Genomic DNA, 54,957 nt, shown 5'->3' with positions numbered 1-54,957 from the left:
GTTGCGTACTCATACGCTTACCATGGGTGACAGTCGTGGGGTGTCGGGCCAGGGCTCACTCATGGCGGCGGCAGTGCTCCGTCCGGGCGACATCAGGGCACAGATCGCGATAGCGTCGCTGGCGAACCAGAGCAATCACTGTGTGCCACCTTGGAGGTGAGGGTGTCCCAGATCGCAGGCGAGCCCGGGACGAAGGACTTCGTTGAGGTCCGGCTGCCCGCGGCGGGGGCCTATCTGTCGGTGCTGCGTACGGCTACGGCCGGACTCGCGGCACGGCTGGACTTCACCCTCGACGAGATCGAAGACCTGCGCATCGCCGTGGATGAGGCGTGCGCGATCCTGCTGCAGCAGGCCGTTCCCGGCAGCGTATTGAGTTGCGTCTTCCGACTCGTCGGAGACGCTCTGTGGGTGAGAGTTTCGGCGCCCACGACCGATGGTCGCGCTCCGGAGCGGGACACCTTCGCCTGGACAGTGCTCTCCGCACTGGCGGGCGAGGTGGATGCCACGGTCGCGGAGGACAAGACCGTCAGCATCAGCCTGCACAAGAAGCGCGGTGCCGGCCCCGGACAGTCGTGAGGTCCCCAGATGCAGGCAGCCCGCAGGCGCGGACCCGAAGCAGGTCAGCGTGTCCCGGTCCCCCGAAGGGCCGGTAACGGTACAACCGTGCACGGAACGGGGAAACGCCATGAGTGCTGATCTTTCCCGGGAGGCAGCTCCCGGACCCCCGGCGGACAGCGGCACGCCCGCGGTGCGGGGCCGTGCCGCCGTACCCGCCCAGGCGTCGCCCGCCGGGGCGGTCGGGCGGTATTCGGCGCGGCAGCACCCCGGGTCCCGTACGGATGGAATGGACGCGGCGGAGCAGGCGGATCCCATGGACCAGCAAGAGCAGCACGACCCGCATGACCGGGCCGGCGCCCGAGCGCTCTTCGTGGAGCTGAGCAAGCTCCCGGACGGCTCACCGGAACGCGCCGAGCTGCGCAACCGGCTGGTGCGTATGCACCTGCCCTTGGTGGAGCACCTGGCGCGGCGCTTCCGCAACCGCGGGGAGCCGCTGGACGACCTCACCCAGGTCGCCACCATCGGTCTGATCAAGTCCGTCGACCGCTTCGACGTGGACCGCGGCGTGGAGTTCTCCACGTACGCGACTCCCACGGTCGTCGGCGAGATCAAACGTCACTTCAGGGACAAGGGCTGGGCCGTCCGCGTCCCCCGCAGGCTCCAGGAGCTGCGGCTGGCCCTCACCACCGCCACCGGAGAGCTCTCCCAGCGCTTCGGCCGGGCGCCGACCGTGCACGAGCTGGCGGTCCAGCTCAAGATCACGGAGGAGGAGGTGCTGGAGGGACTCGAATCCGCGAACGCCTACAGCACCCTGTCCCTCGACGTTCCGGACACCGACGACGACTCCCCGGCCGTCGCGGACACCCTCGGTGCCATGGACGAGGCCCTTGAGGGCGTCGAGTACCGGGAATCGCTCAAACCGCTCCTGGAGTCACTGCCGCCCCGGGAGAAGAAGATCCTCATGCTGCGGTTCTTCGGCAACATGACCCAGTCGCAGATCGCCATCGAGGTCGGCATCTCCCAGATGCACGTCTCCCGGCTGCTGGCCCGCACTCTCATGCAGCTCCGCGAGAAGCTCCTCGTCGAGGAGTAGCCCATGACGCCTGCCGGACAGCTCCCTGAGGCGTCCGGCAGGCCCAGGGCGCAGAAAACCCCTCACGGGGCAGGAAACCGGGCCGCAGTAGCCCGGCCCGCGGAACCCAGGCCGCGGAACCCAGCCCGCAGAACCTAGACCTGGCCGCGGTCGCCGATACCGAGGGCGGCTGTGGTGGCGGGGTGGATCAGAAGGACCAGCCCGGCCAGTGCCATCAGGGCCAGGGCGACGCCGGCCGCGACGAGCGCCGCCGAGCCGTGCACGAGCGTCCAGGCCACCGGCAGCGCCAGTAGCTGGATGATCAGCGCGGGGCCGCGGCTCCAGCGCCGGGCGTGCAGCAGCCCGTACGCCGCCGCCAGCGGGATCGCGCCGAGGGCGAGGACGGTGAGCGCACCCACCACGGCGTTGCGGACGTTGTCGGAATGACCGGTCAGCGCCAGCACCAGCAGCACGAGCCCGCAGGCCGCGAGGGCGAGCCCTTCGAGGGCCGCGAGGCCCGCGGCGGCGGTCAGCCGGCGCGGTTTGGATGACGGGGTCGGGGGGATCTGGCTCACACCGGCCAGCGTAGCCCGGTGTACTTATGGGTAGGTACGCTTCCCCTCATGCGCGCACTTCTCGTGGTCAACCCTGCTGCCACCACCACCAGTGCGCGGGTCCGTGACGTTCTGGCCCACGCACTCGCCAGCGATCTGAAGCTGGAAGTGGCTGCCACCGAGTACCGCGGCCACGCCCGGGATCTCGCCCGGCAGGCGGCCGAGGGCGGCGAGATCGAACTGGTCGTCGCACTCGGCGGCGACGGCACCGTCAACGAAGTGGTCAACGGACTGCTGCACAACGGCCCCGATCCCGACCGGCTGCCGCAGCTGGCCGTGGTCCCCGGCGGATCGACCAATGTCTTCGCGCGCGCCCTGGGACTCCCCAATGACGCCGTCGAGGCGACCGGCGCGCTGCTGGACGCCCTCCACGACCAGTCGTCGCGCACGGTCGGCCTGGGCCTGGTGAGCGGCACGCCCGGTACGGAGGACGAGGGAGTGCCGTCGCGCTGGTTCACCTTCTGCGCCGGGCTGGGTTTCGACGCCGGCGTAGTGGGCCGGGTCGAACAGCAGCGGGATCAGGGGAAGCGCTCGACGCACGCCCTCTACATGCGCCAGGTGATGCGCCAGTTCCTGGCGGAGACGCACCGGCGGGGCGGTTCGATCACGCTGGAGCGCCCGGACGAGGACCCGGTCACCGGGCTGGTGCTGGCCATAGTCTGCAACACCGCCCCCTGGACCTACCTGGGCAATCGTCCGGTGTACGCGTCCCCCGAGGCCTCCTTCGACACCGGCCTCGACCTGCTCGGAGTCTCGAAGATGTCGACGACGTCAGCGATGCGTTACGCCACGCAACTGCTGCGTTCGACCCCCGATCGAGGCCCGCACGGTAAGCATGTGGCGTCCGTCCACGACCTGACGGACTTCACCTTGCATTCGCAGGCTCCACTCCCGTTCCAGGTGGACGGCGACCACCTGGGGCTGCGTACCAGCGCAACCTTCACAGGCGTACGCCGTGCACTGCGTGTGATTGTGTAAGCGGAAGAGCCCAAAGTCCTTTTACTCGAACGTTTAGGCTGCCCTGCACCCCATGGAAGTACGGCTGTGATGCAGGCGACACCGAGGAATCAAAAAAAACTTTCCTGAAGGGGTTGTATCCGCAGCCCAGGTTTGCGAGTCTCTACATGGCGATCGGGACGGCCAACAACCGGAGTCCCTTGAGAGCCCGAATCCACCACCTCACACCAGCGGAACTGCACCAGGTAACTGGGCGTAGTGCCGTGCCCTGTGAGGGGATTCGTGAAAGCGTTCACATTCACAAGCAACGTGCTTGTCACAAAGGAGTTGGAGCAGCCATGGACTGGCGTCATCGCGCCGTTTGCCGCGAGGAAGACCCGGAACTCTTCTTCCCCATCGGCAACACCGGTCCTGCGCTGCTGCAGATCGAGGAAGCCAAGGCCGTCTGCCGCCGCTGCCCCGTCATGGAGCAGTGCCTGCAGTGGGCGCTGGAGAGCGGCCAGGACGCAGGCGTCTGGGGTGGCCTCAGCGAGGACGAGCGTCGCGCAATGAAGCGCCGCGCCGCCCGCAACAGGGCCCGCAACGCCAGCGTCTGACGCCCCCGCTTTACCCCCGAGCCGCAGCGCGCAGCACCCGAATTCGTACGCGCAGCACACAGCATCCAGTAAGCCCCGACCGCCTTGGCGGTCGGGGCTTACTGCTGTTCGCCCTCACCGCCGGCCCCGGAGGACCGGGCCCCGGATCACTAGGCCTCGGCGGGGAGTTCCAGCACGACCTTGGTGCCGCCCTCCGGCGCCGGGACCATGTCGAACGTGCCGGACAGTTCGCCGACCACCAGGGTGCGGACGATCTGCAGGCCCAGATTTCCGGCCCGCTGCGGGTTGAAGCCCTCCGGCAGCCCGCGGCCGTTGTCCTGGACGGTGATGATCAGCTTGTCGCGGCCGGCCGTCGCCCCCACCTCGACCGTGCCGCTCTCCCCCGGGCCGAAGCCGTGCTCCAGCGCGTTCTGCAGCAGTTCGGTGAGAACCATCGCCAGCGGGGTGGCGACCTCGGCGGTCAGGATGCCGAAGCGCCCGGTACGGCGGGCGGTGACGCGGCCGGGTGAGATCTCGGCGACCATCGAGAGCACCCGGTCGGCGATGTCGTCGAACTCGACGCGCTCGTCCAGGTTCTGGGAGAGCGTCTCGTGCACGATGGCGATCGAGCCGACCCGGCGGACCGCTTCCTCCAGCGCCTCGCGCGCCTTGTCGGAATCCATCCGGCGGGCCTGCAGCCGCAGCAGCGCGGCGACGGTCTGCAGATTGTTCTTCACCCGGTGGTGGATCTCCCGGATGGTGGCGTCCTTGGTCATCAACTCGCGCTCACGGCGCCGCAGCTCGGTGACGTCGCGCAGCAGTACGAGCGAGCCGATGTGGGTGCCCTTGGGCCGCAGCGGGATGGTGCGCAGCTGGATGACGCCGTCGCCGCCCTCGACCTCGGCCTCGCGGGGCGCCCAGCCGCTGGCGAGTTTGACCATCGCCTCGTCCACCGGGCCGCGGGCGGGGGCGAGTTCGGCGGTGGTCGCGCCGAGGTGCAGTCCGACGATGTCGGCGGCGAGGCCCAGCCGGTGGTACGCGGAGAGCGCGTTGGGGCTGGCGTACTGCACGATGCCGTCCGCGTCGAGCCGGATCAGACCGTCGCCGGCGCGCGGCGCCGCGTCCATGTCGACCTGCTCGGCGGGGAACGGGAAGGAGCCGGCGGCGATCATCTGCGCCAGGTCGGAGGCACTCTGCAGATAGGTGAGCTCGAGCCGGCTGGGGGTGCGGACGGTCAGCAGGTTGGTGTTGCGGGCGATCACGCCCAGCACCCGGCCCTCGCGGCGGACCGGGATCGACTCGACCCGGACCGGGACCTCGTCCCGCCATTCGGGGTCGCCCTCACGGACGATCCGGCCCTCGTCCAGGGCCGCGTCCAGCATGGGGCGGCGGCCGCGCGGCACCAGATGGCCGACCATGTCGTCCTGGTACGAGGTCGGCCCGGTGTTCGGCCGCATCTGGGCGACCGAGACATAGCGCGTGCCGTCCAGGGTGGGCACCCACAGGACGAGGTCGGCGAAGGACAGGTCGGAGAGCAGCTGCCACTCGGAGACCAGCAGGTGAAGCCATTCGAGATCGGAGTCGTCGAGGCCGGTGTGCTGGCGTACGAGGTCGTTCATGGAGGGCACGTCTGCGAGCGTACAGGCCAATTCGGGCCATCCGTGCCGGGCCTTTTTCCACCGATGGCCGCGATTCCATGGACAAGGACGAATGGTCTAGTCCACAATGGACCGAACAGACCTCCATCCTCCCCGCACAGGAGGGTGGATCGAGGCCAGGCGTTCTCTGCCCTGACTACGCCGTGGCCTCACCGGTCGGCCCTAACGGGCCACGGGGAACCGCACACCCCGTCGGCCACGGCGTCGACAGCAGCTCCGGGCTGCGGTGCTGGAAGGGCTGAGGGTCCCTTCCCGGCGCCGCGGCCCGTGGCGTTTTCCGGCACCGGCACCGGCACCGTTCACGCCGCCCGCACCTCCCCGCACGCACGCGGAAGGCCCCGTCGCAGCACGCGACGGGGCCTTTCACGTGCGACACGGCGGGACCGCGTCAGTGCGTCTCCGTCACCTTGGCGAGGGCGCGGGGGGCGTCCGGGTCCTGGCCACGGGCGATGGTGACCTCGTAGGCCAGCATCTGCAGCGGCAGGATCTCCAGGATCGGCTGGACCTCCTCGGCGACGCCCTTCGTCGGCAGGGCGAAGCCCGCGGAGGCGGCGTCCACCTGGGCCTGCGGGCCGATGACCACCAGGTCCGCGCCCCGGCCGCGCAGCCGGTCCAGGACCGGCTGGAGGGCCTCTCCGCCCCTGCCCTCGGTGACGATGGCGATCACCGGCGAGATGTTGTCGACCATGGCCAGCGGGCCGTGCAGCAGATCCGCGCCCGAGTACGCCAGGGCCGGGATGTAGCTGGTCTCCATCAGCTTCAGCGCGGCTTCCCTCGCGGTCGGGTAGCCGTAACCGCGGGAGGTGATGACCATGCGCTCCGCGAAGCGGTAGCGGCCGGCCAGCGCCTTGACCTCGGCGCCGCGCGCCAGGATCCCCTCGGCCAGTTCCGGCAGCACCTCGGCGGCGGAGCCGTCACCACCGCGCAGACCTTCGACGAACAGGTACAGGGCCAGCAGCTCGGCGGTGTACGTCTTGGTCGCCGGAAGCGCCTTCTCCGGTCCCGCCAGCACGTCGATGTGGAACTCGGAGACCTCGGCGAGCGGGGACTCCGGGTTGTTCGTCACCGCGACGGTGATCGCGCCGGCCTCGCGGGCCGCCCGGGTGGAGGCCACCAGGTCGGGCGAGCCACCGGACTGGCTGACGGTGATGACCAGGCAGTCCGTGAGGTCCGGCGTCGCGCCGTACGCGGTGGTGGTCGACATCGAGGTGAGACCCGCGGGCTTGCCGAGCAGCACCTCGATCAGGTACTTCGCGTACAGCGCCGCGTTGTCGGACGTACCGCGGGCGGTGAGCAGCACGAAGCGCGGGTTGCGGGCCGCGACCTTCGCGGCGACCGCGCGGATCCGCGGCGCACCCCGGTCCAGGATGCGCCGCAGTACAGCGGGCTGCTCGGCCATCTCACCGGACATGATCCGGCCCGGTATCAGAATCTTCCGGTCCGGCGTCGGGACGGACATGCGGTGGGCCTCCAGGCTGTTGCGTAGCTCCTCCGCGCCGGTCAGACCCCGGCTTCCTTGCCGGCGATGACCTCCGCGGCTGCTCGCCCGCACACACGGGCAGCGCCATGGGTCGCGATGTGCAGCGCGCCGGACGGCGGCGCCTGGGGCACCCCCATCTCCACCACGACCGTGTCCGGCCGGGCGGCGAGCAGGGCGTCCAGTGCGTCGGCCATCCACGCGTGGCGGTGCACGTCGCGGACCACTGCGACGATCCTACGGTCGGACGCGGACTGCAGCACTTTCGCGCAGAGGGCGTCCACCCCGCCGTCCTCGGCGTCCGCCGCACGGAAGGTGCCGGTCACGGTGCCGGGCAGCAGCCGCTCCAATTCCGCGGCGACCCCCCAGGGCGTCTCGGCGCCGACCGCGATGTTCGCGACCGGGGTGAAGGCGGCCACGTACGGCGCGGTCGCGATCGGTACGTACTCCTCCGTACGGGTCACGCGCACGGCCCGGCGGGCCGCGATGAGGCCGACCTCGGGGTCGGGTGCGGTCCCCTCCGCCGCACCCGACCGCTCGGCCGTCCATGCCGCGAGCGACCGCACCCGGGCCGCGGCGTCGGCGAGCCGCTCCTCGGGCAGATCACCGTCGCGCACCGCACGCACGATGGCGTCGCGGAGCCGCAGCACGGTCTCCTCGTCGGCGAGACCCCCGCCGACACAGATGGCGTCGGCGCCGGCCAGCAGCGCCATGACGGTGCCGCGTTCGATGCCGTACGTCGCCGCGATGGCCTGCATCTCGATGCCGTCGGTGACGATGAGTCCGTCGTAACCGAGGCCGCCCGCCGCGGCGGGCGCGCGCAGCAGCCCGTTGAGCGCGCTGGGGCTGAGCGTGGCGGGCCGGTCCGGGTCGAGGGCCGGCACCAGGATGTGGGCGCTCATCACGGCCTTGGTCCCGGCGGCGACGGCGGCCCGGAACGGCACCAGTTCACGGTCCTGCAGGGTCTGCAGACCGACCTCGATGTTGGGCATCGAGTGGTGCGAGTCGACGGCCGTGTCGCCGTGGCCGGGGAAGTGCTTGGTGCAGGCCGCCACCCCGGCGGACTGCAGACCGGTGATGTACGCGGCGGTGTTGCGCGCGACCAGGTGCGGGTCGGAGCCGAAGGACCGTACGCCGATCACCGGGTTGCCGGGGTCGGAGTTGACGTCCGCGGACGGCGCCCAGTTGAAGTTGACCCCGCAGGTGCCGAGCCGGCGGCCGAGCTCCGCCGCCACCTCCTGCGTCAGGTCCGCGTCGTCGACCGCGCCGAGCGCGAGGTTGCCGGGGAAGGACGAGCCGGTCCGCGCTTCGAGGCGGGTGACGTCACCGCCCTCCTCGTCGGCCGCGACCAGCACGTCCGCCCGTACCGCGCGCAACTGCGCGGTGAGCGCGGACAGCTGCTCGGGCGATTCGATGTTCCGGGCGAACAGCGCCACGGAGCCGAGACCCTCGGCGAGCCGTTGCAGCAGCCACTCGGGCGCGGTGGTCCCGATGAAACCCGGCTGCAGGACGGCGAGCGCGTCCTGAGTGAGAGTGTCGGGGGCGGAGTCGGTAGAAATGACGGTCATCCCTTCACCGCCCCGGCGGTCAGACCGGAAGCGACCTTGCGCTGGACCATGACGAAGAAGATCACCACGGGCAGGGCCACCAGGATGGAGCCCGCCATCAGCGCGCCGAAGTCGGTACCGCGCTGGCCGGTGAAGTTCAGCAGCCAAATGCTGAGGGTGTACTTGTCGTTGTCCTGGAGGAGGACGTAAGCGAAAAGGTATTCGTTCCAGGCCGTCATCAGGGCGTAGATCGAGGCGGCGACCAGACCCGGGGCCAGCAGCGGGAAGACCACGCGGCGGAAGGCGGCCATCTGGCTGCAGCCGTCGACCATGGCCGACTCCTCCAGCTCCTTGGGGATGTTGACGATGAATCCGCGCAGCATCCACACCGAGAAGGGCAGCGTCGTCGCCGCGTACACGACGATGACGCCCCAGTACTGGTTCAGCCCGCCCATGTCGTTGAGCTGGATGTAGATGGGGATCAGCATCGACGTGCCGGGGATCATCTGGATCAGCAGCAGCGTGATCATCAGCCCGCGGCGGCCCCAGAAGTGGAAGCGGCCCAGCGCGTAGGCGGCGAGCAGTCCGACGCCGATGGCGATGACGACGCTGAACAGCGAGATGATCACGCTGCTCTTCACGTTGTCCCAGAAGTTGGGCATGTCCATCGCCCGGTTGAACTGGTCGAACGTGATCGAGCTCGGCCAGAGCTTCTGGTGGTAGCTGAGGATCTCGGTGCTGGGCCGCAGCGCGGTGATGACCATCCAGTAGACCGGGAAGCCCATGACCACGAAGGTGAGCAGGCCGAGGATGTTCCAGCCGGTGCGGTTCTTCTTCTTGCTCTTGTAGGTGACCTTGGCGGCGGTAGTCACTCGACCTCTCCGATCTTCATCAGCTGGCGCAGGTAGTAGACGGAGACGCCGGACAGCATCACCACGGTGATGATGGAGATCGCGGCACCCGTGCTGAAGGAGTTACTGGTGAACGCCTGGGTGAAGGAGTAGAGGCCCAGCAGCTGGTAGTCCGGCTCCGGGTGGTTGTTGCGCATCAGCAGCACCTGGCCGAGCACACCGAAGTCCCAGATGATCGACAGCGTCGTCGTCATGACGAAGACCGGCTTGATCACCGGGAAGGTGACGAACCGGAAGATGCCGAAGCCGCTGGCGCCGTCGATCCTGGCCGCCTCCTCCAGCTCCTTGGGCACCTGGGTGAGCGCCGAGTGCAGGCTGATGGCGATGAACGGGATGGCCGCCCAGACCACCAGGGCGGCGATGATCGCCAGCCCCGAGGTGGGGTTGAGGAACCAGTTGTGCCCGGCGTAGTCGACCCCGGGGAGCTTGCTGAGCAGCTCGTTGACCAACCCGTAGTCCGAGTCGAACATGAACTTGAAGACCGAGGTGGAGACCAGCAGCGGCATCGCCCAGACGGCGACCATCGCGCTGGTGATCATCACCCGGAGCCAGGGCGACACCCGCTGCAGCAGCATCGCTATGAGCAGCCCGAGCAGCATGGTGAAGAAGACACAGACGACGACGAAGACGACCGTGCGGATGAACACGTGCCAGAACTCGGAGTCGCCGAGGATCGTCGTGTACTGGTCGAGACCGACCCACGGGGGTGTTGTACCGCCCCACAGGTTGTTGCGTCTCATGTCCTGGAAGGACAGCACGACGGTGTCGATCAGCGGCCAGCCGAGCACGCCCGCCATGACCACCAGGGCCGGAGTGATCAGCAAGTACGGCAGGGTTCTGTTCTGCCGGGTGGCCGGCCGGCGGCGGGCCCCCCGCCCGGATGCGGGCCGGTCCTGAGCCGGCGGCGGGCTCTCCACGAGGCCCCGCTCCAGCGGCTCGGTGGCATGCGTGTCGGCGGCACTCATCTCGCTGACCTTTCTTCGTCGTCCATGCCGGGTGCGGAGGCGGACGGCCCACGACCGTGGACCGTCCGCCCGGGCCGTGTCTGACAAATCCCTCCCCCAGCTACCGCTGGGGGTGCCCCCAGCCCGGGGCGCCTGGCACGCACGCTCGCTGCGTTGTCGGGCTCATCCACGTACCCCGGTACGAGGACGACCCTCCGCCTTGCGATCGCACGCACCAGACGCCCCGGGCCCCGCCCTCCGGGCGGACGGCGCCATTTGTCAGACACGGCCTGCGCCTGTTTCCCCGCCCCCCACGGGCGGAGCCTGGGATCAGGAGGCGTTGTTGATCAGCGAGTTGATCTTGTCGTCGGCCGCCTTGGTGGCGTCGGCGATGGACTTGCCCTTGATGATGTCGAGCAGCATGTTCTTGAGGATGTTCTGCTTCTCGATCGTGGCCCAGCCCGGAGCGATCGGGGTGAACCAGGCGTCCGGCACCGCGTTGGCGATCGGCGCGGTGGCCGGGTCCGACTTCAGCGGCTCGAGCTGCTTGGTGTTGTTCGGGAGGATCTTCTTGCCGGCCAGCACGGCCTCGGACTTCTCGCTGGTGAAGCTGGCGATCCACTCCTTGGCGAGGTCCTGGACCTTGGACTTGCCGACGACGGCGAGGTCCGAGCCACCGATGAAGGACGGCAGCGCCTTGCCGTTCGGGCCGGGCATACCGGCCGTCTTGATGGCGTCCTTCAGCTTCGGGTTGCCGGGCGCCTTGGTGTCGACGACGCTGCCGGACTCCCAGCCGTTGCCGTAGATCAGCGCGGTCTTCTCCTGGGCCATGACCGCGGCGTGGTCCGCCTCGTCCTTGGTCTTGTCACCGTGGTTGTACTTGTTGACCAGCTCGATGAAGTGCTTCAGACCTTCCTGGGCCTCCGGGGAGGACAGGGTGCCGGTCCACTTGCCGCCGTCGTACTTGGCGATCTGGCCGCCGTACGCCTTGACGTAGGACATGGCCGCGTACCAGTACTCGCCCGGCAGGTAGAGCGGCGAGTACGCCTTGTCGGCGCCCTTCGCGGCCGCGATCTTGTCCAGCGCGGCGGTCAGGTCGGTCTCGGTCTTCGGCATGTCGGCGGAGCCGGTCGCGGCCTTGAAGACATCGGCGTTGTAGATCGCCACACGGGCACCGGCGTAGTACGGCACGCAGTAGAGCTTGCCCTGGTACGAGCAGGTGTCCTCGAGGCCCTTGATCCAGGTGGCCGAATTCTCGAACTTGGTCTTGTCGACCTCGGCGAGGGCACCGTTGAGGATGTAGGTCATGGTCTCGGTGTTGCCGAGCTCGACGACATCCGGAGCGCTGGAGCCGGAGAGCGCGGCGTCCAGCTTCTGGACCTTGTCGCTCCACTGCTGGTACTGCACCTTCACGGTGACGTTCGGGTACTTCGCCTTGAACTCGTCATTGACGCTCTTGACCAGCTCCGGCCAGGTGCTCTGGGCGTCACTCATGAGCCAGACGGTCACGGTGTCCTTGCGGTCCGCCGGCTTCGCGGCCGTGTCGTCCTTCTTGTCGCTGCCACACGCTGCGACGCCCGCGATCATGGTCGCGACACCGATTGCCGCGATGAGCTTGCGCTTCATGCCACCCTCCTCAGGATGCCCGAAACCACCCCCCACCGCCCGAAAAGTCGGCTGCCGCGAGACACGGCAAATGCCGCGTCCTGCTTGTGGGTCTGGGATTGGTCTTTAATGGTTTAGACCAGTGAGCGCAGCTTGGCCTAGACCTTTAGGGGTGTCAAGGGTGTATAAGAAGCGCTGTTAGGTCTGTTATCGGACCGACACCTGAGGGGGACGTCACCTGCCATCGCCTCCCTGGACCACAGCAGCCCGTGCCACCATGTGAGCCGCGATAGACGGAGGAGCCGGTGACGGCAGCACGACAGCAGTCGGGAGTAGACGTCATGGACAGCGACGGGGGCGGCGGCACGCCGGCATCGGACGTGCCGGAGACGGCGGGCGCCGCCGGGCGCACCGCGCGTGTGCCCAAGTACTACCGCCTCAAGCGACATCTGCTGGACATCACGCAGACGATGCCGCCCGGCACACCGGTCCCGCCGGAGCGCACGCTCGCGGCGGAATTCGACACCTCCCGCACCACCGTGCGGCAGGCCCTGCAGGAACTGGTGGTCGAGGGGCGCCTCGAACGCATCCAGGGCAAGGGCACCTTCGTCGCCAAGCCGAAGGTCTCCCAGGCACTGCAACTCACCTCGTACACGGAGGACATGCGCGCCCAGGGCCTGGAGCCCACGTCACAGCTCCTGGACATCGGCTACATCACCGCGGACGACCGGCTCGCCGGCCTCCTCGACATGAAGACCGGCGGCCGGGTGCTGCGCATCGAGCGGCTGCGGCTCGCCAACAGCGAGCCGATGGCCATCGAGATCACCCATCTGTCGGCGAAGCGCTTTCCCGCGCTGCGCCGCAGCCTCGCCAAGTACACCTCCCTGTACACGGCGCTGGCGGAGGTCTACGACGTACGGCTGGCCGAGGCCGAGGAGACCATCGAGACCTCGCTGGCCACTCCCCGCGAGGCCGGCCTGCTCGGCACGGACGTCGGCCTGCCGATGCTGATGCTGTCCCGGCACTCCATCGACACCACGGGTGAACCGGTCGAATGGGTGCGTTCCGTCTACCGCGGCGACCGGTACAAGTTCGTCGCCAGGCTGAGCCGCCCCACCGACTGACCACCGACCGACCGCGGCCGAATTCCGGCCGAACCGGCTCCGATCCACCCGATTCCCCTCTCGTCCGGGATCGAGTCCGTACCGATATGCGGACCGCTAGTGACGTGTGGCGGAGTGCTGCCCTAGATTTCCTGCGCATTACGCAGGAGATTCGCTCTAGGGGACGGAGCCGAGAAGATGTCAGCACCACCGGAAACCTCACCTACGCCCAACCGCACACCGGTCGTCACACCTTCGCGTGTGGTGGCCGGTGTATGCCTGGTCATCCCGTTGGTCGCGATGCTGTGGGTCAGCTCCTACTCGCGGCTGACGCCGGAGTTCATCGGCATCCCGTTCTTCTACTGGTACCAGATGGCCTGGGTGTTCATCTCGGCCGGACTGACCACGATCGCCTACCTCCTGGTCCGCCGTGAGGAACGCGCACGCAAGGGGGCCGCGTCATGACCGGTGGTGTCAACGGTGTGGCGCTCGGCGTCTTCATCTTCTTCTTCGTGGCGGTCACCGTCCTGGGCTTCCTGGCGGCCCGCTGGCGGCGCGCCGACAACGCGCTGAGCCTGGACGAATGGGGTCTGGGCGGCCGGAGCTTCGGCACCTGGATCACCTGGTTCCTGCTCGGCGGCGACCTCTACACGGCGTACACCTTCGTCGCCGTCCCGGCGGCGATCTACGCGGCGGGCGCGGCCGGCTTCTTCGCGGTGCCGTACACGATCATCACGTACCCGCTGGTCTTCCTCTTCCTGCCGCGGCTCTGGTCGATCTCCCACAAGCACGGCTACGTCACGTCCTCGGACTTCATCCGCGGCCGCTTCGGCTCCAAGGGCCTGTCGCTGGCGATGGCCGTCACCGGCATCCTCGCCACGATGCCGTACATCGCGCTGCAACTCGTCGGGATCCAGGCGGTCCTGGACGTGATGGGCGTCGGCGGCGGCGAGAACTCCAGCTGGTTCATGAAGGACCTGCCGCTGCTGATCGCGTTCGGGGTGCTCGCGGCGTACACGTACTCCTCGGGGCTGCGCGCGCCCGCGATGATCGCGTTCGTCAAGGACGCGCTGATCTACATCGTCATCGCGGTGGCGATCATCTACATCCCGTACAAGCTGGGCGGCTTCGACAGCATCTTCGACAAGGCGGGCAAGGCCTACGCCACCGTCAACCCGGCGACGGGGAAGCCCAGGGGCTCGCTGGTCTCCGGGCCACAGGCGCAGTGGGCGTACGCGACCCTGGCGCTCGGTTCGGCCATGGCGCTGTTCCTGTACCCGCACTCGGTGACCGCGGTGCTGTCCGGCAAGAGCCGCAACGTCATCCGCCGCAACACCACCATCCTGCCGCTGTACTCGCTGATGCTGGGCCTGCTGGCGATGCTCGGCTTCATGGCGCTGGCGGCCGGCGTCGGTGTCGGGGTGAAGGGGTACAACCCGCAGACGGCGATCCCGCAGCTGTTCGAGGACATGTTCCCCGACTGGTTCGCGGGGGTGGCGTTCGCCGCGATCGGCATCGGCGCGCTGGTGCCCGCGGCCATCATGTCGATCGCCGCGGCGAACCTGTTCACCCGCAACATCTACAAGGACTTCATCAAGCCCGACGCCACCCCCGCGCAGGAGACCAAGGTCTCCAAGCTGGTGTCGCTGCTGGTGAAGGTCGGCGCGCTGATCTTCGTCCTCACCATGGACAAGACCGTCGCGATCAACTTCCAGCTGCTGGGCGGCATCTGGATCCTGCAGACCGTCCCGGCCATCGTCGGCGGTCTGTTCACCCGGTGGTTCCACCGCTGGGCGCTGCTGGCCGGCTGGGCCGCGGGCATGTTCTACGGCACCTGGAAGGCGTACGAGCAGCACACCCCGGCGCAGAACCACTTCGCCGGGAACGCGGACCTGATCCCGTACATCGGCGAGAAGGGCTACATCGGCCTCACGGCCTTCGTGATCAACATAGTGGTGGCGGTCGTGCTGACCTTCGTCCTCAAGGCGCTCAAGGCGCCTGAGGGCGTCGACGAGACCTCGCCCTCCGACTACACGGCCGACTCCGGTGAGCCGGGCGTCAAGAAAGAGCTGCCGCTGGATCCTGAGCCGGCGGTTCTCAACTGATCTCTCCTGAGCCGCCGGTTCCTCCGCGGCTCCCCGGGACCCGGTGTCACGCGCTCCGCGCGGGCACCGGGTCCCTGAACGTCCGGCGGTAGGCCTGCGGGGTGGTGCCCACCCACTGGGCGAAGTGATGGCGCAGGGTCGCCGAGCTGCCGAAGCCCGCGCGGGCGGCGATCGCGTCCATCGTCTCGTCCGTCCCCTCCAGCAACTCGCGCGCCAGCAGCACCCGCTGGCCCAGCAGCCAGCGGTACGGGGTGGTGCCGGTCTCCTGGTGGAAGCGGCGGGCGAAGGTGCGCGGCGACATATGGGCGCGGGCGGCCAGTTCCTCGACGGTCACCTCACGGTCCAGATGGCGCTCCATCCAGCTGAGCACCGCGCCCACGGTGTCGCACCGGCCGCGCGGCAGCGGCCGGTCCACGTACTGCGCCTGCCCGCCCTCCCGGTGCGGCGGCACCACCATGCGCCGGGCGATGCCGGAGGCCACCGCGCCGCCCTGCTCCTTGCGGACCAGGTGCAGACAGGCGTCGATGCCCGCGGCCGTACCGGCGGACGTGATCACCGGGTCGTCGTCCACGTACAGCACGTCCGGCTCGATCCGGGCGAGCGGGAAGCGGCGCGCCAGCGCGTCCGTGTGCCGCCAGTGCGTGGTGCAGCTCCGGCCGTCCAGCAGCCCGGCCGCGCCCAGCACGAACGCCCCCGAGCACACGCTGAGCACCCGGCCGCCCCGCTCCACGGCTCCGCGCAGCGCGCGCAGCAGCTCCGGCGGGTACTCCGCCCGCTCGGGGTAGTCGCACCCGGCCGGGACGGCGATGAGGTCCGCCTCCTCCAGCCGGTCGATCCCGTACGGCGTCGAGACGTCCATGCCGTTGTGCAACTGGACGGGCTGCTTCCCGATGCCGACGACGGCGAAGTCGTAGACGGGCAGCCCCTGCTCACTGCGGTCGATGCCGAAGACTTCGCAGACGACGCCCAGTTCGAAGGCGTGTCCGCCGTCCATCAGCACCACTGCGACGTTTTCCAGCATGGGACCAGCATCGCACTTGGCAGTAATTAGCGGTAGTGCGTCAGTCCTGCCACTGCCATGGCGGAGCACCCCCCGCGAAAATAGATGCATGAACACATTCCTCGGCCTCCTGGCCGCCGGCGCCCTGATCCTCCTCATCGCCCTGCCCGCCCTGATCGGCTTCGGCATCGAGCTCCGCATCTCCCGCCAGATCCGGGCCGCGAGGGCCGCGGAGCGGCGTCGCGAGGAGCAGTCCTCCCCCAGCCGAGTGCCGGCGGAGGCGACCCGCGGCGCCTTCAGCCCGGTCGTCTGAAGGCACCCGATGGACTCCCCCGTACTCCCCGCGGGCCGGCGCCGGCCATGCGGCAGACTGCGGGGATGGACATCATCATCCGCCCCGCGCGAGCGGACGAGCTCGATGCGGCAGGCCGCATCACCGCCGACGCCTTCATCGCCGACGGCCACACCCAGCCGGACGGCCAGTACGCCCCGAAGCTGCGCGACGCCCGCGCCCGCGCGGTGTCCGCGGAGGTGCTCGTCGCCGTCGACGCGGCGGACGACACGCTGCTCGGCTGCGTGACGTTCGCCCCTCCCGGCAGCCCCTGGGGCGACATAGCCCGGGACGGCGAGGCGGAGTTCCGGATGCTCGCCGTCGACCCGTCCGCGCGCGGCCGCGGCACCGGCGAGGCACTCGTCCTGGCGTGTGTGGAACGGGCCCGCGCCCTCGGCGTCCGGCAACTGGTGATGTCCACCCAGCAGTCGATGACCGGCGCCCACCGGATCTACGAACGGCTCGGATTCCGGCGCACGCCGGACCGCGACTGGTCGCCCGTTCCGGGCGTCCACCTGTTCACGTACGCCCTCCCGTTGTAACGCATACCGTCCACGGCGCAACACACCAGACACAACATCTGGGGTTACCGCTGCGAGGCGCCACTAGATGTATGCTCAGGACCGCTGTCCACGCAGGGGAAGCCGGTGAGAATCCGGCACTGCCCCGCAACGGTGAGCGGTCGTGCCTGCGCACGCCCGCACAGTCCGGCCACCTGCCGACGGCGCACCCGGTCCTGCCTTCCGGGTGCAGTGTTGTCCGGGCCTCGCGGGTTGGGCCGGCGGACGCGATATGGCACACCCCTGCCCTGATGCGGTGTGCCCGAACGCGCCTGCTCCTCCCCCCTCGCGACGCCGTCGCCGCGTTCGAGGGAGAGAGCACCAACGTGACCATCGCGCCCGCAGCCCCCGCCTCAGCAGGAACCATCCTGCTGCACACCCTGACGGAACTGACCGTCGACCTCCCCGACACCGACCCCGGCCGGGTCGCCGCTGCCGCCCTCCGCGGCCGCAACGCCGGATCGGACGAGGCCGAACTGCGGGCGCTGGCCACCGAGGCCGCCGCCGGACTGATCTCCGAGGACCCGCAGTACAGCCGGCTCGCGGCCCGGCTGCTGGCCCGCGCGGTCGCCGACGAGGCGGCGGGGCAGGGCGCCGTCTCCTTCTCCGCCTCCATCGCCGTCGGGCACCGCGAAGGCCTGATCGCCGACGCCACCGCCGAGTTCGTCCTGCTGCACGCCGCCCGCCTGGACGCGATGATCGACGACACCGCCGACGACCGCCTCGAGTACTTCGGCCTGCGCACCCTGCACAGCCGCTATCTGCTGCGGCACCCGATCACCCGCCAGGTCATCGAGACCCCGCAGCACTTCCTGCTGCGCGTCGCCTGCGGCCTGGCCGAGGACCACTCGGTGCGCGCCCTCGTCGAGGTCGGCGAGCTCTACGCGCTGACCAGCACGCTCTCCTACCTCCCCAGCTCCCCCACGCTCTTCAACTCCGGCACCCGGCACCCGCAGATGTCGTCGTGCTACCTGCTGGACTCCCCGCTCGACGAGCTGGACTCGATCTACGACCGCTACCACCAGGTCGCCCGGCTCTCGAAGCACGCCGGCGGCATCGGCATCCCGTTCAGCCGGATCCGCTCCCGCGGCTCGCTGATCCGCGGCACCAACGGGCACTCCAACGGCATCGTCCCGTTCCTGCGCACCCTCGACGCGTCCGTCGCCGCCGTCAACCAGGGCGGCCGGCGCAAGGGCGCCGCCGCCGTCTACCTGGAGACGTGGCACGCCGACATCGAGGAGTTCCTGGAGCTGCGCGACAACACCGGCGAGGAGGCCAGGCGTACGCACAACCTCAACCTCGCGCACTGGATCCCCGACGAGTTCATGCGCCGGGTGGACTCCGACACCGACTGGTCGCTGTTCTCCCCCGCCGACGTACCCGAGCTCGTCGACCTGTGGGGCGGCGACTTCGACGCCGCCTACCACAAGGCCGAGTCCGCCGGTCTGGCCATCAAGACCATCCCGGCCCGCCAGCTCTACGCCCGGATGATGCGCACCCTCGCGCAGACCGGCAACGGCTGGCTGAACTTCAAGGACTCCGCCAACCGCACCGCCAACCAGACGGCGCTGCCCGGCAACGTCGTCCACTCCTCGAACCTGTGCACCGAGATCCTGGAGGTCTCCGACGACGGCGAGACCGCCGTCTGCAACCTCGGCTCGGTCAACCTCTCCGCCCACCTCGGCACCGACGGCGAGATGGACTGGCAGAAGCTCGACGCGACGGTCCGCACCGCCGTCACCTTCCTCGACCGCGTGGTGGACATCAACTTCTACCCGACCGACCAGGCCGGCGCGTCGAACTCCCGCTGGCGGCCGGTGGGCCTGGGCCTGATGGGCCTGCAGGACGTCTTCTTCCAGCTGCGGCTGCCGTTCGACTCCGCCGAAGCGCGGACGCTGTCCACCCGCATCTCCGAGCGGATCATGCTCGCCGCGTACGAGGCGTCCGCCACCCTCGCCGAGCGGCACGGCCCGCACCCCGGCTGGGAGCAGACCCGTACCGCCCAGGGCGTGCTGCACCCCGACCACTACGACACCGCCGAGTCGCTCTGGCCGGAGCGCTGGAACGCGCTGCGCGCCCGGATCGCGAAGACCGGCATGCGCAACTCCCTACTGCTGGCCATCGCGCCGACCGCGACGATCGCCTCGATCGCCGGTGTCTACGAGTGCATCGAGCCGCAGGTCTCCAACCTCTTCAAGCGCGAGACGCTGTCGGGTGAGTTCCTCCAGGTCAACTCCTACCTGGTGAACGAGCTCAAGGAGCTCGGCGTCTGGGACGCCCAGTCCCGCGAGGCGCTGCGCGAGTCCAACGGCTCCGTCGAGGGCTTCACCTGGATCCCGGCCGAGGTGCGCGCCCTGTACCGCACCGCCTGGGAGCTGCCGCAGCGCGCCCTGATCGACATGGCCGCGGCGCGCACCCCGTACCTCGACCAGAGCCAGTCGCTGAACCTCTTCATGGCCTCGCCGACCATCGGCAAGCTCAGCTCGATGTACGCGTACGCCTGGAAGCAGGGTCTGAAGACCACGTACTACCTGCGGTCCCGGCCGGCCACCAGGATCGCCCGCGCCGCCGCGGCAGCGCCGGCGGCCGCCGTGCCCGCGCCCATCCCCGTCCAGCAGACGACCGACGACGACGCCGTCGCCTGCTCCCTGGAAAACCCCGAGTCCTGCGAGGCCTGCCAGTAATGCCCAGCACACCCAACACGACGACGCACGAGAAGCACCTCCTGGACCCGGGCTTCGAGCTGACCCTGCGTCCGATGCGCTACCCGGAGTTCTACGAGCGCTACCACAACGCGATCAAGAACACCTGGTCCGTCGAGGAGGTCGACCTCCACTCCGACGTCGCCGACCTCGCCAAGCTCTCCCCCGGCGAGCAGCACATGATCGGCCGCCTCGTCGCGTTCTTCGCGACCGGTGACTCGATCGTCTCCAACAACCTCGTGCTCACGCTCTACAAGCACATCAACTCGCCCGAGGCCCGGCTCTACCTGTCCCGCCAGCTCTTCGAGGAGGCCGTGCACGTCCAGTTCTATCTGACGCTGCTCGACACGTACCTCCCCGACCCGGACGACCGGGCCGCCGCCTTCGACGCGGTCGAGAGCATCCCGTCGATCCGCGAGAAGGCGCAGTTCTGCTTCAAGTGGATGGACTCCGTCGAGAAGATCGACCGGCTGGAGTCCAAGTCCGACCGGCGCCGCTTCCTGCTCAACCTGATCTGCTTCGCGGCCTGCATCGAGGGGCTGTTCTTCTACGGCGCCTTCGCCTACGTCTACTGGTTCCGCTCGCGGGGCCTGCTGCACGGACTGGCGACCGGCACCAACTGGGTCTTCCGCGACGAGACCGGTCACATGGACGCGGCGTTCGCGTTCGTCGACACCGTCCGCGAGGAGGAGCCGGACCTCTTCGACGCGGAACTCGACCAGCAGATCACCGACATGATCCGCGAGGCCGTCGAGGCGGAACTCCAGTTCGGCCGCGACCTCTGCGGTGACGGCCTGCCCGGCATGAACACCGAGTCGATGCGCGAGTACCTCCAGTGCGTCGCCGACCAGCGCCTCGCCCGGCTCGGCATCAAGCCGGTCTACGGCTCGGAGAACCCCTTCTCCTTCATGGAGCTCCAGGGCGTCCAGGAACTGACCAACTTCTTCGAACGCCGCGCCTCCGCCTACCAGGTGGCGGTCGAGGGCACGGTCGGCTTCGACGACGACTTCTAGTCACCACGACTTCCGGTCACCACGCCGGCAACGCGTAAGGGCCCCGCTCCAGGACGCATTCCTGGAGCGGGGCCCTTACGCGTGGTGCTGCCGGCGAACGGTCAGTCGTTGGGGACCGTGGCGAACTTGGGGGTGGCTTCTTCCATTTGGCGCAGGACGTCCTTGCGGTCGCGCTTGGAGAGCCGATCGATGTACAGGTAGCCGTACAGGTGGTCGGTCTCGTGCTGGAGGCAGCGGGCGAAGTAGCCGGTGCCCTCCAGGGCGATGGGGTTGCCCTTGAGGTCCTGGCCGCGGACGATCGCGTAGTCCGGGCGGGCCAGTTCCATGTAGGCGCCGGGCACCGAGAGGCAGCCCTCGTTGGAGTCGTCGAGCACGCGCCGGTCGGCGGGGATCTCGTCCAGGACCGGGTTGCAGACGGCGCCGGTGTGGCGCACGCCGTCGTCGTCCGGGCAGTCGTAGACGAAGACCTTGAGGTCGACGCCGATCTGGTTGGCGGCGAGGCCGACACCCTCGGCGGCCTTCTGGCTCGCGAACATGTCGTCCACGAGGGCGGCGAGCGCGTCGTCGAACTCCGTGACGTCGCGGCACTCCTTGTGGAGCACCGGATTGCCCACGACGGTGATCGGGCGGGCCGTCCCGCGCTCGCGGTACGCCAGCTCGCGCGCCTCGGCGTCCGTGATGTCGTCGAAGAACTCCGACGCTTCATCGTGCTCGTGCGCGTGCCGGTCCTGCTGCTTCTCGGTTTCCTGCTGCGACATGTTCCGCCGTACGCCTTCCCAATACCGTCATAGACCCGTCAAGCGTACGGGGCCGCGCAAGGTCAGCAGACCTCCTCCAGATCACGCCAGTCCCGGGTGTCAGGACTGTCCGCGATCCAGCTGTCGAGAAGGCCTCGTACGAGGGCGGCGGGCGCCGCTATCCCGCACTCGCGTTCGGGGACCCAGAGGGAGCCCGCGCTGTGGTGGCTGAGGTGGCCGGGGTGGCCGGGTTCACCGTGGTCATGGGGGTCGCGGGAGGTCGCGGAGCCGTCGTCGGTGGGCATCCGGCTCTCCGAGCAGGTGCGGCAGAGCAGCCGCACGGAGGACGACCAGTCCTCGGCGGCGAAGCCGGCGTCTGCGGCCAGCCGCTCCAGGGCGTCCCGGTCGGCCGCGGTGGCGGCCTCCAGCAGGACCAGCCAGGTGGGCACCGGTGAGGGCGCCCACAGCTCGATCTCGTCGAAGACCGGGTACACGGACTTCGCGGAGCCCTCCGCGGTGGCGCGCTCGCCGTGCGGGACGCCGTCGTGCAGCACGACCTCGCCCCAGCGGCGGCCCGAGGACGGCAGCGGGATGCTCAGCACCTCGATCCTGGCCGGATCCAGCCGGCGGCCCCAGACGACCTCGGCCTCGCCCTCCGGCGACAGCCGCACCGCGGCGCTGCCCAGCGCCAGCCGGACCGCTTCCTCGGAGGCACTCTCGGCGGAGCCGGACGGCAGCCGCAGCCCGTACGCCTGCCAGGAGCGGCGGGCCAGCGGCCAGTCCTGCAGGGCGGTGGCGGCGATGCCGAGGTTCCACCAGTCCGGGGCGCCGGAGTCGCGGTCCAGCAGGGCCACGGCGCGCAGCCCCGCGGTGCGGGCCTGCTCCCAGTCGTGGCGGAACTTGTGCAGCAGCGCGAGGTTGTACCAGGACTCGGAGAGCCACGGTTCCATATCGGCGGCGCGCGTCAGCAGCGCGCCCGCGTCCTCGTAGCGCCCGTCGCCGATGAGCGAGAAGGCGCGGTCGGTGGCCTGCCGCCACGTAGGGGAGGGCCGGTGCCGCACTCTGCCGAAGATCCTCACGATTCCCGCCTGCCTGCTCAGCCGATCACGGCCGGGACGTCGCCTTTCCGCACCACGTCCCCCTCGGACACCTTCAGCCCGGTGACGATTCCCGGCATCTCGGTGAGTACCGGGATTTCCTGCTCCACGGTCTCCAGCATGACGACGCTCCCGTCCCCCCGCAGGTTGTTCCCCCGCTCAGTGACAACCTTCCACATATCGGCCGGAGTCTCAGCCCGGATTCCGGTCCTCACCACTCCTCCTTGCCATCCCCAGCCGCATCCAACCATGCCGGTCGCGGGCGCCGCTCATTACCGTCCGGTTCCCCGCCGGCGGCCCGGGCCGTCCCGCCACGGGCGAGAACCCGGGTCAGCGCCTCCACGACGCCCGGATCGTAGTCCCGGGCGGTGGACAGCCGCAGCCGCTCCACGGCCGCCAGACGGCGGTCCAGGGCCGCCGTCCCGCCGGTCAGGTCCTCGTACGCGTTGACGGCGCGGACGATCCGGCCGGCAAGGGGCTGTTCGCGGTAGGGGTCGGCCTGGCGCTCGACGATCACCGCGACCTCGGCCGGAACGCCGGTCTGGCGGACCACGACACCGCCCAGCAGCGCGATACGGCGCCGCTCCTCGGGCTCCAGCGGCTCGGTGGCACCGCCGGGGACGGGGTCGACGAGGGAGAGCTGGCCGATGTCGTGCATGAGGGCGGCGTACTCCAGGAGCAGCAGCTCGCGCTGCGCCATCCCCAGTTCCCGGCCGACCTCCCGGCTGAGGGCGGTGACCCGGCGGGCGTGGCCCGTGGGCGTGTAGCCGGCGACCTCGGTGGCGCGGGCGAGGGAGGCGATCGTCTGCCGGTAGGTGGCCCGGATCGCGGCATGGCGGCGGAACGAGACCTGGGTGAGCAGCAGCGGGAGGCTGAAGACGGGCAGCGCCCAGAGCCCGGCGACGCCCACCGCCAGGGCCATCACGACACCGCCGGCGCAGACGGCGGAGCCGATGGTGGGCAGGGCCCGCAGCTCGTCGCGCAGCACCGGCGCGAAGGGGTGGCCGGTCCTGGCGGCGGCGAGCGTCGCGGCCAGCACGGCGTCGCACAGGGCGGTGAGCGCGAGCAGCGCGAACAGGAACAGCGCGTAGAGCGGGCCCGGGTCGAAGAAGCGCCGCAGCAGGCCGGAGTTGTAGAGCGGCTGGAAACAGGTGGCGGCGAAGGCCACGGCGAGGACGCGGCGGGCGGCGTTGTCCAGGGAGCGTGCGTCCGCGGTGTCCTGGGTGCCGGGGACCGCACGGGTGGTGCGGGGGCCGGGCAGCGCGTTGGCCAGCCGGCCGAGTGCGGCGGCCACCACGACCACCGCGACGACCTGGAGGACCCCGTGCGAGGTCGGGGCGCCGTCCGCCTCGCCGAGCAGCGCGTACGCCAGCGCCCCCGCGGTGGCCAGCGGCGCCGCCTCGCGGTCGCCGGGCAGCGGGATCCGGGCGGCCTCCCCCACCGCGATCAGCGCTCCGAAGGCGGTGGCCGTCGCGGGCTCGGCGACACCGGCCCACGCCGTCCAGCCGATCGCCACGACGGTGAGCAGCGCGGTCGCCGCGTAGGCCGCCCCCACGACGAGCGGCGTCCGCGGCCGGGCCCCGGCGCGGGACGCGCCCCGGCCGTGCCGTCCGTGCCGGGGCCGGCGGCCGGGGGGCCATCGGGGTGGCCCGGCCGCGGGATCGTCACGGGGGGACGTCATGGCCGGTGGTCCGGTGCGGCGGCCGTGGCGCTGGCGCCGGCGGAGCGCGGCAGCGGGAGGGCGGGCCCGGCGGCGCCCGGCGTGGGCAGGTCGGGTACGTCGGCCGTCGCGGTGGGGGTCCAGACGTGCCGGTCGAGGGCGCTGATGAGGCCGGTGACCATGGCGGGGTCGAACTGGGTCCCGGCGCAGCGGCGGAGTTCGGCCAGCGCCTCGCCGACGCCCCTGGCCCGGCGGTAGCTGCGGGTGGAGGTCATGGCGTCGAAGGCGTCGGCGACGGCGACGACGCGGGCGAACTCGGGGATCTGGTCGCCGGTCAGCCCGAAGGGGTAGCCGCTGCCGTCGATCCGTTCGTGGTGGTGCAGGATCGCGGCGCGGGCCTCGCCGAGGAACGCGATGCCGCGCACCACCTCGTGGCCGTACTCCGGGTGCAGTTCGATCACCCGGCGCTCCTCGGGGGTGAGCGGCCCGTCCTTGCGCAGCAGCCGGGTCGGGACGCCGATCTTGCCGATGTCGTGCAGGATCCCGGCGAAGCGCAGCGCGTCGACCCGGTCCTCGGCCATGCCGATCTCGCGGGCGATGAACACCGAGGCGCGGCCGACGCGTTCGCTGTGGCCGCGCGTGTAGCGGTCCTTGATCTCGACGGCCTGGACGAGGGCCCGGACGGTCGCCCGGTGCGCGGTGTGCTCGCGGTGGACCTGGGCGAAGACCCAGCAGGCGATGTACATGGGGAGCAGCACCAGAACGGCGGCGAAGGCCCCGTACGAGCCGCGCCACAGCGCCGCCATCATCAGCCCGACCATCCCGTAGGTCAGGTGCGGTGCGATCGAGCCCAGCAGCGGGGTGCCCCAGGCGGCGCGCGGCGGGCAGCGCTCGGCGGTGACGAGCACTCCGCCGACGAGGGTGGTGGCCACCACGCAGAAGGTGAGCGCGGCGGCCGCGGCCGGGAGCAGCAGATACGGGAAGTCCAGCCCGTTCAGGGCGCGTTCGCCGCCCAGCAGCCGCTGTGCGTGGCCGGCGGCGAAGGTGGCGACGCCGAGCTGGCCGGCGCGCCAGCAGCGCCGCAGCCAGCGCGGGCTCTGCCCGACCCGGCCGGCCAGCGATCCCGGCAGGGCGACGAGCGCGGCGGCGGACGGCGGCAGCATCAGCGCCGCGGCGAGCAGCACGGGGTAGAACGAGCCGATCCCGGCGGGTGCGTCACGTCCGGGGTTCCGGCCCGCGGCCGCCAGGGTCCCGCGTCCCGCGGACGGAAGGCCGATCTCGCAGACCGCGTACAGGACGGCGAGGACGGCGACCGTCAACCAGGGCGTCCGGCCGTCGAACGCGGGGGCGGCGCATGAGCAGGCGGCGAGCAGGACCACCGCGATGTAGCCGCGGGCCGCCGGCGGCAGGGTCCGCAGACTCACCCGGATCCTCGACCGCAGGCCGTCCGCCCTGATCGCCGACCGCAGGCCGTCCGCCCGGATCCTCGAATCCAGCACCTTGCCTCCCAGTGCCTGCGACGGGCGCGGCTCAACCCCCGTTGAATCCTCGGAGGATAGGGCCGCGCCCGTCGGGCGGGAGACCGATATGCGGTTTGGGCGGAATGGGCCTGTCGTCAGTCACCCCTACGGGTGAGCTTCGGCTCCGCTCCCGGCGATGATCTCGGGTGCCTGTTCCGGCACCGGTGAGATCTCGCCGGAACGGATCAGCTCGATCCGCATCATGACCTTCGACCGGAGGTCGGTGGGAACGTCGTCATGGCCGCAGCAGCGCTTGACGAGCTTCTTCACCGCCGCTTCGAGGCCGTACTTCTCCAAGCACGGGTGGCACTCGTCGAAGTGCTCCCTGAACTTGGCGCAGGCGTCGTCGGACATCTCCTCGTCGAGGTACTCGTAGAGGTGGTCGAGCACCTCGGAGCAGTCCGTCTCATGTGCGTTGCCGCAGCTCATGTCCCTGAGCCCTTCTCGTCTCCCGCGCCGGCCGGGACGAGCCCGCGCTCACGGGCGTAGTCCTCGAGCATCGAGCGCAGCTGGCGCCGCCCGCGGTGCAGTCGGGACATCACCGTGCCGATGGGTGTCCCCATGATGTCCGCGATCTCCTTGTACGCAAAGCCCTCGACATCCGCGAGATAGACGGCGATACGGAATTCCTCGGGGATCGCCTGCAGCGCCGACTTCACATCGGAGTCGGGCAGGTGGTCGAGCGCCTGGGACTCGGCCGACCGCAGGCCGGTCGACATGTGCGACTCGGCGCGTGCGAGCTGCCAGTCCTCGATCTCCTCCGAGCCGCTGCGCAGCGGCTCGCGCTGCTTCTTGCGGTAGGAGTTGATGAAGCTGTTGGTGAGAATGCGGTAGAGCCACGCCTTGAGGTTCGTTCCCTCACGGAACTGGTGGAAGGACGCGTACGCCTTCGCGTACGTCTCCTGCACCAGGTCCTCGGCGTCCGCGGGGTTGCGGGTCATCCGCAGCGCGGCCGAGTACATCTGGTCGAGGAAGGTGAGGGCGTCCCGCTCGAAGCGCTCATTGCGCTCCGCGGAGCTCTCCTGTGCTTCCTCGCCGGCCGTGCCCGCAGCACCCGCTGTGCTGTCGTCGGTGCCGGTGACCGGAACCACCTCCTCCAGAACGGTCACGGGCCCAAAACCGGACCCGCTCGGTTCGGAGGATATCCCGCTGGAGATCGGCGTGCCGGGCGCGCCGGTCCTGCCGCCTGTCGCAGGCCACTGAGCCCAGTCCAGGTAGGGCGCCTTCGCCTTGGCGTTCGCGCGTGGCTGGCATGCGGCTGAAACCATGCGGCTGCTTCCTCACTCTGCGTTTTCGTACCGGTGATCCGGACAACGCACGGATCACGGTCGTCATTCCCGCCGTTCCCGCGCCCGTGCGCGAACGGCGGTGTGTCCGAGTCCGGACAGCCAGTCACCGACACCGTCCGTAATCACGCTGAGTGCGTCCTCCTGGGAGAGGTCGGCCTTCTTCGGGACGGCGAAGCCATGGTCGGCGTTCGGCACCGCGACGATCTCCGTCCCGGCGGGGAACTCCTCCGGCGGCCCGAACGGATCCCGGCCGCCCTGCACCACCAGCGTCGGGACATCGGCGCCCAGCAGTTCGGCGGCCCGGGACTTCTCCGGCCGGCCCGGCGGATGCAGCGGGAACGACAGCGCCAGCACGGCGGCCGCCCCCAGCTCCACGGCCGTGCGGCAGGCGACCCGGGCCCCGGCGCTGCGGCCGCCCGCGATCACCGGCAGGCCCGGCTCCGCCAGGACGGGCCACAGCGCCCGCCAGGCCACGTCCAGGGTCTTCGGCGCGGGCGCCACCTTTTTGCCGGCCACCCGCCACGGCTGCTCGACCAGCGCCACGGTCACGCCCAGGGCGGGCAGCGCGGCCGCCAGCGCGACCAGGTCGCGGGCCTCGATGCCGCCCCCGGCGCCGTGCCCCCGTGCGAGGACCGCCCGCGCCTTCCGCCCGCCGTCATGCCACGTCACGCGGGCCTCGCCCGCCGGTGTGTCGATCACCCGCCCCATCCTGCCGGTCCCGGTCAGAAAAGGGTTTCCTCCGCGGGGGCGGCCAGCGCGTCGGTCAGCTGCGGCCCGTTGTTCCTGACGTTGCTGACGTCCGTGCCCACCGGATACAACCGCATCAGCCCGGCGGCCGGCGGCGCGAGCAGGCCACGCAGCTCGTCGGGATCGGTGGTGGCCGGATCCAGCCAGGCGTCCCAGCGGTCCGGGGTCAGCACCAGCGGCATCCGGGGGTGGACGGAGGCCAGCGAGGCCGGCCCCTCGCCGGTGAATCCGGCGGGCGGGGTCTGCTCCGCCTCCGTCGTGATGACGGTGCAGGTGGACCACCACGCCTGCGGGTGGTCGTCGGGCAGCGTCCGGTCCCGCCAGAACTCGTACAGCCCGGCCATCGCCATCACCGAGCCGTCCGCGGGGGTCACGAAGTACGGCTGCTTGCGCGCCCGCTTCTTCTTCCCCTGCTCCTCCAGCTGCCGCGCTCCTTCCTCTGTCACCCGTCCCCTACCTTCGGCGGGGAGACCCCATTCGTAATAACCGTCGGCGGGTATGAGGCAGCGGCGGGCGCTGAAGGGGCGGCGGAAGGACGGCTTCTCGTGCACGGTCTCCGCCCGCGCGTTGATCATCTTCACGCCGACGTCCGGGGTCTTCGCCCACGACGGCACCAGCCCCCAGCGCAGCTTCCGCAGCTGCCGTACCGGCTCGGGGGTCTCCGCGCCCTTCAGCGGGCGCTCCAGCACGACGTACACCGGATCCGTCGGCGCCACATTCCAGTTCGGCGCCAACTCCTCCTTCGGCTCCCGCTGCTGGACCTCGAAGAGAGCCGTCAGATCCTCGGGTCGCCGGCTCGCCGCATATCGACCACACATGAGTGCCAGACTGCCACGGCACTCCGACATGGCGCCGCTCGTTGCAGGGGAACGATGGATATCAAGAGCTTCACGGAACTATGGGACCGCGTGGTCGGTACCCAGCCCGATCCGTCGGCCTGGCTGGTCGGCGGTACGGCGCTGATAGCGCTCGCCGCCGTGCTGCCGGACGGCATATGGCGGCTGAGCCGCAACGCGATCACCATCGCGCACGAGGGCGGCCACGGCCTGCTCGCGCTGCTGACCGGGCGCAGCCTGGAGGGCATCCGGCTGCACTCGGACACCTCGGGCCTCACCGTCTCGCGCGGCAAGCCCTCAGGGCTCGGCATGATCCTGACGGCCGCCGCCGGGTACACCGCGCCGCCGCTGCTGGGCCTGGCCGGGGCCGCGCTGCTGGCCGCCGGGCACATCACCGCGCTGCTGTGGGGGGCCACGGCGCTGCTGCTGGCGATGCTGATCATGATCCGCAACGCGTACGGGGCGCTCACGGTCGTGGTGACCGGTGCCGCGTTCCTGCTGGTCTCCTGGCTGACCGGACCGCAGGTGCAGGCGGCCTTCGCCTACCTCGTCGTCTGGTTCCTGCTGCTCGGCGGCTCGCGTCCGGTCTTCGAGCTGCAGCGCACCCGCAGACGCGAACGGTCGAACACCTCGGACGCGGACCAGCTGGGCCGGCTGACCCACACCCCGGTGGGCCTGTGGCTGCTGCTCTTCTACGCGACGGCCGGCTGCGCGCTCGTCGGCGGCGGGCGCTGGCTGCTCGGCCTGTGAGGCCGGTGGGGCCCACCGGGTCCGCGCCGGGCTCCGGTACGGCCCTCCGCGGCCTCCTGCCGGGCTCCCGCACTCCGGGCGGGGCCGCCGCCAGCCACTAGGCTAGGTGCCCATGACCGACAGTTCCCCGCACACCGCTCTCTGGCCCGCCCCCGTCGCCTCCGGCCCCGTCGACGCGACGGTCACTGTGCCCGGATCCAAATCGGTCACCAATCGCGCGCTGGTGCTCGCCGCGCACGCCTCCGAGCCCGGCTGGATCCGGCGCCCGCTGCGCAGCCGCGACACCGTGCTGATGGCGGACGCGCTGCGCGCCATGGGCGTGCAGATCGACGAGCAGGTGAACACGGTCGGCGGCGGCGAGGCCTGGCGGGTCATCCCGGCCGGGCTGCACGGACCGGCGCGGATCGACGTCGGCAACGCCGGCACCGTCATGCGCTTCCTGCCGCCGGTCGCGGCGCTGGCCGACGGCCCGGTCCGCTTCGAGGGCGACCCGCGGGCGTACGAGCGGCCGCTGCAGGGCGTGATCGACGCGCTGCGCACGCTGGGCGCCCGGATCGACGACGAGGGACGCGGCGCGCTGCCGCTGACCGTGCAGGGCGCCGGCTCGCTGTCCGGCGGGCCGGTGGAGGTCGACGCCTCGTCGTCCTCGCAGTTCGTGAGCGCGCTGCTGCTGTCGGGGCCGCGGTTCAACCAGGGTCTCGAGCTGCGGCACACCGGCCACACGCTCCCCTCCCTCCCCCACATCCGCATGACGATCGACATGCTGCGGGTCGCGGGCGCGAAGGTGGACGCCCCGCAGGACGGCGGAGAGCCGAACGTCTGGCGGGTCGCGCCGAGCGCGCTGCTCGGCCGGGACCTGACGGTGGAGCCGGATCTGTCGAACGCGGCGCCGTTCCTGGCGGCGGCGCTGGTCACCGGCGGCCGGGTCACCGTGCCGGACTGGCCGGAGCGGACCACCCAGCCGGGCGACGCCCTGCGGGAGATCTTCACCCGCATGGGCGGTACGTGCGAGCTGACCGAGCAGGGGCTGACGTTCACCGGCACCGGCCGGATCCTGGGCATCACCGCGGACCTGCACGAGGTCGGCGAGCTGACGCCCGTCATCGCGGCGGTCGCCGCGCTGGCCGAGTCGGAGTCCGTGCTGTCCGGGGTCGCGCATCTGCGGCTGCATGAGACGGACCGCCTCGCGGCGCTCGTCACGGAGATCAACGGCCTGGGCGGCGACGCCACCGAGACCGGGGACGGACTGCGGATCCGGCCCCGCGCGCTGCGCGGCGGGGTCTTCCACACCTACGAGGACCACCGGCTGGCGACGGCGGCGGCCGTGCTCGGCCTGGCCGTGCCCGGCGTCCAGGTGGAGAACGTCGCCACCACCGCCAAGACGCTCCCGGAGTTCCCGGAGCTGTGGACCGAGATGCTCGGGACCCCCGTCACGGCGGGGCGGGGCTGACCGCGCCATGCGCCGCTACGGCAAGAACCCCGACGAGGACGACATCCGCGTCCGCCCGAACACCAAGGGCAACCGTCCCCGCACCAACATCCGGCCCAAGCACGAGGACGCGGCCGAGGGCATGGTCCTCACCGTGGACCGCGGCCGGCTGCACGTCCTGATCGAGGACCGCACCATCGTCGCGATGAAGGCCCGTGAGCTGGGCCGCAAGAGCGCCGTGGTGGGCGACCGGGTCGCGGTCGTCGGCGACCTGAGCGGCGGCAAGGACACCCTGGCGCGGATCGTGCGGGTCGAGCCGCGCAAGTCCGTGCTGCGGCGCACCGCCGACGACGACGATCCGTACGAGCGCGTGGTCGTCGCCAACGCCGACCAGCTCGCGATCGTCACCGCGCTGGCCGACCCCGAGCCGCGCCCCCGCATGATCGACCGCTGTCTGGTGGCGGCGTACGACGCGGGCCTGGAGCCGCTGCTCGTGCTGACCAAGTCCGATCTGGCCTCGGCGGACACCCTGCTGGAGACGTACGCGACGCTGGGCGTCTCCTATGTGGTCACCACCCGGGACGACTTCCTGACCGGCGGGGTGGACGCGGTCCGCGAGCGCCTCAAGGGCCGGATCACCGCGTTCGTCGGGCACAGCGGGGTCGGCAAGACCACGCTGGTGAACGCGCTCGTCGAGCGGCAGCGCGCCACCGGCATCGTCAACGCCGTCACCGGCCGCGGCCGGCACACCACCACGTCGGCGCTGGCCCTCCCGCTGCCGGGCGACGCCGACGGCTGGGTCGTGGACACCCCGGGCGTGCGCTCCTTCGGCCTGCACCACATCGATCCGTCCCGCGTCATCCTGGCCTTCCCCGAACTGGTGGCGGGGACCGAGGAGTGCCCGCGCGGCTGCAGCCATGACGAGCCCGAGTGCGCGCTGGACGCGTGGGTCGCCGCCGGCCACGCCGATCCGGCCCGGCTCGACTCGCTGCGCCGGCTGCTGGCGACCCGCGAACGCCGCGAGGGCGACTGATCCCTGGCGCGGGTTCCCCGGCGCCCTCGTTCGCCCGTTCGCCCGTTTGCCCCTGCATCCGAGGAACGTTGCCGCCATTTCCGGGCATGCTGTGTGATGATCCATCAGTCCGACGGCGGCGCCTCGGACGGCAGGCAGGGCGACGGAACGGGAGGCACCTCGATGGCATGGCTGCTCGTGGTGGTCGCAGGCATCCTGGAGACCGGCTTCGCGGTCTGTCTCAAGCTCTCCCACGGGTTCACCCGCCTGTGGCCGACGATCGCCTTCGCGGTCTTCGCCCTCGGGAGCTTCGGCCTGCTCACCCTGTCCCTGAAGAAGCTCGACGTCGGTCCCGCGTACGCGGTGTGGACGGGGATCGGCGCCTCGGGAACCGCCATCTACGGCATGGTCTTCCTCGGCGACATCGTCTCGACGCTCAAGATCGTCTCGATCTGCCTGGTCCTGGCGGGCGTTGTGGGTCTGCAGCTGTCGGGCTCCTCGCACTGACCTAAGGAGGCCGCCCGGCGGATTCGCCGGACGACCCCCTCTGCGGACTCAGCGCGCGACCGCCTCCGCGGCGTCGAAGGCGGCGGCGTGGACGCCCGCGGTGAACGCTTCCCGTGCGGTGCCGAGCAGTTCGGTGCCGGCCCTGCCGGGCAGCCGCGCGGCCGCGGCGACCGCGCCGCCGAGGGTCTCGTGCGCCGCCGCCGGCGTACCGGTCATCCGGTCGTGGTAGAGCGCGGCGTGGAACGGGCTCTTGCCGAGGACGAGTTGCAGATACTGGTTGGTGTAGAGCGTGACGCCGATGAAGGCGAACATCGCCAGCACGTTGATCAGCAGGGACGCTGTGAACGTGCGCTGCCGGAACAGCTCGATGTCGATCAGCGGGTCGGCCGAGGTGCGCTGCCTGCGGACGAAGAGCCAGGCCACCACCACGCCCGCGACGACCGACAGGGCGGGCACCGGCTCGACTCCGTGCACGGCCATCTGCTTGATCCCGTAGATGACCGGGAGGACGGCGGCGAGCGACAGGAACGCGCCGAGCACGTCGAACCGGCCCGCCCGCGGGGCGCGGTACTCGGGCAGCAGCACCGGGGCGAGGACCAGCAGCAGCACCATGGGAGGCGCTGACCGGCCCGCCCGCGGCTCACCAGCCGTGCGCCAGCAGCCCGCGGACCAGCCGCGCGACCTGCAGGCAGGCGTCCTCGTCGGAGGCCGAGGGGGCGACGACGTAGGCGAGGGTGAGCCGGACCGCGACCTCGCACGCCCAGCCGATGTCGGCCAGATCCAGCTTGGGATAGCCGTGTTCGAGAGCGCCGACCGCCCGGTTGCGGATCTCGGTGACGAGTTCGCCGGGCGCGGGCGCGGCCGCCGCCACCGGGGGCTGCGCCATCGAGGCGGGCGCGGCGGTGAAACGCGTCGGATGCGGTGAGCGCTGGAGCGGGATCCCGGCTGCCGCCACGGCCGGCAGCCGCTCGCTGCGGCAGCCCGTCAGGGTGGCGCGGACCAGCGGGCTGCGGCGCGCGCTGTGCAGCGTCCAGGCCGCGGCGGCGGCGAAGCAGTCGCCCGCGTCCGCGCCCTGCCGTTCCGCTTCCGCCAGGGCGTTCTCGACCCCGGCCAGAAACGTGTCGGCCTCGCGGCGCGCGAGCGCGCGGGCGAGGCCGTCCTTGCTGCTGAACTCGTTGTAGAGGGTCTGCCGGGACACCCCGGCAGACAGCGCCACGTCGACCATCCGCACCGCCGCCCAGGGCCGGGCGCCCAGTGCGGCCAGAGCCGCGTCCAGTAATGATTCCCGCGCAGTAGGCATCATCGCCTCCAAGGCCCCGCATATGTCCCGGACAGCGGCCGTGGGCAAAGAATTGACGCGCCGCGGACCCCTGTCAAGGCTCCGCGCACCGTCCGCGTGACCTCGGCCGGTTGCGATCGCTACTGTTCGCCTTATGCCCGACTTCAACGACGACCTGCGCCTCGCCCACATCCTCGCGGATGCCGCCGACGCCACCACCATGGAGCGCTTCAAGGCTCTGGACCTCAAGGTCGAGACCAAGCCCGACATGACGCCGGTGAGCGAGGCCGACAAAGCGGCGGAGGAGCTGATCCGCAGCCAGTTGGGCCGCGCCCGGCCGCGGGACGCGGTGCTCGGCGAGGAGTACGGCAGCCACGGCAACGGCCCGCGGCGGTGGATCGTCGACCCGATCGACGGCACCAAGAACTACGTGCGCGGGGTCCCCGTCTGGGCCACCCTCATCTCCCTGGTGGTGAGCGGCGAGCACGGCGACGAAGGCGTGGTGGGCGTGGTCTCCGCGCCGGCGCTCGGGCGGCGCTGGTGGGCCTCCAAGGGCCGGGGCGCGTACACCGGGCGCAGCCTGTCGGCTGCCACGCGGCTGGCGGTGTCGAAGATCAACAAGCTGGAGGACGCGTCCTTCGCGTACTCCTCGCTCAGCGGCTGGGAGGAGCAGGGCCGGCTCGACGGCTTTCTGCACCTGTCCCGGAACTGCTGGCGCACCCGCGGCTACGGCGATTTCTGGCCGTACATGATGGTCGCCGAGGGCTCGGTCGACATCTGCGCCGAGCCGGAGCTGAGCCTGTGGGACATGGCGGCGCCCGCCGTCATCGTCCAGGAGGCCGGCGGCCGGTACACCAGCCTGGACGGCGAGCCCGGCCCGTTCGGCGGGAACGCGGCGGCCTCGAACGGGCACCTCCACGAGGAGCTGCTGGGATACCTGGGGCGCACGGGCTGAACGAAACGGCGGCGCGCCTCCCCTTGCTGAGCCGGACAGAGCATGTGAACATGAGAATGCCCGAGCTTGTGAACTTGTGAAAGCATTCTCTAGGGGTAGCCCATGCTCGTCCGAGACGCCATGAGCACCGTCGTCCTGACCATCGGACCCGCCCACACACTGCGCCAGGCCGCCCACCTGATGGCCGTCCGGCGGATCGGCGCGGCCGTCGTCCTCGACTCCGACACCTGGGGAGTCGGCATCCTCACCGAGCGCGACATCCTCAACGCCATCGGCACCGGTCTGAACCCGGACGTCGAGACCGCCCACGACCACACCACCACCGACGTCGTCTTCGCGACGCCCGAGTGGACCCTGGAGGACGCCGCGTCCGCCATGGTGCACGGCGGTTTCCGGCATCTGATCGTGCTGGACGGCCGCGACCCCATCGGGATCGTGTCGGTCCGCGACATCATCCGCTGCTGGGCCCCGGACCGGGCCACCGCCGGAGCGCAGAGCGCACTGGCCGGCTGACCCCCGCCCGCGACCCGCGCCGACGGCCGTTCCGGCCAGGGACGGCGAAGAGGCCGGAGCCCCATGGCGTCCGGCCTCTTCGGTTTTACGACAAGCGTCCGTCAGCCGCGGAGGGCCTGGACCGCGGCTTCCAGCCGCTTGCCGTAGTCGGGGTCCGCCTGGCGGAAGTTGTGCACCGCGCGCTCGGCGATGTCGTCGCGCGAGACCTTGGAGATGAACTGCGCCAGGTTGTCGACCAGGCGCTCCTTCTCGTCCTCGGACAGGGCGCGGTAGAGGTTTCCGGCCTGCACGAAGTCGTCGTCCTCGGCGTGCGAGGGCGCCTCGGAGGTGCCGGTGGCACCGGAGACCGGGACCGGCTGCCACAGCGGTTCGTTCGTCTGCCGCGGGCCGCCGAAGCTGTTCGGCTCGTAGTTCTTGGCGCCCTTGTGCCGGCCGTCGTACAGGTAGCCGTCACGGCTGTTGGTGCGCGCCTCGGTGGCGTGCGGACGGTTCACCGGCAGGTGGTCGGCGTTGATGCCGACGCGGTAGCGGTGGGCGTCGCCGTACGCGAAGAGCCGGCCCTGGAGCATCTTGTCCGGGGACGGGCCGATGCCGGGCACGAAGTGCGCCGGGGAGAAGATCGACTGCTCGACCTCGGCGAAGATGTTCTCCGGGTTGCGGTTGAGCTCCAGCTTGCCGATCTCGATCGGCGGGTAGTCCGCGTGCGGCCACACCTTGGTGAGGTCGAACGGGTTGAAGCGGTAGTTCGCCGCCTCGGCCGCCGGCATGATCTGGACCTGCACCGTCCAGGACGGGAAGTCGCCGCGCTCTATCGACTCGCGCAGATCGCGCTGGTGCGAGTCGGGGTCCATGCCCGAGAGCCGGTTCGCCTCGTCCGTGGTCAGGTTCTTGATGCCCTGGTCGGTCTTGAAGTGGTACTTGACCCAGAAGACCTCGCCCGCGGCGTTGTTCCACTGGTAGGTGTGCGAGCCGTAGCCGTTCATGTTGCGCAGCGTCGCCGGGATGCCGCGGTCACCGAAGAGCCAGGTCACCTGGTGCGTCGACTCGGGGCTCAGGCCCCAGAAGTCCCATACGTTGTCCGCCTCCTGGGAGCCGGTGTACGGGTCGCGCTTCTGGGTGTGGATGAAGTCGGGGAACTTGATGGCGTCCTTGATGAAGAACACCGGGGTGTTGTTCCCGACGAGGTCGTAGTTGCCGTCCTCGGTGTAGAACTTCAGCGCGAAACCGCGCGGGTCGCGCACCGCGTCCGCCGAACCCAGGTTGCCCGCCACGGTGGAGAACCGCAGGAAGGTCTCGGTCTGCTTGCCGACCTCGGACAGGAACGCCGCCCGGGTCCACTCCGAGACGTCACGCGTCAGCGTGAAGGTGCCGTAGGCGCCGGCGCCGCGGGCGTGCACGATGCGCTCCGGGATGCGCTCACGGTTGAAGTGCGCGAGCTTCTCCAGCAGCGACTGGTCCTGGATCAGCACCGGGCCGCCCGGACCCGCCGTCTGGCTGTTCTGGTTGTCCGCCACCGGTGCTCCGGCCTCGGTGGTCAGCGGGCCCGTTTCCTGAACCGTCACGTGCGTCTCCCTGGATCCTGATCGACCTGTCCCTTGGCTGTCGCCGGAATCGATCCTACGATAGACAGAGTCTAAGTCAAGAAGAGAAACATCCCCGGACTCATTCAGACCCCGGACCGAGCGCTGTTAGGCTGATGCGTATGAGTGACCTTCTGGAACGACTGCGCGAACGCGGCTGGCGGCTGACCGCCCAGCGGCGTGTCGTGGCCGAGGTCCTCGACGGCGACCACGTGCACCTGACCGCCGACGAGGTGCACGCCCGCGCCACCTCCCGGCTGCCGGAGATCTCCCGGGCGACCGTCTACAACACCCTCGGCGAGATGGTGACCCTCGGTGAGGTCATCGAGGTCGCGACGGACGGCCGCGCCAAGCGCTACGACCCGAACGCGCACCACCCGCACCAGCATCTGATCTGCTCGCGCTGCGGCACGATCCGCGATGTCCACCCCGCCGGCGACCCGCTCGCGAGCCTCCCCGCGACCGAGCGCTTCGGCTTCACCATCGCCGACGTCGAGGTCACCTACCGCGGTCTGTGCCCCGACTGCTCCTGACGGCATCGGCTCCCGCGTCCGGCGCCAGCCGCTCGGCCGCCCTGCGCACGGCGGGCTCGGTACGGGTCCTGCCCACCCAGACCGTTTCCGCGGGCACCTGCGCGGCCACCCGCGCCAGCGCCTCGAACACCTCCCTGGCCACCCCCGGATCGGGGTCGAGCGCCAGCGGCGCCAGCAACCGGACCAGATCGTCCGCGGGCGCGAGCCGCCCCAGCGCCCGCACCGCGCAGCGCCGTACCCGCGCGGGCCGGGCGGCCGGTCCAGGCCCGGGTCCGGTTCCAGGTCCAGATCCCGGTCCAGGTCCAGGTCCCGGCTCGGTGAAGCGGAGCAGCACCGGCACGTCCGTCGCGTCCCCGCACTCCCCCAGGCCCGCCAGCAGACCGGCCAGCAGCCCCGCCGGACCGCCGGGCCCGCACCGGCCGAGCTGTCTGCGGTAGACCCGGGCCGGCGGCTCACCACGCCGGTACAGCTGCCACCGCGCCTGCGCCCGCACCATCCGGGCCGGATCGGCGAGCACGCTCACCAGGCGCGCGGCCGGCACGTCGACGGGCAGCGCGGCCACCGCGAGCTCCCGCACCGCCGCGCTGCGCGCCCACATCAGCCGTCCCGCCTGATCCGGATCGATCTCCAGCAGCCGTTCCGCGCACAGCCGCCGGCACACCTGGTCCCGGTCGCGCAGGGCGGTCCGCAGCAGGTCGCCACGTACGTACTCCCCAGTTCCAGGGCCAGTTCCATCCCGAACCGGCGGGTCCGCGGATCGCCGTCCGCGGCCAGCGCGCGGACCGCCCGCCGGTACCCCGGCTCCGCGAGCACCGCGCGGTACCCGGCCAGCCGACCGCCCGCCCGGCGCCTGCCGCTCAGCCGCAGCAACAGCCGCACGGCGGCCGCGACTTCGTCGGGCGCGGTCCGCACGGGCAGCGCCGCCACGGCGCACTCCCGTACGGCGGGCACCCAGTCGACCGTGCGCAGGGCAAGCGCCGCCGCGGCCAGCGGCCCGCCGACCCCGGTCAGCGCCTCCACCGCGGCCTGCCGGACGTGGCCGTCGCGGTCCAGCGAGGCCAGCAGCAACCGCAGCGGATCGGTGCCGCCCGGACGGAGCGGCACGGTCGTGGCGCCCGGGGCGCGGGCGCCGCGGTCCAGGTGGGGCAGCAGCTCGGGAGGCGACCGCAGGAGGGCGTCGAGCGCCGCGGCACGGTCGTACGGGAGGCCGCCGTCCACCGCGGCCCGCAGGGAGTCCAGCAGTGCCTCTACGGTCTCCGGCCGGCCGGTCACGGCCGCCCGGCACAGCCCGCTCCAGCGTTCCGCGTCGAGCACCGTGGCCGGCGCCGGCCCGTCACGCCGTCGCAGCACGGTCCGCCCAAACCGTCCGCGCAGCAACCCCGCCTCCTCCGCACCGCGTAGGAGACCAGGATCGCGCCGGTGGGGAAGGCTTCCAAGGCTGTTTGCGCGCTTTTGCCCGAACGATGTACGAGGCACTACTCCGGGAGGCTTCCGGACCCTCCTGGACCGTGCGACAGGACCGCGCACCAGGACCGTGCGGCATCGTGCGGCAGGACCGTGCGGCAGCGGAAAACGACGAAGGCCCGGTCCCTGATTTCTCAGGAACCGGGCCTTCGTACTGAAGTAGCGGGGACAGGATTTGAACCTGCGACCTCTGGGTTATGAGCCCAGCGAGCTACCGAGCTGCTCCACCCCGCGCCGTTGTGTCCTCACTGTAGACCAGCGGCGCTGAGCAGTGCAAATCAGGTCCCGGGCGGGCAGCGGCGGGGGCGCGGCCGGGCCGGAGCCCGGCCGGGGCGGCCCTGCGACGACGCGACCTACGCCGTGAGCTCGTGCTGCACGGCGTCGGTGAGCCGCGCGGCGCGCTCGGCGACCTCGGCCGGGCCGCACTCGACCGCCCGCGCGCACCAGCCCTGGGCCTCGGCCAGCTCGCCGTGCCGGGCGGCGAGCAGCGCCATCCGCAGCGCGGCGCGGCCGTGGCCCGCGTCGGCGGCCCGGGTCCACCACAGGGCGGCCTCGGGCTCGCTGCCCTCGCGGGCCAGCAGCAGCCCGAGGTTGAACGCGCCGTTGCGGCTGCCCGCCTCGGCGGCCTCGCGGTACCAGTGCGCCGCGTCCACCACGTCGCCGCGCTTGGCGGCGCACATGCCGAGCCGCACCTGGGCGCGGCGGTGCCCCTGCCGGGCGGCGCGGCCGTACCACTCCTCGGCCTCCTCCTCGGCCTCGTCGGTGTCCGCGCGGTCCAGCAGCGCGCCGAGCCGGAAGGCCGCCTCGGGGCTGCCGCCGCCCGCGGCGCACCGCAGGTGGCGTTCCGCGCCGTGGCTGTCGCCCTCGCGCAGCAGCACGATGGCGACCTGGAGCGCGGCCTCGGTGTGGCCGGCCGCGGCGGCCCGCTCGTACCAGCCGCGTGCGGCGGCCTCGTCGCCCCGGTTGGTGTGCAGGATGCCGAGGTTGAACGCGGCGTCGATGCTGCCGGCCTCGGCCGCCTTGGAGAACCACGGCTCGGCGCCGGCCGCGTCTCCGCGCTGCAGCAGCAGGACGGCGAGCGCGTTGGCGGCCTCGCGGTGTCCGGCGTACGCGGCCTTGCGGTACCACTGCTCGGCCTGCGCGGTACGGCCCTGGCCGGCGCAGAGCAGGCCGAGGTTGAACGCCCCGTTGACGTCGCCCGCCGCCAGGGCGCTGCGGTACCAGCGCTCGGCGGTCTGCGTCTCGCCCTCCTCGGCGTGCAGCGCTCCGAGCGCGTTGGCTGCGTTGCCGTCGCCCGCCTGGGCGGCGCGCCGCCACCACGTGGCGGCGGAGTCCACGTCACCGGCGTCGCGCAGCAGGAAGGCGAGCGCGCAGGCGGCGCGCGCCTCGCCGTCGCGGGCCGCGGTCAGGTACCAGTGGCCGGCTTCCTTGGTCTCGCCGCGCTCCTCCAGGAGCGTGCCGAGGCGCAGCGCGGCGCGGCGGTGCCGCCGCGCGGCGGCCTGCCGGTACCACTGCTCGGCCTCGCGCTCCTCGCCGCGCTCGGCGCAGATCCGCGCGATGCGGTACGAGGCCTCGCGGTGGCCGTGCTCGGCGGCGACCCGGAACCAGCGCTCGGCGCCGACGTCCCGCCGGTGGTCGAGCAGATCGGCCAGGGCGTACGCGCCCAGCGTGTGGCCCGACTCGGCGGCCTGGCGCAGCCAGTACTCGGCACCGGGCTCGTCGCCGCGCTCGCGGTAGTGCCGGCCCAGGGCGTGCGCGGCCGGGGCGGAACCCGCGACGGCGGCGATCCGCCACCAGTTGGCCGCCTCGTCCGGGTAGCCGCGCTGATGCAGCAGCAGGGCAAGGTTGTTGGCGGCCGCGCGGTCGCCGTTGGCGGTCGCGGCACGCAGGTACGGCTCGGCCCCGTCGAGGTCGCCGCGGCGCAGCAGCAGGGTGCCCAGCGCGCTCATGGCGGCCGGGTCGCCGTGGTCCGCGGCCCGGCGGTGCCGGACCTCGATCTCGGCCTCTTCGCGGACCGCGAGGCTTTCCTCGTCGGCGAGTTCGGCGGCCTCGGAGGCCTCGGGCAGGTCGGAGAGCTCGGTCCTGTCGGTTCTGGCAACGGGAAGCGAATCGGCGGCGCGCGGCGCCGGCAGGAGACTGGCGACAGCCGGAACGAGCCTGGAGGCGGACGTCGACGTGTCACCCGTCGACCCGCGATCATGGATCTGACGAGTATTCAGCAGTCTTGCACCATCCCCCATAAGGTCCATCGTCGCACCACCCGTTACCGCCGTACACCTGGTATACCGCAACCCAATTGGTCACTTCAGCGTTTTGTCGACTTCCCGACTTGACGCCTTACCAAACGCACAGCTCTGAGCGTCCCCCAAATAAGTGAAGAGGCCCGGAGTCTGTTGACTCCGAGCCTCTTCTGCAGTAGCGGGGACAGGATTTGAACCTGCGACCTCTGGGTTATGAGCCCAGCGAGCTACCGAGCTGCTCCACCCCGCGCCGTTGTGTCCCAACCGTACCACGGCGCGCGGTGTGTCTGATCAGCCCTTCTTTGCCGTCTTCTGCTCCGCTTCCGCCGCCCTCTGGAGTGCGGCGGCCAGATCCTTCTGCGTCTGGCCGTACTTGGCCCAGTCGCCGGCCTTCAGCGCCGCCTGGCCCGCGTCGAACGCCTTCTGGGCGTCCGCGAGCGCCGCGGCGACCGTCGGATCGGGTGCCGGCTTGGTGGGTTGCCCGGTAGCCGGTGGTGGCTGGGTGGTGCCGCCTTCGCTGCTGAACACCTCGTTCAGCGCCGCCTCAAGGGTGTCCTGGAAGCCGATCTGGTTCCCATAGGTCACCAGAACCTTCCTGAGCAGCGGGTAGTTGGTGCCCGCGCCCCTGACGTAGACCGGCTCCACGTACAGCAGGCCGCCGTTCAGCGGCACCGTGAGCAGATTGCCGTACTCGACCGTCGAATCGCCCCCGCGTTTGAGGAGGTTGATCTGTGGCGCGACCTTGTTGTCGGAGTTGAGCTTGCTCTGCACCTGTTTGGGCCCGTCCACCGTGGTGTTCGGTGGCAGTTGGAGCAGTCTGATCGCGCCGTAGTCCTTGCTCGTCGCATCGGCGTCGACCGCCATGAACGCGCTGAGGTTGTCGCGCCCGTTGGGCGTGAACGTGGTCGTCAGCGAGAACGCCTGCGAGCTCTGGTCCGGCATCTTCAGGCTCAGGTAGTACGGCGGAACCGACTTGCCGGTCTTCGCCGCCGGGTCGTCCGGGACCTGCCACACCTCGCTGCCGCTGTAGAACGTCGACGCCTTGGTCACGTGGTAACGGGTCAGCAGCTGCCGCTGCACCTTGAACAGGTCCTGCGGGTACCGCAGGTGCGCCATCAGGTCGGGACTGATCTCGCTCTTGTCCTTGACCGTGCCGGGGAAGGCCTTCATCCAGGTCTTCAGCACCGGGTCCTTGGCGTCCCACTGGTACAGGGTGACGGTGCCGTCGTACGCGTCCACGGTCGCCTTGACCGAGTTCCGGATGTAGTTGACCTGGTTCTGCTGCGCGAGCACCGTGCGCTGGCCGTCGGTCAGCGAATCGGCCGTGGTGTCCCCCAGCGTGGTGCGGGAGGCGTACGGATAGCCGTTGGTGGTCGTGTAGGCGTCCACGATCCACTTCACATGGCCGTCGACGACCGACGGGTACGGGTCGCCGTCGATGGTGAGCCACGGCGCGACGGCCTCGACCCGCTCCTTCGGCGTCCGGTTGTAGAGCACCTTGGAGCCCTTGCCGATCGCCCCCGAGTACAGGATCTGCGGCTCACCGAAGCTCACCGCGTACGCGGCCCGCGTGATCGGGTTGTCGAGCCCGACCCCGCTCTTGCCGGTGTAGGTGTACGCCTTCTCACCGCTGTTGTCGGTGTAGTCGATCTCCTTCGTCGGGCCGCCGACGATCGAGTACTGCTTGGTCTGCTCGCCGTAGTAGATCCGCTGCTGGTACTCGGGGAGGGAGCCGGTGGCCGGCAGGTCCTTCTCGGTGAAGTCCGGCGAGCCGTCCGCCAGCGCGTTCGTCCCCTTGGCCGCGACCATTCCGTACCCGTGGGTGTACTTGAAGTGGTCGTTGATCCAGTTGTTCTCGGGGATGCCGTTGACGTTCAGCTCGCGCAGGCCGACGACCGTGTCCTGCTCCTTCTTGTCGGTCGTGTACCGGTCGACGTCGAGCGTGGACGGGAAGGCGTAGTAGCCGCGGGTCTGCTGCAGCTGCTGGAAGGTCGGCGAGACCACGTTCGGGTCCAGCAGACGCACACTCGCCGTGGTGTTGGCGTCGGCCCGCAGGATGTCCTTGTTCGGCGTGGTCGGGGTCCCGGGGTACGGGCTGACCTTGCTGCCGCCGATCCCGTACGCCTCGCGGGTCGCGTCGATGTTCTTCTGGATGTACGGCGCTTCCTTGGCGGCCTCGTTCGGCTGCACCTGGAACTTCTGCACGATCGCCGGGTAGAGCCCGCCGATCAGGATCGCGGAGAGCACCATCAGACCGAAGCCGATCATCGGCAGCGACCAGGTGCGCCGCCACAGCGTCGCGAAGAACAGCAGCGCGCAGATGATCGCGATGGCGAAGAGGATGTTCTTCGCCGGCAGATACGCGTTCGCGTCCACGTAGCGCAGACCGGTCCAGCTGGTGGTGGCCTTGAAGTCGCTCGACTTCACCGCGAGGCCGTACCGGTCCAGCCAGTACGCGACCGCCTTGAGCGACACGAAGATCCCCAGCAGCACCGACAGGTGGCCGGTGGCCGCCGCCGTGGCCCGCCCGCCGGGCGAGGTGATCCGCAGACCGCCGTACAGGTAGTGCACCAGCGCGGCCGCCACCAGGCCGAGCACCACGGCCGCGAAGCCGAAGCTCAGCAGGAAGCGGTACCAGGGCAGGTCGAAGGCGTAGAACGCCACGTCCTTGTGGAACTGCGGATCCTTCGTGCCGAACTGCGTGGCGTTCGTGTACAGCAGCCACGTACGCCACTGGCCGGACGCCGAGCCGCCCGCGATGAGGCCGACCATGGCGCAGACCGCGAGCAGCACCCACTTCTTGTAGGGCGCGATACCCATCCGGTATCGGTCCAGGCTCTGCTGCTCCAGCGACATCGCGCTGAGCGGCGGCCGGAGCCGGTGGGCCAGGTAGATGTTGACGCCGACAGCCGCGGCCATCAGCAGGCCGAAGGTGAAGAACAGGCCGATCTTCGTCCACAGGGTGGTGGTGAAGACCGATGAATAATGGACCGAGCGGTACCAGAGCCAGTCCGTCCAGAAGCCCGCGAACATGACGAACGCGATGGCGAGCACGATCAGCGCGCCAAGCGTCATCAGTAGCGTCCGCGTACGCCGGGACGGACGGCCGAGTCTGATCCGCGGCCCGGTCGGACCTCCGCCGCGATCCGGCATCTGGAATACCAAGGTGCGCACCTCGAAAGTTCGGTGTCTACGGGCGTCCCGGGTCGGACCCCCACTGGTGCAACTTACTCACGCTTTACTCGGTTCCCGATTTTGGCCTGGGAACAGGCAGGATATTGACCATGTCCAACATTGCGACCGATGGAGCACCTCTCGCGGCGAGCCCGCTGACCCGTGCCGTACTGGAGATCGACGAATATGCGTCCGGTCTCGGCTGGGACCGGCCCGCGCGGCTGTTCGCCCTGGTCGACACCGCACGCCTGCGTACACAGGAACCGGGCCTGGCCGATCAGCTGGGGCTCGCGGAGAAGAACGCCGGGGCGCTGACCCCGGTCGAGCAGGACGAGCTGCCCGAGGGCAAGGCGCTGGACGAGTTCCTCGCCACGATCGCCTGGCCGGACGTCATCGCCGGCTGCGCCATGACGGTGGAGCGGCTGATGCTGCCGCCGTCCGCGGAGGCGGCGATCCCGGAGGGGCTGAACGACGCCAAGCTGGCGAAATGGGTCGCCGAGCACCCTGAGCGCCAGGAGGTGCGGATGACGGTCGCCGTGCTGCGCAACGGTGCCCGCGAGTCGGCCATCAGGCTCCGCTCCAAGGACACCGCCACCGAGGTCCTGACCGGCTCCGACCTGGTACCGGGCCTGGCGGAGGCACTGGCCGCCACCTTCGAGAGCTGAGCACGGGCGCGCGGCCGGGCAGGTCCGTGACGGGCCCGCCCGTCCCGCGGCTCAGCTCTTCTCAGCTCTTCGAGCAGCTCGGCAGCGCGTCCGTCTTGTCGGCCTTGATGTTCTCCAGGGCCGACAGGGCGTCGTCGATCGTGCTCACCTTGACGAGGGTGAGGCCGGAGGGGATGTCCTTGGCGGCCTCGGCGCAGTTGTCCGCCGGGGTCAGGAAGTACTGCGCGCCCTGCCCGCGGGCCCCGATCGTCTTGAGGCCGATGCCGCCGATCGGGCCCACCTTGCCGCTGTCGTCGATCGTGCCGGTGCCGGCCACGAACTTCCCACCGGTCATGTCGCCCGGGGTGAGCTTGTCGACGATGCCGAGGGCGAACATCAGGCCCGCGCTCGGGCCGCCGACATCGGCGAGCTTGATGTCGATGCTGAACGGGAAGAGGTGCTCGACACCGGCCTGGATACCGACGACCGCCCGCGCCTTGCCGTCGTCGGCCGACTTCCGGGTGGTGACCACGACCTCCTTCGTCGCGCCGTCCTTCTTCTTGGCCGCCTCCTCCGGGATGACGGTGAAGATGACGTTCTCGCCCGGCTGGTGCTTGGTGACGAGCTTGGCGACATCGCCGGGCTGCTTCACCTCGGTGCCGTCCACGGCCTTGATCACGTCGCCGGCGTGCAGCTTGCCCTCGGAGGCGCTGCCCTTCACGACCGCGCCGACGATGACGCGGGAGGAGACCGCGATGTTCAGCTTCTTGAGCGCCGAGACCTTGGCACTGTCCTGGGACTGGGTGAACTCCTCGGCGTTCTGCTGATCGGCCTGCTCGGCCGTCTGGCCCTGCGGGTAGAGGGTGTCGTGCTCGACGACCTTCTCGTCATGGCCGATCCAGCCGACCACGGCCTCCACCAGGTTCATCCGGTAGTCCGCACCGGTCACCCGGACGGTGGTCATGTTGAGATGACCGGTCGTCGGATAGGTCTGGTGCCCGGAAATCTGCAGGACCGGTTCACCCCCGTGATCGCCGAGGGTGTTGACGGTCGGCCCGGGTGACATCTCGGCGTACGGCGCCGGCGTCAGAAGGGCGACGCACAACAGCGCTATCAGCGTCAGGGTCGAGGCGATCAGCGTCGCGGTGCGGCGTGGCATGCCACGAATGTACGGGACCGGTCCGACAAACGGCCCGCTGGGCCGGTCCGCAGCGGCGGGGGCGTCCGCGGTGCCGCTAACCGGAATGCGACTTCTGCATCGCCTCACGGAAGCGCTCGTAGTCCGCCAGCGAGGAGCCGTCCCCGGTGGCACGCGTTCGCGCTGCCCAGCTGCCCCAGACGGTGGCAACGAGCACGGCCACAAGCGGAATGAGCAACCAAGCGAGCGCTGCCATGAAGTACTCCCGACCCCGCGTACGCCAATTATGGACCTATGAGCAGATTAGCTACCCAGTAGGACAACGGTCGGGGCGGGTGGGGAGTTACGCAACCGGAGAGGCTGCCGGACGGCGCTACGCGCCGACCCGCCCTCCCGTCGCCCGACCACCACCCCTGCCGGACGGCGCTACGCGCCGACCCACTCTTCCTGGCCGTCCGCGAAGGTCTGGTGCTTCCAGATCGGGACCTCGGCCTTGAGCTCGTCGATCAGCCGCCGGCAGGCCTCGAACGCCTCGCCGCGGTGCGGACACGAGACTGCCACGACCACCGCCAAATCGCCCACTTGGAGGTCACCCACACGGTGGACGGCGGCGAGCGCCCGGACCGGGAACTCCGCGGCGATCTTCTCGGCGATCCGCCGCATCTCCGCTTCCGCGGTGGGATGCGAGGAGTAGCCGAGCGCCGTCACCGCGGCACCGGAACCGCCGTCGTGGTCGCGTACGGTCCCGACGAACAGCGCCGTGCCCCCCGCCGCCTCGTGCCCGACGGCCGCGAAGACCTCGTCCACGGACAGGGGCGTGTCACGGATCTCCAGGAGCCGGATCGGGTTCTGCGCGTCAGCGTGCGTCGGTGCCATGCGGCACATGCTGCCTCATCCGCCCGCGATGCGGAAGTTCGATTCCGGTGGTTGCTCCGCCGGGGGGCGGCGGCGCTTCCCGGCGCCGTTGCCGAGCCCTTCCGGCGCCGTTCCGGAGCCGTTCCGGAGCCGTGTGCGACCTAGATTCCGCGCCGCTTGCGGGCCCGGCGCACCAGGGCGGCGGTGCCCACCAGGGCGACCGTCGCGCCGGCCGCGCCGAGCGTGGTGGCGTCCTTGCGGCCGAGCCGGCGGCCCGCGACGGAGTTCCGGCCCGCGACCTCCTCCAGGAGCTGGGCCAGCACCTCCTCGTTGGTCCACTGGGGGCGCCAGCCCGCCTCGTGCAGCCGGCTGCCGCTGACCACCCACGGGTGCATGGTGTACGCCAGGTCACCGGCCGGGGACGGGGTGAGGCCGAGCCGGTGCAGGCGGGAGGCGGCGCCGAAGGCGATGGCCGGCGGCAGCTCCATCCGGCGGATGCCCGACAGTTCCTCGACCTCCTCCTGCTCCAGCCAGCCGTCACAGCCGACCGCCATCTCCCCGTCGACCTTCTCCAGCACCGCGTACTCCAGCGCCGACACCAGGTCCTCGACGTGGCAGAACTGCCAGCAGGGCCGGCTGCCCGCCACCACCAGGAGCCGCGGCGACTCGAAATACCTGGTCAGCGCGGTGTCCGTGCCACCGACCAGGACGGCGGGGCGCAGGATCGTCACGTTCAGCCCGGGGTGGGCGCGCGGCGCGCGGCGGCCCAGCCGTTCGATCTCCAGCAGGTCGTCGACGAAGCTGGCCTCGGCGGTGGCCCGCAGCGGGGCGTCCTCCGCGAGCGGCACATCGTTGTCGGCCTGGGCGCCGTAGACCATCGCCGAGGTGCACAGCACCGCGCGGCGCACCCCGGCGGCGGCCGCCGCGGTGAGCACCGTCTGGGTGCCGCGCACGTTGAAGGCCGTACGCGCCTTGGGGTCGGACTCCAGATCGAGGTCGAGACCCAGATGGACGACGACATCGACGCCGCGCAGTTTCTCCGCGATGGCGGGATCGCGGACGTCGAGCACCCGCCACGTCGCTCCGGGCACGTCCCCGCGGCGTTCGTCGATCGCGACGACCTTCTTGACCTCGTCGGACTCGACGAGCCGCAGCGCGAGCAGATGGCCGAGGCCGGACGCCGCACCGGTGATCGCCACCACAGGGCCCGCGGGGGCCTTGGACGGGCTCCGCTCTGGGCGAACGTGTGCTTCTGGGGAACTCACCGGGTGTCTCCCACGGTTGTTTCTGGTACGAGGTGCGCACTTGGTACGCAGCCATCCTGCCTGACTGGTGTCTAGGCTGGAGGTACAGCCCACAACACACAGCCCCAACACATAGAGCCGAGGAAACCCGTGAGCGACCACCCATTCGGATTCGGCGTCCCTCCCGAGGAGCCCGAGGACGGGGACGAGGGCAAGAAGCAGGGCGGCGACGGGTCGGGGCAGGGACCTGCCGACAATCCCTTCGGTTTCGGTGGCGTGAACCCGTTCGGGGGCGCCGGCGGGGACAACCCGTTCGCCGCGATGTTCGGTTCCCTGAACCCCAATGATCTCGGTGCCGCCTTCCAGCAGCTCGGCCAGATGCTCTCGTACGAGGGCGGCCCGGTGAACTGGGACATGGCCAAGGACATCGCGCGCCAGACCGTCGCGCAGGGCACCCCGGACGGCGTCAAGGACGCGAGCGTCGGCCCGGCCGAGCGCTCCTGGGTCTCCGAGGCCATCCGGCTGGCCGACCTGTGGCTGGACGGGGCGACGTCACTGCCCTCCGGCTCGGGCAGCGCCGTGGCCTGGAGCCGCGCCGAATGGGTCGAGGCGACCCTGCCGGCGTGGAAGGAGCTGGTGGACCCGGTCGCGGAGCGGGTCGGCGCCGCCATGGGCGATGTGCTCCCCGAGGAGATGCAGGCCATGTCCGGGCCGCTGCTCGGCATGATGCGCTCCATGGGCGGAGCGATGTTCGGCAGCCAGATCGGCCAGGCGCTGGGCACCCTGGCGGGCGAGGTGGTCGGCTCCACCGACGTCAGCCTCCCGCTCGGCCCGGCCGGCAAGGCCGCGCTGCTTCCCGCGAACATCGCGGCCTTCGGTGAGGGGCTGGGCGTCCCGCAGGAGGAGGTGCGGCTGTACCTGGCGCTGCGCGAGGCCGCCCACCAGCGGCTCTTCGCGCATGTGCCGTGGCTGCGGGCGCATCTGTTCGGCGCCGTCGAAGGCTACGCGCGGGGCATCAAGGTCGACACGGCGAAACTGGAGGACGCGGTCGGCCAGCTCGACCCGTCGAACCCCGAGGCCATGCAGGAAGCGCTGGCGCAGGGCATGTTCCAGCCCGAGGACACCCCCGAGCAGAAGGCGGCCCTGGCCCGGCTGGAGACGGCGCTCGCGCTCGTCGAGGGTTGGGTGGACGCGGTCGTGCACGCGGCCGCCGCCCCGCACCTGCCGTCCGCCGCCGCGCTGCGGGAGACGCTGCGCCGCCGCCGGGCGACCGGTGGCCCCGCCGAGCAGACGTTCGCGACGCTCATCGGTCTGGAGCTGCGCCCCCGCCGGCTGCGGGACGCCTCCCGGCTGTGGGCCTCGCTGACCGACGCCCGCGGCGTCGACGGCCGGGACGGCCTGTGGGAGCACCCGGACATGCTGCCCACCGCGGAGGACCTGGACGACCCGGACGGCTTCGTGCACCGCGAGACCGCCGACTTCTCCGAGCTCGACAAGATGCTCGGCGAGGCCGCCGAGAAGCGTCTGACGAAGGACGAGCCGAAGAAGACGGACGAGGCTCCCGGCGCATCCGACGAGACCAAGGACGACGAGGGCAAGTGAGTCTGCACGCGGACGCGGTGCGCGTCCTGAAGGACTGGGACGCGCCCGACGCAGGTCAGGAACAGCTGCGGCTGGAGTACCTCGACCATCTCGACAGCAGTCCCGGCGGCATGTGGAAGGCCTCGCAGCCGGGACACATCACGGCCAGCGCGCTGGTGGTGGACCCGGCGACCGGGCGGGTGCTGCTGACGCTGCACAAGAAGCTGAAGATGTGGCTCCAGATGGGCGGCCACTGCGAGCCGGAGGACGCCACTCTGGCGGCCGCCGCGCTGCGCGAGGCCACCGAGGAGTCCGGCATTCCCGGGCTGACGCTGCTGCGTCCCGAGCCGGTGAACCTGGACCGGCACTCGACGCCCTGCGCCTGGCATCTGGACGTGCAGTACGCGGCGCTCGCGCCGGCCGGCGCGGTCGAGGCGATCAGCGAGGAGTCGCTGGACCTGCGCTGGTACGGCTACGACGAGGTCGGCTCGGTGGCCGACGGTTCGGTGGAGACACTGCTGGCCCGTACCCGCGCGCTGCTCTGAGGCGGCGCGCGGGCACGGCCCGTACCGACGACCGGCTCAGCGGTTGTTGGTCCAGATGTTGCCCAGGTTCTGGGCGTGGGCGCCTGCCTGGCCCACCCCGAACTGGGCCCGCAGGCCCTGGCCGATCTCCGCGTTCTGCGGCGGCATCAGCTCGCTGGGCTGCACCAGGACGTATCCCTGGCCCACGAAGTTGAGCTCCCAGCCCTCACCGGTGTTGCCGCGCCGGCGGTAGACCGAGGAACTGCTGGTCTGCGCCTGCATCTGGACCCGCAGCGAGGACGACCAGGCGACCACCGCGTCGGCGTCGCAGGAGACGTACTTGTCCGGGGTCACCGGCATCAGCAGCGGCTTGCCCGAGGTCATCAGCGCGACCTTGCCCTGGCCCGAGATGTTCAGGTTGTAGGCGCCGGTGCCGGACAGGCCGAACTGGCTGTCCACGGCGATCACGTCCCAGTGCAGCCCGGAGTCGAGGGCGAGCACATAGGCGCTGTCCACGGTGAGGCCGTCATGGTCGACGTCCACGACGTGGATGTGCTGGGCCAGGTTGGCGAGGTAGACCGTGCCCTGCCCTGAGCAGCGCATCAGGTCCAGGCCCTCGCCGGTGGCCATGCGCGCGCCGCCCTGGTTGCGCGACTGGTACTCGCCGTCGAATTCGATCATTCCCTGGTAGGCCACCATCGCGCCCTTGCGGGCGAGACAGTCACGGCCGGAGTTGCCCTCCAGCTTGACCCGCAGCAGGTACGGGTTCTGGAGTGCGTAGAGGTCGTTCGACTGGACCTCGGTGTTCGCGAAAAGCGGGCTCTGCATATCGGTCGCTCCCCCTCAGCCCCGTGCCCGGAGGCGGTCTGTGCTGTCCTCGCTGGGCTGTACGACGACGAAGCCCTGGCCGGAGAACGCGATCTGGAACGCCTCGCCGCTGCCCCGCCCGATCAGGGAGGACGCCTTGAAGCTGCGCTTGGCCTTCATCTTGAGTCCCGACGACCAGGCGACGAGCGCGTCCGGGTCGACGTAGGTCTCGTCGGCGCCGCTTCCGCAGTCGACGACGATCGGTGTGCCGCGGGAGGTGATGGCGACCCAGCCGGTGCCCTTCACCCCCACGTTGAACAGGCCCTGGCCGGCGAACTTGGCGAGCCCCTTGACCCGCTCGACGCCCCACTGGAGGTGCGCGTCGAAGGCGAGCAGGTTGGTGCCGTTGACCGACAGGGACTCGTTGTTGAGATTGACGCACACCACGTCGGCGCCGTAGTCGGCCAGATAGAGCAGCCCGTCGCCGGTGCACTTCATCAGCGGGGCGCCCTCACCGGTGAGCCACTGCGAGGCCATCTGCCGGACGGCCGGCGGATTGGGCTCGTACTGGACGAAGCCCTCGTACGCGACCATCGAGCCGGTACGGGCGAACAGGTCCTGGCCGGTCTGCATGGCGACCTTGAGCATCGCCGAGCCGTGGGTCTCCATCCGGGCGGACACCGGGGTCGGTGCGTAGCCCGCGATCATCTGCTGGTCCATTGCGGGTCACACCTCGTAGGGCTGGACGACGATGAAGTTGCCGGGAGCGCCGCGGAACTGGAGGTTCACGGTCTCTCCGCTGTGGCCGGGGTAGGCGTTCCTCCGCAGCCGGACCTGGCTGGAGATGATCACCTGGGAGGCCGCCGACCAGGCGACGATCGCATTGCAGTCCGCGTACGTGGTCGGGGTGACGGGCAGCACCACGGGGGTGCCATGGGTCTTGACGATGATCGTTCCGGTGCCCTGGAACTGCATCGTGAACAGCGCGCCGCCGGGGATGCCGTGGCCCTCGATCCTGCGCACCTCGTACTGCAGGCTCTCGTCGAAGGCGAGCACGTTCTCCGAGGAGACGCAGATGGCGTCGCCCTGGAGTTCGATCGGGTGCAGGTGGGCGCCGTTCTCCGCGAAGAAGACCTGGCCCTGGCCGGTGCAGCGCATCAGCTGCAGCTCCTGGCCGGTGGCGCCGCCGACGATCCGGCCGGCGAACCCGGCGCCCTTGTAGCTGTATTCGACCTTGCCCTGGTAGAGCACCATGCTGCCCTGGCGGGCGAGCACCGGCTGGCCGCCGGCCTGCGAGAGGTCGGCCCGCATCATCTTGTTGTTCTGCTGCGTCCACCGCTGGCCGGTGGGCGTCTCACGGAACTTCTGCATGGCGCCGGAGATCCCGCCGGCCGGCTGGCCCGCCGGCGGCTGGCCGTACGGTGCCGGCTGGCCCGGTACCTGACCGAACTGCGGCTGGCCCGGCGGCTGGCCGAACTGCGGCTGCCCGTACTGCGGCGGGCCGGGAGGCTGGCCGAACTGCTGGCCCGGGGGCGGTCCCGGCGGCGGGACCTGGCCGAACTGCGGCTGGCCCGGCGCCTGCGGCGGGGTCGCCAGCGGCGCGATCATGGTCTGCTGCTGGTGTATCGACGGGTTGCCCGGGGGCGGCGTGAACCCCTGCCCGGCGGCGGGACCGCCGAAGGCGGGCGCGGGCTGCGGGGGTCCGGGCGGACCTCCGAAAGCCGGTGCGGGCTGCGGCGGGCCGGCCGGCGCGCCGAACGAGGGGCGGGCGCGGCACCGCCGGGCGGCGGCGCGAAGCCCGGGGCTCCGGCCTGCTGCGGAGGCGCGGCGGCCGGCGCCTCTTCGGCGACCTCGCCGCCGAAGTTGCGCAGCAGCGCGTCCAGTCCGCCGTCGAAGCCCTGGCCGACGGCGGCGAAGCGCCAGACGTCCTTGAGGTACACGTCGGCGAGCATCACCGCGCGCTCGGTGCTGAACTCGGCGCCGGTGAAGCTGTAGCGCGCGACTTCCTCACCGCCGGCGACGATCCGGATGTACCCGGGCCCGACCTGCGACATCTGGCCGTTGCCGTCGATGGTCGCGGTGAAGGAGAGCTTGCGGATCTTGGGGGGAATCCGGTCGAGCGTCACACGGAAGGACTCGCTGTCCCCCGCCTGCGCGCCGAGCTGCTGGATGGATTCCTCGGGCGACTTGGGCTGGTTGAAGAAGATGAAGTAACTGTCGTCGGACAGTTGCTCCTTCTCGTCGAGCCCGAAGCAGCTGATGTCGAACGACAGGCCGGGTCCGGCGATCTGCACACCGATGTACAGATCCGTCCCCGCCGTGAGATCACTGATCTTGGCCTTGTGGCCACGCTGGAATTCCCTGGCCATACGAACGACCGTCCCCCATCCCGTAAATACATGTGCGTTGCGACAGGCTAGCCCCTGGCCCCGACAGCGGCTATTCCTCGCGGGTGGGCAGCTCCGGCAGCCGGCCGGCCGCCACGACCCCCTCCAGATATCCGCGGGCGCGTTCGGTCCGCGGATACGACTCCAGCAGCTTCCAGAAGCTCGGGCCGTGGCCCGGTACCAGCAGATGCGCGAGTTCGTGCAGCAGAACGTAGTCGATGACGTACTCGGGCATGCCCTGCAGCCGGTGCGAGAGCCGGATGCTGCCCTCGGAGGGGGTGCAGGACCCCCAGCGGGAGTTCTGGTTGGTGACCCAGCGGACGCTGTCCGGTTCGGCTCGGGCGTCCAGGTACTGCTCGGAGAGCTGGGCGGCGCGGGCGGACAGCTCGTCGTCGCCGAGGATCCGCTTGCTCTCCTGCGCCGCGAGCTTCTCGAGCATCACCGTCACCCAGCGTTGCTCCTCCGCGACCGACATCCGGGCCGGGATGAGGACGACGGTGCGGTCCCCCTCGCGGTAGGCCGAGACCGTCCGGCGCCTTCGGGCGCTGCGGCGCACTTCGACCTCACTCGTCCGGGAGGTGAGGGACTGCTGGCTGGAGAGGTCATGCGCGGGGTCGGCGGGCACGCTCCGACGTTACCGGGTGGGGGTCCGCGAAGTCCCGTCCCCAGGCCGGTGGACGAGGGAATCACCTCGCTTCGTGCGCATATTGAACGACTATCCCTCACAACCTGTGGATAACTTTTCGTCACCGTCGGCGGCCGCGTGCATTCTGTGACTGCCGCATTACAGCGATGCGGAACTGGCGCGGATCTTGAATGGATTCGCGGTGATCCACCGGGGGTGGCCATGCGTCCCATGCTCAAAACCGCCATGCGGCGCAGTTGGCGCAACCGCGAGAGCGTGCAGTTCGGAATTGATCCGGCGCACGCGGTCGTCCTGGACTCGGTCGACGGCGCGGCGGCGGGATTCCTGGATCTGCTGGACGGCACCCGCGGGGCGGCCCTGCTGACCCGGGACGCCGAGGCGCTGGGGCTGGGAGCGCAGCAGGTCCGGCAGTTGCTGGGGCTGCTCGCCGAGGGCGGCGTGCTGGACGATGCGGCGGCGCATGCCCGGCTGTCCGAGGCGGTCCGGCACCGGACTGCGGCGATCGACCGGCTGCGCCCCGACCTCGCCGCGCTGTCCGTCGTGCACACGGGCCCCGGCGGCGCGGCCGGCCGGATGCGGGACCGCCGGGCGGCGCGGGTGCGGGTCCGCGGCGCGGGCCGGGTCGGGGCGGCCGTCGCCGCGCTGCTGTCGGCGGCCGGCGTCGGCCGGGTGGAGGTGCTGGACGGCGGACGGGTCGAGCCGTGGGACGTGAGCCCGGCCGGGATCCCGGCCGAGCACATCGGTGAGCGGCGGGACGCGGCCGCCCGCGGGGCCGTGCGCCGGGCCGCGCCCGACCCGCGCGCGGCGGCGCTCGGCCGGCGGGGACCCCGGGCCGGGCGCGGACCGGGATCCGGGTACGGACCCGGGCGGGAGCCGGAGGATTCCCGGCTGTCGCTGGTCGTGGTGGCCCCGCGCGACGGGCTGGCGGCCTACGCCCCGGAGCCCCGGGAGGCGGAGCGGCTGCTCGCGGCGGGCATCCCGCACCTCTATACGGGCGTCGTCGAGGGCATGGGAGTGGTCGGCCCGCTCGTCGTTCCGGGTCGTACCGGTTGTGCGGGCTGTCTGGCGCTGCGGCTG

At 70.9% G+C, this 54,957-nt stretch carries 53 protein-coding genes, 2 tRNA genes, 1 pseudogene and 1 riboswitch (1 of these 57 running past the window's edge); of the genes and pseudogenes, 22 read left to right on the top strand and 34 right to left on the bottom strand.

Annotation, left to right across the window (positions count from 1 at the left end; genetic code table 11):
* Positions 1–162 precede the first annotated feature (162 nt).
* Both LNW72_RS26520 and LNW72_RS26515 read left to right on the top strand, forming a co-directional pair.
* The gene (locus LNW72_RS26520) at positions 163–576 is read left to right on the top strand and encodes an anti-sigma regulatory factor (protein ID WP_138350908.1); all 414 of its coding nucleotides are present in this window, start codon (positions 163–165) and stop codon (positions 574–576) included.
* Between the two features lie 109 nt (positions 577–685).
* A complete protein-coding gene (locus LNW72_RS26515) occupies positions 686–1,651 on the top strand; it encodes an RNA polymerase sigma factor SigF (RefSeq protein WP_250977646.1) in 966 nt (321 codons plus the stop codon).
* A gap of 134 nt (positions 1,652–1,785) precedes the next feature.
* Here LNW72_RS26515 and LNW72_RS26510 read toward each other — a convergent pair whose 3' ends face one another.
* The gene (locus tag LNW72_RS26510; protein ID WP_250977645.1) at positions 1,786–2,205 is read right to left on the bottom strand and encodes a hypothetical protein; all 420 of its coding nucleotides are present in this window, start codon (positions 2,203–2,205) and stop codon (positions 1,786–1,788) included.
* 48 nt (positions 2,206–2,253) lie between these two features.
* Between LNW72_RS26510 and LNW72_RS26505 the strand changes: the two genes are divergently transcribed.
* Both LNW72_RS26505 and LNW72_RS26500 read left to right on the top strand, forming a co-directional pair.
* Positions 2,254–3,222 carry a diacylglycerol kinase family protein gene (locus LNW72_RS26505; RefSeq protein WP_138350911.1) on the top strand — a complete coding sequence of 323 codons (969 nt, stop codon included), beginning with the start codon at positions 2,254–2,256 and terminating at the stop codon, positions 3,220–3,222.
* Positions 3,223–3,539: 317 nt separating this feature from the next.
* Positions 3,540–3,797: a WhiB family transcriptional regulator gene (locus tag LNW72_RS26500; RefSeq protein WP_138350912.1), complete on the top strand. Its 258-nt coding sequence runs from the start codon at positions 3,540–3,542 to the stop codon at positions 3,795–3,797.
* 149 nt (positions 3,798–3,946) lie between these two features.
* Here the strand turns inward: LNW72_RS26500 and LNW72_RS26495 are convergent, their stop codons facing one another.
* From LNW72_RS26495 to LNW72_RS26470, 6 genes are all read right to left on the bottom strand, one after another.
* Positions 3,947–5,395 carry a PAS domain-containing sensor histidine kinase gene (locus tag LNW72_RS26495; RefSeq protein WP_250980322.1) on the bottom strand — a complete coding sequence of 483 codons (1,449 nt, stop codon included), beginning with the start codon at positions 5,393–5,395 and terminating at the stop codon, positions 3,947–3,949.
* A gap of 427 nt (positions 5,396–5,822) precedes the next feature.
* The gene (locus tag LNW72_RS26490; protein ID WP_250977644.1) at positions 5,823–6,893 is read right to left on the bottom strand and encodes an SIS domain-containing protein; all 1,071 of its coding nucleotides are present in this window, start codon (positions 6,891–6,893) and stop codon (positions 5,823–5,825) included.
* Between the two features lie 41 nt (positions 6,894–6,934).
* Positions 6,935–8,479, bottom strand: coding sequence for a glycoside hydrolase family 3 protein (locus LNW72_RS26485; protein WP_250977643.1), 1,545 nt, complete (start codon positions 8,477–8,479; stop codon positions 6,935–6,937).
* Entirely contained in the window at positions 8,476–9,330 is an 855-nt protein-coding gene (locus LNW72_RS26480; RefSeq protein WP_250977642.1) for a carbohydrate ABC transporter permease, read from the bottom strand. The genes LNW72_RS26485 and LNW72_RS26480 overlap by 4 nt, the downstream gene beginning before the upstream one ends.
* Complete coding sequence (locus LNW72_RS26475) at positions 9,327–10,334, bottom strand: carbohydrate ABC transporter permease (RefSeq protein ID WP_250977641.1); 1,008 nt, start codon at positions 10,332–10,334, stop codon at positions 9,327–9,329. The genes LNW72_RS26480 and LNW72_RS26475 overlap by 4 nt, the downstream gene beginning before the upstream one ends.
* A 309-nt stretch (positions 10,335–10,643) precedes the next feature.
* Positions 10,644–11,939, bottom strand: coding sequence for an extracellular solute-binding protein (locus LNW72_RS26470; RefSeq protein WP_250977640.1), 1,296 nt, complete (start codon positions 11,937–11,939; stop codon positions 10,644–10,646).
* Positions 11,940–12,259: 320 nt separating this feature from the next.
* On the opposite strand from LNW72_RS26470, the gene LNW72_RS26465 reads away from it, so the two are divergent.
* From LNW72_RS26465 to mctP, 3 genes are all read left to right on the top strand, one after another.
* On the top strand, positions 12,260–13,042 hold the full coding sequence (locus LNW72_RS26465; protein ID WP_138351076.1) for a GntR family transcriptional regulator: 783 nt from the start codon (positions 12,260–12,262) through the stop codon (positions 13,040–13,042).
* A 177-nt stretch (positions 13,043–13,219) separates the two neighbouring features.
* Entirely contained in the window at positions 13,220–13,486 is a 267-nt protein-coding gene (locus LNW72_RS26460; RefSeq protein WP_250977639.1) for a DUF3311 domain-containing protein, read from the top strand.
* Positions 13,483–15,126, top strand: coding sequence for a monocarboxylate uptake permease MctP (gene mctP, locus LNW72_RS26455; RefSeq protein ID WP_250977638.1), 1,644 nt, complete (start codon positions 13,483–13,485; stop codon positions 15,124–15,126). The genes LNW72_RS26460 and mctP overlap by 4 nt, the downstream gene beginning before the upstream one ends.
* Before the next feature lie 46 nt (positions 15,127–15,172).
* Here the strand turns inward: mctP and LNW72_RS26450 are convergent, their stop codons facing one another.
* The gene (locus LNW72_RS26450) at positions 15,173–16,147 is read right to left on the bottom strand and encodes a helix-turn-helix domain-containing protein (RefSeq protein WP_250977637.1); all 975 of its coding nucleotides are present in this window, start codon (positions 16,145–16,147) and stop codon (positions 15,173–15,175) included.
* An 88-nt stretch (positions 16,148–16,235) separates the two neighbouring features.
* On the opposite strand from LNW72_RS26450, the gene LNW72_RS26445 reads away from it, so the two are divergent.
* The 4 genes from LNW72_RS26445 to LNW72_RS26430 all read left to right on the top strand — a co-directional run bounded on the left by LNW72_RS26445 (position 16,236) and on the right by LNW72_RS26430 (position 20,732).
* Complete coding sequence (locus LNW72_RS26445) at positions 16,236–16,439, top strand: hypothetical protein (RefSeq protein ID WP_250977636.1); 204 nt, start codon at positions 16,236–16,238, stop codon at positions 16,437–16,439.
* Positions 16,440–16,504: 65 nt separating this feature from the next.
* Positions 16,505–16,999 carry a GNAT family N-acetyltransferase gene (locus LNW72_RS26440; protein ID WP_250977635.1) on the top strand — a complete coding sequence of 165 codons (495 nt, stop codon included), beginning with the start codon at positions 16,505–16,507 and terminating at the stop codon, positions 16,997–16,999.
* Positions 17,000–17,063: 64 nt separating this feature from the next.
* A riboswitch (cobalamin riboswitch) is annotated at positions 17,064–17,195 on the top strand.
* A gap of 148 nt (positions 17,196–17,343) precedes the next feature.
* The gene (locus LNW72_RS26435) at positions 17,344–19,701 is read left to right on the top strand and encodes a ribonucleoside-diphosphate reductase subunit alpha (protein WP_250977634.1); all 2,358 of its coding nucleotides are present in this window, start codon (positions 17,344–17,346) and stop codon (positions 19,699–19,701) included.
* Positions 19,701–20,732, top strand: coding sequence for a ribonucleotide-diphosphate reductase subunit beta (locus LNW72_RS26430; protein ID WP_250977633.1), 1,032 nt, complete (start codon positions 19,701–19,703; stop codon positions 20,730–20,732). Before LNW72_RS26435 ends, LNW72_RS26430 begins: the two co-directional genes overlap by 1 nt.
* Before the next feature lie 101 nt (positions 20,733–20,833).
* On the opposite strand, the gene def is transcribed toward LNW72_RS26430, so the two are convergent.
* From def to LNW72_RS26390, 9 genes are all read right to left on the bottom strand, one after another.
* The gene (gene def, locus LNW72_RS26425; protein WP_250977632.1) at positions 20,834–21,490 is read right to left on the bottom strand and encodes a peptide deformylase; all 657 of its coding nucleotides are present in this window, start codon (positions 21,488–21,490) and stop codon (positions 20,834–20,836) included.
* A 62-nt stretch (positions 21,491–21,552) separates the two neighbouring features.
* Positions 21,553–22,548, bottom strand: a complete 996-nt coding sequence (locus LNW72_RS26420) for a hypothetical protein (RefSeq protein WP_138350925.1) — start codon at positions 22,546–22,548, stop codon at positions 21,553–21,555.
* Positions 22,549–22,565: 17 nt separating this feature from the next.
* Positions 22,566–22,688 carry a biotin/lipoyl-binding protein gene (locus tag LNW72_RS41280; protein WP_269284347.1) on the bottom strand — a complete coding sequence of 41 codons (123 nt, stop codon included), beginning with the start codon at positions 22,686–22,688 and terminating at the stop codon, positions 22,566–22,568.
* A gap of 89 nt (positions 22,689–22,777) precedes the next feature.
* Positions 22,778–24,247, bottom strand: coding sequence for an HD domain-containing protein (locus LNW72_RS26415; protein WP_250977631.1), 1,470 nt, complete (start codon positions 24,245–24,247; stop codon positions 22,778–22,780).
* On the bottom strand, positions 24,244–25,644 hold the full coding sequence (locus LNW72_RS26410; protein ID WP_374117424.1) for an HD-GYP domain-containing protein: 1,401 nt from the start codon (positions 25,642–25,644) through the stop codon (positions 24,244–24,246). The genes LNW72_RS26415 and LNW72_RS26410 overlap by 4 nt, the downstream gene beginning before the upstream one ends.
* Positions 25,645–25,851: 207 nt before the next feature.
* Positions 25,852–26,175 (bottom strand): mycothiol system anti-sigma-R factor, encoded by a 324-nt coding sequence (rsrA, locus tag LNW72_RS26405; RefSeq protein WP_250977630.1) that lies wholly within the window; start codon positions 26,173–26,175, stop codon positions 25,852–25,854.
* Positions 26,172–26,837, bottom strand: coding sequence for a sigma-70 family RNA polymerase sigma factor (locus tag LNW72_RS26400; protein WP_374117423.1), 666 nt, complete (start codon positions 26,835–26,837; stop codon positions 26,172–26,174). Before LNW72_RS26400 ends, rsrA begins: the two co-directional genes overlap by 4 nt.
* A gap of 240 nt (positions 26,838–27,077) precedes the next feature.
* Positions 27,078–27,743, bottom strand: a complete 666-nt coding sequence (locus LNW72_RS26395) for an alpha/beta family hydrolase (RefSeq protein WP_374117330.1) — start codon at positions 27,741–27,743, stop codon at positions 27,078–27,080.
* Between the two features lie 14 nt (positions 27,744–27,757).
* The gene (locus tag LNW72_RS26390; RefSeq protein WP_250977627.1) at positions 27,758–28,600 is read right to left on the bottom strand and encodes an SOS response-associated peptidase; all 843 of its coding nucleotides are present in this window, start codon (positions 28,598–28,600) and stop codon (positions 27,758–27,760) included.
* Positions 28,601–28,654: 54 nt separating this feature from the next.
* Here LNW72_RS26390 and LNW72_RS26385 point away from each other — a divergent pair, with 54 nt between their 5' ends.
* The 4 genes from LNW72_RS26385 (at position 28,655) to LNW72_RS26370 (ending at position 32,316) form a co-directional block, all read left to right on the top strand.
* Positions 28,655–29,368 (top strand): M50 family metallopeptidase, encoded by a 714-nt coding sequence (locus tag LNW72_RS26385; RefSeq protein WP_250977626.1) that lies wholly within the window; start codon positions 28,655–28,657, stop codon positions 29,366–29,368.
* A gap of 112 nt (positions 29,369–29,480) precedes the next feature.
* Positions 29,481–30,818, top strand: coding sequence for a 3-phosphoshikimate 1-carboxyvinyltransferase (gene aroA / locus LNW72_RS26380; RefSeq protein ID WP_250977625.1), 1,338 nt, complete (start codon positions 29,481–29,483; stop codon positions 30,816–30,818).
* Between the two features lie 7 nt (positions 30,819–30,825).
* Complete coding sequence (rsgA, locus tag LNW72_RS26375; RefSeq protein WP_138350934.1) at positions 30,826–31,830, top strand: ribosome small subunit-dependent GTPase A; 1,005 nt, start codon at positions 30,826–30,828, stop codon at positions 31,828–31,830.
* A 162-nt stretch (positions 31,831–31,992) separates the two neighbouring features.
* Complete coding sequence (locus LNW72_RS26370; RefSeq protein ID WP_138351078.1) at positions 31,993–32,316, top strand: multidrug efflux SMR transporter; 324 nt, start codon at positions 31,993–31,995, stop codon at positions 32,314–32,316.
* Positions 32,317–32,364: 48 nt separating this feature from the next.
* On the opposite strand, the gene LNW72_RS26365 is transcribed toward LNW72_RS26370, so the two are convergent.
* Entirely contained in the window at positions 32,365–32,928 is a 564-nt protein-coding gene (locus tag LNW72_RS26365) for a hypothetical protein (RefSeq protein ID WP_250977624.1), read from the bottom strand.
* Between the two features lie 28 nt (positions 32,929–32,956).
* Positions 32,957–33,616, bottom strand: coding sequence for a TetR family transcriptional regulator (locus LNW72_RS26360; RefSeq protein ID WP_250977623.1), 660 nt, complete (start codon positions 33,614–33,616; stop codon positions 32,957–32,959).
* Positions 33,617–33,749: 133 nt separating this feature from the next.
* On the opposite strand from LNW72_RS26360, the gene hisN reads away from it, so the two are divergent.
* Positions 33,750–34,550 (top strand): histidinol-phosphatase, encoded by an 801-nt coding sequence (hisN, locus tag LNW72_RS26355; protein ID WP_250977622.1) that lies wholly within the window; start codon positions 33,750–33,752, stop codon positions 34,548–34,550.
* Between the two features lie 102 nt (positions 34,551–34,652).
* Positions 34,653–35,063: a cyclic nucleotide-binding/CBS domain-containing protein gene (locus LNW72_RS26350; RefSeq protein ID WP_250977621.1), complete on the top strand. Its 411-nt coding sequence runs from the start codon at positions 34,653–34,655 to the stop codon at positions 35,061–35,063.
* A gap of 101 nt (positions 35,064–35,164) precedes the next feature.
* On the opposite strand, the gene LNW72_RS26345 is transcribed toward LNW72_RS26350, so the two are convergent.
* Complete coding sequence (locus LNW72_RS26345; RefSeq protein ID WP_250977620.1) at positions 35,165–36,625, bottom strand: catalase; 1,461 nt, start codon at positions 36,623–36,625, stop codon at positions 35,165–35,167.
* 140 nt (positions 36,626–36,765) lie between these two features.
* Between LNW72_RS26345 and LNW72_RS26340 the strand changes: the two genes are divergently transcribed.
* A complete protein-coding gene (locus LNW72_RS26340; protein WP_138350940.1) occupies positions 36,766–37,176 on the top strand; it encodes a Fur family transcriptional regulator in 411 nt (136 codons plus the stop codon).
* On the opposite strand, the gene LNW72_RS26335 is transcribed toward LNW72_RS26340, so the two are convergent.
* From LNW72_RS26335 to LNW72_RS26310, 6 genes are all read right to left on the bottom strand, one after another.
* On the bottom strand, positions 37,142–37,774 hold the full coding sequence (locus LNW72_RS26335) for a hypothetical protein (RefSeq protein WP_250980496.1): 633 nt from the start codon (positions 37,772–37,774) through the stop codon (positions 37,142–37,144). The genes LNW72_RS26340 and LNW72_RS26335 overlap by 35 nt on opposite strands.
* Positions 37,774–38,526 carry a hypothetical protein gene (locus LNW72_RS26330; RefSeq protein WP_250977619.1) on the bottom strand — a complete coding sequence of 251 codons (753 nt, stop codon included), beginning with the start codon at positions 38,524–38,526 and terminating at the stop codon, positions 37,774–37,776. The genes LNW72_RS26335 and LNW72_RS26330 overlap by 1 nt, the downstream gene beginning before the upstream one ends.
* 274 nt (positions 38,527–38,800) lie before the next feature.
* Positions 38,801–38,874, bottom strand: a tRNA-Met gene (locus LNW72_RS26325).
* Between the two features lie 119 nt (positions 38,875–38,993).
* The gene (locus tag LNW72_RS26320) at positions 38,994–40,889 is read right to left on the bottom strand and encodes a tetratricopeptide repeat protein (RefSeq protein WP_250977618.1); all 1,896 of its coding nucleotides are present in this window, start codon (positions 40,887–40,889) and stop codon (positions 38,994–38,996) included.
* 167 nt (positions 40,890–41,056) lie between these two features.
* Positions 41,057–41,130 (bottom strand) — tRNA-Met (locus tag LNW72_RS26315).
* Between the two features lie 41 nt (positions 41,131–41,171).
* Complete coding sequence (locus tag LNW72_RS26310) at positions 41,172–44,033, bottom strand: UPF0182 family protein (protein WP_250980320.1); 2,862 nt, start codon at positions 44,031–44,033, stop codon at positions 41,172–41,174.
* Between the two features lie 131 nt (positions 44,034–44,164).
* On the opposite strand from LNW72_RS26310, the gene LNW72_RS26305 reads away from it, so the two are divergent.
* Entirely contained in the window at positions 44,165–44,719 is a 555-nt protein-coding gene (locus tag LNW72_RS26305; protein WP_203675294.1) for a PPA1309 family protein, read from the top strand.
* 61 nt (positions 44,720–44,780) lie between these two features.
* On the opposite strand, the gene LNW72_RS26300 is transcribed toward LNW72_RS26305, so the two are convergent.
* The 4 genes from LNW72_RS26300 to LNW72_RS26285 form a co-directional block, all read right to left on the bottom strand.
* Complete coding sequence (locus LNW72_RS26300) at positions 44,781–45,857, bottom strand: PDZ domain-containing protein (protein ID WP_250977617.1); 1,077 nt, start codon at positions 45,855–45,857, stop codon at positions 44,781–44,783.
* Positions 45,858–45,933: 76 nt separating this feature from the next.
* Positions 45,934–46,092, bottom strand: coding sequence for a hypothetical protein (locus tag LNW72_RS26295; RefSeq protein WP_187145007.1), 159 nt, complete (start codon positions 46,090–46,092; stop codon positions 45,934–45,936).
* 170 nt (positions 46,093–46,262) lie between these two features.
* Positions 46,263–46,721 carry a molybdenum cofactor biosynthesis protein MoaE gene (locus LNW72_RS26290; protein ID WP_250977616.1) on the bottom strand — a complete coding sequence of 153 codons (459 nt, stop codon included), beginning with the start codon at positions 46,719–46,721 and terminating at the stop codon, positions 46,263–46,265.
* 131 nt (positions 46,722–46,852) lie between these two features.
* The gene (locus tag LNW72_RS26285) at positions 46,853–47,956 is read right to left on the bottom strand and encodes an SDR family oxidoreductase (RefSeq protein WP_250977615.1); all 1,104 of its coding nucleotides are present in this window, start codon (positions 47,954–47,956) and stop codon (positions 46,853–46,855) included.
* Positions 47,957–48,085: 129 nt separating this feature from the next.
* Between LNW72_RS26285 and LNW72_RS26280 the strand changes: the two genes are divergently transcribed.
* Both LNW72_RS26280 and LNW72_RS26275 read left to right on the top strand, forming a co-directional pair.
* Positions 48,086–49,537: a zinc-dependent metalloprotease gene (locus LNW72_RS26280; protein WP_250977614.1), complete on the top strand. Its 1,452-nt coding sequence runs from the start codon at positions 48,086–48,088 to the stop codon at positions 49,535–49,537.
* Positions 49,534–50,061, top strand: a complete 528-nt coding sequence (locus tag LNW72_RS26275; RefSeq protein ID WP_250977613.1) for an NUDIX hydrolase — start codon at positions 49,534–49,536, stop codon at positions 50,059–50,061. Before LNW72_RS26280 ends, LNW72_RS26275 begins: the two co-directional genes overlap by 4 nt.
* Before the next feature lie 36 nt (positions 50,062–50,097).
* Here the strand turns inward: LNW72_RS26275 and LNW72_RS26270 are convergent, their stop codons facing one another.
* From LNW72_RS26270 to LNW72_RS26255, 4 genes and pseudogenes are all read right to left on the bottom strand, one after another.
* Positions 50,098–50,868: an AIM24 family protein gene (locus LNW72_RS26270; RefSeq protein ID WP_138350949.1), complete on the bottom strand. Its 771-nt coding sequence runs from the start codon at positions 50,866–50,868 to the stop codon at positions 50,098–50,100.
* A 15-nt stretch (positions 50,869–50,883) separates the two neighbouring features.
* Positions 50,884–51,567, bottom strand: a complete 684-nt coding sequence (locus LNW72_RS26265) for an AIM24 family protein (protein WP_138350950.1) — start codon at positions 51,565–51,567, stop codon at positions 50,884–50,886.
* 6 nt (positions 51,568–51,573) lie between these two features.
* Positions 51,574–53,216, bottom strand: a pseudogene (locus LNW72_RS26260) (TerD family protein).
* Between the two features lie 70 nt (positions 53,217–53,286).
* Entirely contained in the window at positions 53,287–53,859 is a 573-nt protein-coding gene (locus tag LNW72_RS26255; protein ID WP_250977612.1) for a M48 family metallopeptidase, read from the bottom strand.
* Positions 53,860–54,081: 222 nt separating this feature from the next.
* On the opposite strand from LNW72_RS26255, the gene LNW72_RS26250 reads away from it, so the two are divergent.
* Positions 54,082–54,957, top strand: partial view of a TOMM precursor leader peptide-binding protein gene (locus LNW72_RS26250; protein ID WP_250977611.1) — the 5' portion only. It continues 309 nt past the right edge of the window; only the first 876 of its 1,185 coding nucleotides appear in the window; its start codon is at positions 54,082–54,084; its stop codon lies off the right edge, out of view.

Origin of the sequence: Streptomyces sp. RKAG293 (assembly GCF_023701745.1) — a bacterium.
Taxonomy (GTDB): Bacteria; Actinomycetota; Actinomycetes; order Streptomycetales; family Streptomycetaceae; genus Actinacidiphila.
This window is presented reverse-complemented; position numbering and strand designations above follow the sequence as displayed.

Excerpts from the sequence above, each read along its gene's own strand:
- LNW72_RS26305 (WP_203675294.1), top strand. The coding sequence starts at position 44,165 with ATGTCCAACATTGCGACCGATGGAGCACCTCTCGCGGCGAGCCCGCTG.
- LNW72_RS26290 (WP_250977616.1), bottom strand. The coding sequence starts at position 46,721 with ATGTGCCGCATGGCACCGACGCACGCTGACGCGCAGAACCCGATCCGG.
- mctP (WP_250977638.1), top strand. The coding sequence starts at position 13,483 with ATGACCGGTGGTGTCAACGGTGTGGCGCTCGGCGTCTTCATCTTCTTC.
- LNW72_RS26310 (WP_250980320.1), bottom strand. The coding sequence starts at position 44,033 with ATGCCGGATCGCGGCGGAGGTCCGACCGGGCCGCGGATCAGACTCGGC.
- aroA (WP_250977625.1), top strand. The coding sequence starts at position 29,481 with ATGACCGACAGTTCCCCGCACACCGCTCTCTGGCCCGCCCCCGTCGCC.
- LNW72_RS26320 (WP_250977618.1), bottom strand. The coding sequence starts at position 40,889 with ATGGACCTTATGGGGGATGGTGCAAGACTGCTGAATACTCGTCAGATC.
- LNW72_RS26340 (WP_138350940.1), top strand. The coding sequence starts at position 36,766 with ATGAGTGACCTTCTGGAACGACTGCGCGAACGCGGCTGGCGGCTGACC.
- LNW72_RS26500 (WP_138350912.1), top strand. The coding sequence starts at position 3,540 with ATGGACTGGCGTCATCGCGCCGTTTGCCGCGAGGAAGACCCGGAACTC.
- LNW72_RS26300 (WP_250977617.1), bottom strand. The coding sequence starts at position 45,857 with ATGCCACGCCGCACCGCGACGCTGATCGCCTCGACCCTGACGCTGATA.
- LNW72_RS26365 (WP_250977624.1), bottom strand. The coding sequence starts at position 32,928 with ATGGTGCTGCTGCTGGTCCTCGCCCCGGTGCTGCTGCCCGAGTACCGC.
- LNW72_RS26515 (WP_250977646.1), top strand. The coding sequence starts at position 686 with ATGAGTGCTGATCTTTCCCGGGAGGCAGCTCCCGGACCCCCGGCGGAC.
- LNW72_RS26370 (WP_138351078.1), top strand. The coding sequence starts at position 31,993 with ATGGCATGGCTGCTCGTGGTGGTCGCAGGCATCCTGGAGACCGGCTTC.
- LNW72_RS26505 (WP_138350911.1), top strand. The coding sequence starts at position 2,254 with ATGCGCGCACTTCTCGTGGTCAACCCTGCTGCCACCACCACCAGTGCG.
- def (WP_250977632.1), bottom strand. The coding sequence starts at position 21,490 with ATGTCGCAGCAGGAAACCGAGAAGCAGCAGGACCGGCACGCGCACGAG.
- LNW72_RS26360 (WP_250977623.1), bottom strand. The coding sequence starts at position 33,616 with ATGCCTACTGCGCGGGAATCATTACTGGACGCGGCTCTGGCCGCACTG.
- LNW72_RS26295 (WP_187145007.1), bottom strand. The coding sequence starts at position 46,092 with ATGGCAGCGCTCGCTTGGTTGCTCATTCCGCTTGTGGCCGTGCTCGTT.
- LNW72_RS26270 (WP_138350949.1), bottom strand. The coding sequence starts at position 50,868 with ATGCAGAGCCCGCTTTTCGCGAACACCGAGGTCCAGTCGAACGACCTC.
- LNW72_RS26460 (WP_250977639.1), top strand. The coding sequence starts at position 13,220 with ATGTCAGCACCACCGGAAACCTCACCTACGCCCAACCGCACACCGGTC.
- LNW72_RS26415 (WP_250977631.1), bottom strand. The coding sequence starts at position 24,247 with ATGACGTCCCCCCGTGACGATCCCGCGGCCGGGCCACCCCGATGGCCC.
- LNW72_RS26390 (WP_250977627.1), bottom strand. The coding sequence starts at position 28,600 with ATGTGTGGTCGATATGCGGCGAGCCGGCGACCCGAGGATCTGACGGCT.
- LNW72_RS26450 (WP_250977637.1), bottom strand. The coding sequence starts at position 16,147 with ATGCTGGAAAACGTCGCAGTGGTGCTGATGGACGGCGGACACGCCTTC.
- LNW72_RS26490 (WP_250977644.1), bottom strand. The coding sequence starts at position 6,893 with ATGTCCGTCCCGACGCCGGACCGGAAGATTCTGATACCGGGCCGGATC.
- LNW72_RS26485 (WP_250977643.1), bottom strand. The coding sequence starts at position 8,479 with ATGACCGTCATTTCTACCGACTCCGCCCCCGACACTCTCACTCAGGAC.
- LNW72_RS26470 (WP_250977640.1), bottom strand. The coding sequence starts at position 11,939 with ATGAAGCGCAAGCTCATCGCGGCAATCGGTGTCGCGACCATGATCGCG.
- rsrA (WP_250977630.1), bottom strand. The coding sequence starts at position 26,175 with ATGAGCTGCGGCAACGCACATGAGACGGACTGCTCCGAGGTGCTCGAC.
- hisN (WP_250977622.1), top strand. The coding sequence starts at position 33,750 with ATGCCCGACTTCAACGACGACCTGCGCCTCGCCCACATCCTCGCGGAT.
- LNW72_RS26430 (WP_250977633.1), top strand. The coding sequence starts at position 19,701 with ATGCCCAGCACACCCAACACGACGACGCACGAGAAGCACCTCCTGGAC.
- LNW72_RS26495 (WP_250980322.1), bottom strand. The coding sequence starts at position 5,395 with ATGAACGACCTCGTACGCCAGCACACCGGCCTCGACGACTCCGATCTC.
- rsgA (WP_138350934.1), top strand. The coding sequence starts at position 30,826 with ATGCGCCGCTACGGCAAGAACCCCGACGAGGACGACATCCGCGTCCGC.
- LNW72_RS26335 (WP_250980496.1), bottom strand. The coding sequence starts at position 37,774 with ATGTGGGCGCGCAGCGCGGCGGTGCGGGAGCTCGCGGTGGCCGCGCTG.
- LNW72_RS26385 (WP_250977626.1), top strand. The coding sequence starts at position 28,655 with ATGGATATCAAGAGCTTCACGGAACTATGGGACCGCGTGGTCGGTACC.
- LNW72_RS41280 (WP_269284347.1), bottom strand. The coding sequence starts at position 22,688 with ATGCTGGAGACCGTGGAGCAGGAAATCCCGGTACTCACCGAGATGCCG.
- LNW72_RS26445 (WP_250977636.1), top strand. The coding sequence starts at position 16,236 with ATGAACACATTCCTCGGCCTCCTGGCCGCCGGCGCCCTGATCCTCCTC.
- LNW72_RS26350 (WP_250977621.1), top strand. The coding sequence starts at position 34,653 with ATGCTCGTCCGAGACGCCATGAGCACCGTCGTCCTGACCATCGGACCC.
- LNW72_RS26395 (WP_374117330.1), bottom strand. The coding sequence starts at position 27,743 with ATGGGGCGGGTGATCGACACACCGGCGGGCGAGGCCCGCGTGACGTGG.
- LNW72_RS26265 (WP_138350950.1), bottom strand. The coding sequence starts at position 51,567 with ATGGACCAGCAGATGATCGCGGGCTACGCACCGACCCCGGTGTCCGCC.
- LNW72_RS26440 (WP_250977635.1), top strand. The coding sequence starts at position 16,505 with ATGGACATCATCATCCGCCCCGCGCGAGCGGACGAGCTCGATGCGGCA.
- LNW72_RS26465 (WP_138351076.1), top strand. The coding sequence starts at position 12,260 with ATGGACAGCGACGGGGGCGGCGGCACGCCGGCATCGGACGTGCCGGAG.
- LNW72_RS26475 (WP_250977641.1), bottom strand. The coding sequence starts at position 10,334 with ATGAGTGCCGCCGACACGCATGCCACCGAGCCGCTGGAGCGGGGCCTC.